This is a genomic window from Sphingobacterium sp. UBA7855, from assembly GCA_002500745.1.
In the GTDB taxonomy this organism is placed as follows: domain Bacteria; phylum Bacteroidota; class Bacteroidia; order Sphingobacteriales; family Sphingobacteriaceae; genus Sphingobacterium.
Window position 1 is genome coordinate 115344 of the sequence record DLST01000018.1, and the last position, 41656, is coordinate 156999.

General features: G+C 37.7%; 31 protein-coding genes (1 of these 31 running past the window's edge). 8 read left to right on the forward strand and 23 right to left on the reverse strand.

The window, feature by feature from the left end:
* The 17 genes from B2107_RS16935 to B2107_RS17015 form a co-directional block, all read right to left on the reverse strand.
* Positions 1-614: the 5' portion of an energy transducer TonB gene (locus B2107_RS16935; protein WP_293956857.1), read on the reverse strand. 379 nt of this gene lie to the left of the window's left edge; the window shows 614 of its 993 coding nt (coding positions 1-614); its start codon is at positions 612-614; its stop codon lies beyond the left edge, outside the window.
* Between the two features lie 414 nt (positions 615-1028).
* On the reverse strand, positions 1029-1460 hold the full coding sequence (locus B2107_RS16940) for a nuclear transport factor 2 family protein (protein ID WP_293956858.1): 432 nt from the start codon (positions 1458-1460) through the stop codon (positions 1029-1031).
* Between the two features lie 639 nt (positions 1461-2099).
* On the reverse strand, positions 2100-3101 hold the full coding sequence (locus B2107_RS16945) for a hypothetical protein (RefSeq protein ID WP_293956859.1): 1002 nt from the start codon (positions 3099-3101) through the stop codon (positions 2100-2102).
* A 310-nt stretch (positions 3102-3411) separates the two neighbouring features.
* Positions 3412-4275 (reverse strand): DUF4302 domain-containing protein, encoded by an 864-nt coding sequence (locus tag B2107_RS16950; RefSeq protein WP_293956860.1) that lies wholly within the window; start codon positions 4273-4275, stop codon positions 3412-3414.
* A gap of 5 nt (positions 4276-4280) precedes the next feature.
* Positions 4281-5195 (reverse strand): zinc-binding metallopeptidase, encoded by a 915-nt coding sequence (locus B2107_RS16955; RefSeq protein ID WP_293956861.1) that lies wholly within the window; start codon positions 5193-5195, stop codon positions 4281-4283.
* A 1-nt stretch (position 5196) separates the two neighbouring features.
* A complete protein-coding gene (locus tag B2107_RS16960; RefSeq protein WP_293956862.1) occupies positions 5197-6795 on the reverse strand; it encodes a RagB/SusD family nutrient uptake outer membrane protein in 1599 nt (532 codons plus the stop codon).
* 3 nt (positions 6796-6798) lie between these two features.
* Complete coding sequence (locus B2107_RS16965) at positions 6799-10449, reverse strand: SusC/RagA family TonB-linked outer membrane protein (protein ID WP_293956863.1); 3651 nt, start codon at positions 10447-10449, stop codon at positions 6799-6801.
* A gap of 186 nt (positions 10450-10635) precedes the next feature.
* Positions 10636-11730, reverse strand: a complete 1095-nt coding sequence (locus tag B2107_RS16970) for a FecR family protein (protein WP_293956864.1) — start codon at positions 11728-11730, stop codon at positions 10636-10638.
* Positions 11731-11833: 103 nt separating this feature from the next.
* A complete protein-coding gene (locus tag B2107_RS16975; protein ID WP_293956865.1) occupies positions 11834-12361 on the reverse strand; it encodes an RNA polymerase sigma-70 factor in 528 nt (175 codons plus the stop codon).
* A gap of 446 nt (positions 12362-12807) precedes the next feature.
* On the reverse strand, positions 12808-13248 hold the full coding sequence (locus B2107_RS16980; protein ID WP_293956866.1) for a hypothetical protein: 441 nt from the start codon (positions 13246-13248) through the stop codon (positions 12808-12810).
* A gap of 155 nt (positions 13249-13403) precedes the next feature.
* Positions 13404-13721, reverse strand: a complete 318-nt coding sequence (locus tag B2107_RS16985; protein ID WP_293956867.1) for a hypothetical protein — start codon at positions 13719-13721, stop codon at positions 13404-13406.
* Positions 13722-13862: 141 nt separating this feature from the next.
* Positions 13863-15113 (reverse strand): DUF4302 domain-containing protein, encoded by a 1251-nt coding sequence (locus B2107_RS16990; protein WP_293956868.1) that lies wholly within the window; start codon positions 15111-15113, stop codon positions 13863-13865.
* 28 nt (positions 15114-15141) lie between these two features.
* A complete protein-coding gene (locus tag B2107_RS16995; protein ID WP_293956870.1) occupies positions 15142-16581 on the reverse strand; it encodes a substrate import-associated zinc metallohydrolase lipoprotein in 1440 nt (479 codons plus the stop codon).
* Between the two features lie 23 nt (positions 16582-16604).
* A complete protein-coding gene (locus B2107_RS17000; RefSeq protein WP_293956871.1) occupies positions 16605-18071 on the reverse strand; it encodes a RagB/SusD family nutrient uptake outer membrane protein in 1467 nt (488 codons plus the stop codon).
* A gap of 14 nt (positions 18072-18085) precedes the next feature.
* Positions 18086-21742 (reverse strand): SusC/RagA family TonB-linked outer membrane protein, encoded by a 3657-nt coding sequence (locus B2107_RS17005; RefSeq protein WP_293956872.1) that lies wholly within the window; start codon positions 21740-21742, stop codon positions 18086-18088.
* A gap of 153 nt (positions 21743-21895) precedes the next feature.
* Positions 21896-23035, reverse strand: coding sequence for a FecR family protein (locus B2107_RS17010; RefSeq protein ID WP_293956873.1), 1140 nt, complete (start codon positions 23033-23035; stop codon positions 21896-21898).
* Between the two features lie 52 nt (positions 23036-23087).
* Positions 23088-23609, reverse strand: coding sequence for an RNA polymerase sigma-70 factor (locus tag B2107_RS17015; protein WP_293956874.1), 522 nt, complete (start codon positions 23607-23609; stop codon positions 23088-23090).
* A gap of 425 nt (positions 23610-24034) precedes the next feature.
* Between B2107_RS17015 and B2107_RS17020 the strand changes: the two genes are divergently transcribed.
* The 7 genes from B2107_RS17020 to mnhG all read left to right on the forward strand — a co-directional run bounded on the left by B2107_RS17020 (position 24035) and on the right by mnhG (position 29780).
* Entirely contained in the window at positions 24035-26344 is a 2310-nt protein-coding gene (locus B2107_RS17020; RefSeq protein ID WP_293956876.1) for a putative monovalent cation/H+ antiporter subunit A, read from the forward strand.
* 62 nt (positions 26345-26406) lie between these two features.
* Complete coding sequence (locus B2107_RS17025) at positions 26407-26826, forward strand: Na+/H+ antiporter subunit B (protein ID WP_293956878.1); 420 nt, start codon at positions 26407-26409, stop codon at positions 26824-26826.
* On the forward strand, positions 26826-27182 hold the full coding sequence (locus B2107_RS17030) for a Na+/H+ antiporter subunit C (protein ID WP_209580376.1): 357 nt from the start codon (positions 26826-26828) through the stop codon (positions 27180-27182). Before B2107_RS17025 ends, B2107_RS17030 begins: the two co-directional genes overlap by 1 nt.
* A complete protein-coding gene (locus B2107_RS17035; protein ID WP_293956879.1) occupies positions 27179-28687 on the forward strand; it encodes a proton-conducting transporter membrane subunit in 1509 nt (502 codons plus the stop codon). Before B2107_RS17030 ends, B2107_RS17035 begins: the two co-directional genes overlap by 4 nt.
* Position 28688: 1 nt before the next feature.
* Positions 28689-29165 (forward strand): Na+/H+ antiporter subunit E, encoded by a 477-nt coding sequence (locus B2107_RS17040; protein ID WP_293956881.1) that lies wholly within the window; start codon positions 28689-28691, stop codon positions 29163-29165.
* On the forward strand, positions 29162-29437 hold the full coding sequence (locus B2107_RS17045) for a monovalent cation/H+ antiporter complex subunit F (protein WP_293956882.1): 276 nt from the start codon (positions 29162-29164) through the stop codon (positions 29435-29437). The genes B2107_RS17040 and B2107_RS17045 overlap by 4 nt, the downstream gene beginning before the upstream one ends.
* Positions 29430-29780: a monovalent cation/H(+) antiporter subunit G gene (mnhG, locus tag B2107_RS17050; protein WP_209580360.1), complete on the forward strand. Its 351-nt coding sequence runs from the start codon at positions 29430-29432 to the stop codon at positions 29778-29780. The genes B2107_RS17045 and mnhG overlap by 8 nt, the downstream gene beginning before the upstream one ends.
* A gap of 46 nt (positions 29781-29826) precedes the next feature.
* Here the strand turns inward: mnhG and B2107_RS17055 are convergent, their stop codons facing one another.
* Positions 29827-30918, reverse strand: a complete 1092-nt coding sequence (locus B2107_RS17055) for a lactonase family protein (RefSeq protein ID WP_293956884.1) — start codon at positions 30916-30918, stop codon at positions 29827-29829.
* A 433-nt stretch (positions 30919-31351) separates the two neighbouring features.
* Here B2107_RS17055 and B2107_RS17060 point away from each other — a divergent pair, with 433 nt between their 5' ends.
* Entirely contained in the window at positions 31352-32698 is a 1347-nt protein-coding gene (locus tag B2107_RS17060; RefSeq protein WP_293956885.1) for a peptidylprolyl isomerase, read from the forward strand.
* 78 nt (positions 32699-32776) lie between these two features.
* Here B2107_RS17060 and B2107_RS17065 read toward each other — a convergent pair whose 3' ends face one another.
* The 5 genes from B2107_RS17065 to B2107_RS17085 all read right to left on the reverse strand — a co-directional run bounded on the left by B2107_RS17065 (position 32777) and on the right by B2107_RS17085 (position 41297).
* The gene (locus tag B2107_RS17065) at positions 32777-33661 is read right to left on the reverse strand and encodes a DUF4440 domain-containing protein (RefSeq protein WP_293956887.1); all 885 of its coding nucleotides are present in this window, start codon (positions 33659-33661) and stop codon (positions 32777-32779) included.
* A 43-nt stretch (positions 33662-33704) separates the two neighbouring features.
* Positions 33705-35171: a cysteine--tRNA ligase gene (gene cysS, locus B2107_RS17070; RefSeq protein WP_293956888.1), complete on the reverse strand. Its 1467-nt coding sequence runs from the start codon at positions 35169-35171 to the stop codon at positions 33705-33707.
* 20 nt (positions 35172-35191) lie between these two features.
* Positions 35192-36493: a ribosome biogenesis GTPase Der gene (der, locus tag B2107_RS17075; RefSeq protein ID WP_293956889.1), complete on the reverse strand. Its 1302-nt coding sequence runs from the start codon at positions 36491-36493 to the stop codon at positions 35192-35194.
* Between the two features lie 168 nt (positions 36494-36661).
* A complete protein-coding gene (locus B2107_RS17080; RefSeq protein ID WP_293956890.1) occupies positions 36662-38296 on the reverse strand; it encodes a RagB/SusD family nutrient uptake outer membrane protein in 1635 nt (544 codons plus the stop codon).
* 10 nt (positions 38297-38306) lie between these two features.
* On the reverse strand, positions 38307-41297 hold the full coding sequence (locus B2107_RS17085; RefSeq protein WP_293956892.1) for a SusC/RagA family TonB-linked outer membrane protein: 2991 nt from the start codon (positions 41295-41297) through the stop codon (positions 38307-38309).
* Positions 41298-41656 lie beyond the last annotated feature (359 nt).

The window sequence follows — 41656 nt, forward strand, 5'->3', positions numbered from 1 at the left end:
GTTTCAACAAAGCTATCCTTTCCCGACTTTCCTTTCCACTCACCCTCGCGCAAATTATTTTTCATTTCTCCCTCTTCATAACCCCCGCTATAATCTAAACGGATAAAACCCGTTCCATTTTCCAGTGTTTTATTATTGAGCGAATCATAATACACAACGTAAATGGGATCTCCTATTTTCAGTTTTCCCTTTTTAACTGAATTGCTCGGATAAAAAACAATTTTTTCCAATTTATTACCTGGATAAAAGTAAAAAGCAGAATCTACAAGCGCGCTATCGTCGCTATAGTCCTCGATACTTCGTATCGTCCCCTGTTCATAAAATTCATATTTTCGCCCGCGAAATTTAAATGGATAAAGCGCATTTGTACTGATGACACTGAGTTTAATGGAGTCGTTACGCGTATAAAATTCTTCGACACGATACACCTTATCCTTCCCAGCGGCATCGACATGAACTGTCCGTGTGTAATAGGCCGAATCCAGATGCTTTGTTTCGGTATCATTTCTCTTGTGATAGCTGGTAAAAGAAACCTGAGCATAAAGGTTTGATAAGCACAAATTAAATGATAAAAAGCAGACTAACGACGCCCAAAAACTTAAATAACCCTTCATAAATACTAGTTTGTATAGCAGCAATAATAGGAAATATCAAAGACAATTAAAACAATAATCGGTTAAATAATTTTTATAGTCATTGCATGATGTACGATAGAACAGTGATTTTAGTTATCCACACAATGTTAATAACATTGTTGATAACTCATTTTACCCGTAGAACGAACAACATAATCTTATAACTAAACGCCACCCTCATAGAAGCACTAGAGCAATTGTGCTCCCATAAAGAAATCCTATTTTCTTTTACACAGTATAAAATCAACGATAGGAGCTCAACAGAATAGATATACTACTTCTGATAAAAGGCTTATGAATAATTTTGGCACTTTTCAAGTGCTTAATACAACAAAAAAAGCCACATCATCCCGACGTGGCCAAAATAAACATATGAATTTAATTAAACAGTTTCTATTTATACGAGTTTACGGAGCTTGCAACCTTCCAGGTTCCTGATTCATTGACCAATGTCACTAAATCTGTTTTGATGAAATTGTCAAACTTCATGGTGATACGTGCTACCATATAGTTTTCAGATTCCTCCAGAACTTCAGTATGCGTACTGCAGTTCAATTTTTCACCTTTTTGTTTCTTGAGGAATGAAATTACTTCCGAACGGCTGTTGGTACGAACTGATTTTCCTTGAATTTTCTGATTAAACTCCTGAGCGAATAACTTTTCTATGCCCTGAGAAGCACCTTCCGTCATTACGGACACATAACTATCGATGGCCAGATCAGCTGTGGAAAGGTTCAATGCTTTTCCAGGATCGGTAGCTGCCACTGCGAAAGTTGATATTGTAATCAATGCTGCTGCTGCGAATGTCTTTACTAAAGTTTTCATAATATTGTACTTTATAGTGTTAGTTTTTTGTTTCTTTTCTTATTGTCGTAAGGATCTTGATTATGTTGCATCATTTCCTTTAAGATTCTGATTCAAAAGTAAGACAACGCAGCATCCTATTTTATTACATTTCGATAAACAAAATGAAAAAGTCGGTAAATAGTAGTAAAGGAGCGGTGAATAAAAAGTAACTGAACGGATAGCGTACACTCAATGGTAAAGGATTATTTTTCCTATCAATTGGTAAAAAAATTGACCAAATGCAGTTAGAATATATGATTTTAAATCCCAGTGGAATAGAGTACCAACAAATTCGTTGAACGGAATGCTGATCGTCTTAACTGAAATCGGGTACTGATTGTGGACAATATCGAATTCCTGTTCTTTGAAATTGAAATAAAAGGCATGATGGTATCGTTGGAGCACAATGTATGGGATTGTAATTTGCAATTTTCAATACAAGTGCGAAATGTGTTTTCCACATCGTTATTAACATCATGTGGAAAACTGAGGTTGTACTTAATTCGCTAGCTCTCCTATAGCACATACCCAAGAATATTTACGTACAATTTATTAGCCCGTAAATTATGTCAAGACATTGATAGAAACAAATGCGTCCATATAATTTTTCATGTCTATCTATTTCATTCGAATAAAAGTACCGTTAACATAATCAAGTTTCTGCGTGTAGTAGTTTGTTTCAGGTCCCGATACCAACATCCCTCCTACCGCACCTAACAGCACGGAAGCCGCAACGACGTTGCTTGCAGAAGCAGTTTCCTTTACAGGCCCGACAAAAATAAAATCGTCATCCTCTTTGATTAACGCATAAAATTGATCTTGACTTAAAATAAAAGGGTTACCATTATACACCACTGCATAATAATCTTTTGCATTTAACTTTTTAAGTTTACCTTTTTCATTTTCTTTAAAGAATCCCAAATATAAATCCCCATCTTTTAATTGTGCAGGCCCACCTGAAGGTTTTTGACGCACAAACTCTTCGTAGGTAAGATAAAGTCCATCTTTATAAGTGGTCGCATTGTATAAAGTCAATTGGCTCTTTTGAATAGAATCGTAATTTTCAATTTCACTTACCGTGTAAGGTTTTGTGGTATCGCCTTCTTTGGTTAACGCATCACTGATCAAATTATTGACGACGTCGCTAGCACGTGCCAAAGTCGCTTTGGTTACATCCATCCCTTTAACGATGATAGCTGTATCAACTCGGGCTAGCTGTAAATATTCTCCATTCGCTCTTTTTGAGAATAAGATTGCTCTAAAATCCAAAAATCCCTTTTCAGAAAAAGCTCCCGTCAATTCGGCAATGCAGAATTTCTCCAACCGCATCAATAATTCGCCGTCAGCTTTATGGCCTGATGTCATTTGTTCTAATTGGTTTTGTAGCTGCTTTTCCAATGATGGCTCAGCCACCAAAAATCTATTTGCGTTGAGCATACCTACTTGTATGACACCGAGGTTATCTTTTATTTCTCGTGCATCGTATAGGCTTATTTTGCCATACTTAGGATGTTCAACAACTTTATTCGGTTTCTTAAATTCGAATGGTCTGCTTTTTTGCTGCGCTTGAATGGCAACAGTTTGTATAAGAAGAATTAATAGGGAAATAATGTATCTCATTATAATTAAATTTCACAAAATAGGTTACATACTAAGTTATGCTATTATTTTCTTTTCTGCAATGCCCATATTTTCTTATCGACCATACACTTTCTCTATATTTTACTATCTCAATCTCTTACGGCAAGTGCAATCATACTATTTTACAAAAGCATAATAGTAAGTTAACTTTGCGTAGATAGCAAGAAGGATTTTAATCGAAAGGTAATAGTGCATACATCTATCATCGGAATGACAAAAACCCTCTCAAAAACATTTGAGAGGGTTATAATTACATAAACTTAAGAAACTATTCTGAATATAATAGATTTTAGCTTTGTGGAACTAATTTGATTGTTCCAGCATCATTGGTAAAGTATCCTTTCGCATAGCTACCTGTTGGTTCTACATACTTCAATTCTCTAAACTTCACTCCATTGACGTCATATTCTGTGTAAAATTCAAGTCCAGTAGGAGTATAACGATAGGCATATGGTTTTGAATTTCCAGCAATCAATAGTGCTCTCTTCGTTGCCGCTGTTGCAAATGTTGCAGGAAAAGATTCATTTCCCACTTCGAATTTATAATTTGAAAAGGCATGGAATTTTGTAAGTGCAGAACGATATGTTGCAACAATTGTGGTAGCCTCTGAAGATTTGATTGGAACCATCACAACCTTATTATACGACTTTCTACCTTCCATAACAATGGAATCAGCTGATGCTTTTGTTACCAAGAAATCATTTTCGCCTTTCATTCCTTCATTAACGGAACCGATTTGCGCCGTTAGGAAACCAGGTAATTGATATGCACTTGATTTATTGAAATACCCTGGCAAAGCAAAATAATGGAAAATACGATTATAGGTGTCGAACGTTAAAATTGGTCCGGCCCCTGGCACCACTGTATAAGTGCTAGTCTGTGCCGCCAAAGTCGTCATATCACCTTCAACAATCACATCTACCGAATTGGTAAATTTTGCAAATAATGTATAACCACCAAATTCAAATGCACTACTGGGATAATATTTAATCATCCAACCATCTTTATTAGCCTGCAACGTTGTATATACATTGGATACACTTGCATTTAAACGATCAGTCGGACTTTCATCAAAGATTCGATCCATTTTCTTTTCACAACTTACGCTCAAAGATAAAATGGCTATTGCGAATATAAATAGTTTTAATTTCATTTTTCTTAATTTAAAGTTGTTTGATCAAACGTACTAAGTTTAGGATAACGGGCAATAATATTAGCCCGTAAAATGTCCATATCTATTCCCCATTCGGATTTCATATAGCTTTTTACAATAGCCAATTTTGATAATATCAATGTCCTTCCCGCTGCTGTCGAATTTTCAACATTCAACATCGCATCAAAATCAGCCTGACTTCGTGTAACATAGAATGAATACAGTTCAGCAAAATCTTCCGTATCAGCCTTAGATGCATATGGTGATATAAAACCTGCTGCTATAGCGGAGCCAATTCCGACTGTATTATTAGGGTATTTTGTATTCCACTCGTCTTCAATATAGTTACTTCCCGAAATTTCTCTAAAATTGCTCGGATAGGGTTTATTTTGATTTAAAATATGTTGAAATTCATGGTGTACTGTCTTAAAGAATCCGTTAGTCAAAAACTGGGAGTTTTTACCAGTAGTTTCATTCAGCTCCAATAAATTGTACAGTGAAACTTTTGTGCCGGATTCAGCTGTACCTAGTATAATGACACCGTTTGTTTGTACTGGTACAGAACCTGTATAAGTAATGATCTTTGGAAAATTACTTCTTAAAAACTGTGTACTTCCTGTTACTTCACTATACGGATCCATTACCAAAAACAACATTAGTTTTGACAAACGAATAGAAGCATCATAAGGAGCTGGCACCAATCGATAAGTCATATTGGATTCGTTGTCATTATATTTATAAAGTATTTGTACGTTATAAGGCTTCGTATAGTTGTTGTATAAATAGTTGTCTAAAGCATTTTTCGGGATCTCTGAATCCACAAAAACACTTTTCGAATCCAACTTATCCTCTTTATTACAGCCTGAAAACATCACGCTAAAGGATAATAATATTGATATTAATAGGGTATTGTTTTTCATATTATCTAGGATTAGGAGTTAAACCTGCATTAATAACATCTTGCGGCAACTGGATAGCACGTCTTTTATCACGCTTAGTAAGTACATTATCTGTAACAGTATATGTTAAATTACCTTTATACACGGCCGGTGCCTCCCTTCTTGTAATTTCTATTCCGTAACGTTTCACATCAAACCATCGCATACCAGTTTGTAGAAATTGTAGGCGTTTTAAAGATAACACCGCATGAAGCATATTTTCCTGTGTGCCTGCCTCAACTGAAAACTCTGGATTTAACTTTTTCTTTGGGGTAGGTGCTGTAGGCGTAAAATAATTGAATGAGTTTGCCCAAGAATTAATTGATGCTTCACTTATCTTGAGAGGATTATTAATCGTATTATTGTCGATATGAATTTGCATATCGCTAATTGCTGCGCTATAATTCTTTAAGTGAATATTGGCTTCCGCCCGATTAAGAAGGGCTTCCTCCGATACAATTGGTGCAAATACCCCTTTTGTGTAACCGATTCCAGCAACTTGATCAGTGTATTCAAACATACGCGCTACATGTGGAAAAATAACCTTATTTGTTGTTGTACTAGAGTATACCGTTGCCTTAATTCTATAATCTGTAGTGACCTCGGCCTGCCCAAAAGGTTGCTTGGCAAATACAGTTTCTGTCATAGCGATACTGCCACCATGCGCTAACCTATTGTTTGTAGAATAATTTCCAAACGTTTGCCCCATGGAAGAAGATGCGGTAGCAATCAGAAAATTTGCTTTAACAGAACTCGCATTGTACTCGCGCGTAAAGTTTGCATAAGTCGCTGAGAAAGTAGCTATTGTCTTATAATCTCGTAACGTAATTGCTGGGTTTTCACCTAAAGCTAATGTCGCATACTCTACTGCTTTCGTCCAATCTTCCATAAACAAAGCAACACGAGATGCGAATGTATAAGCGGCTGCACGATTAAAATGATATTTTGCTACACTTGAATTCGCGTACGAAGCATCATTAATCAATGGCAACCCTTCTTCCACATCTTTTTTAATATAATCGTAAACCTCTGCAACAGTATTACGCTCATACTTAGGGTTTAAAGTAGTTTCCCCCTTTGTCATATAAGTTATACCAAGGTCAGCCGTCGCATGTGTCTTTGAATAATTCTGAGCAAAAACATTGACAAGTATCCAATGATTATAGGCTCTAGCCAACAATGCCTCCCCTCTCTGTGCACTGAGACTAGCAGGATTTCCTTGTTCTTCAATTGCCTGTAAGGCAGCATTGGCACTGGCTATTGAACTATAGCATGCACCCCAGATGCGCTCAATGCCGTCGTTATTCGTCTCCGATATATCCTGCCATTTATAGATTTCTTCTATAAATCTTGGATAGTTTAAATATACCGGACCAACATCATCTACATTGTCTGAAGACAACTCAGTTACAACAACGTAAGCGCTGCTAGGATAAGCCCCTACAAGCATTTTACCTATTTTGTCTGTGGTATTCAACTCGGCTCTATTATCTGGCAATTCATCAAGGTACTTTTTACATGACGATAGGCCCATCGCCGTTAAACCGGCAAAAATCAGTATATATGATAGTCTATTTTTCATATGCTAAAATCCCATTTTTAAGGTTAATGTATATTGTTTTGCAATTGGTAAAGCTACACCGCCAGAATTAACAAATTCTGGATCCTGTCCATTTAGACGCTTATCTGCATAAATCAACCATGGATTCACCATATTGAAACGTACACCTAGATTAGACATCTTTAAGGACTTAACAATATGTTTCGGTAATTCATAAGCTAATGATATGTCCTTCAAGCGAATAAAATCACCTTTTGCAACAGTCTCTGTAGAATAGTTGTAGGCATTGTACGCATACCGATACTGACTGTTATTTCGAATAAAACGAGAATCCAAAATGACAGGTATATTGGTGAGCGCTTCTTCACCAGGAACTGTCCAGGCATCTGCAAACTCTCTCGGCATGGCATCTAGATCTGTGTAGCCTGTTTTATACGCAGGATCCAATCGTACGACATTTCCAAAAGAATAGGTAAGAAATATATTCAGTTTAAAATTTTTGTAAGAGAATACGTTTCCAAAGCTACCCATATCTGTTGGTTCAGTAGGACCTTCATACTTTAAGAACCCAATATTATTCCTATCCTGAAAATAGACACCTGTAGTTGTTTCAGCGCCATCGATGTAATTATAAAGTGGTAATCCGTTTTCAATAACACGGTTGAAAGGAATAGAGAATAAGGGGCGTACCGGATAACCTTCTACACCGTATCCACCTAGCGCAATTAAATCAGAAACTCTGCTGTTATTTTCCAATGAAGTAATTCTATTCTTCGCCTTTGAATAGATGAAATTCGATACCCAAGAGAAATGCTCCTTTTTCAATATTGTAGCAGATAAACTAAACTCAATACCATTAGATTCCATATTTGCCACGTTACCGTACTTCAAGATTTCTCCTCCTAATCCCTGGGTATTGACTATGCCTATAAGATCGTAATTTTTACGTTTATAATAATCCACATCTATGGCGATACGATTTCGGAACAAACCAATTGAAGTACCAATATTGAGTTCGTGCTTTTTCTCATAGGTCAACTCAGAGTTTTCAAGATCCGAAATAGAAAGACCAGTTTCTTTATCAGCTGTACTTGGTCTCCATGGATTATAACTTTGAATGATAATTTTCGAATTGGTTACAAAGTCTGGCCCTCTATCAGCAGTCAAACTATAGGAACCTTTAAAACTAAGGTTTGAAAAAGGCGTCTCCAAGTTTTTAAAGAAATCCTCTTCCATTACATTCCACATACCCGATACATTCCATGTAGGCATCCAACGCGCAGATGTTGTACGTCCTAAGCGATTTGTACCTTCATAACGAAATGTTCCGTTAACAGTATAGCGGTTGTCAAATGTATAATTTGCTGTACTATAAAAAGCAACCTGTCTATTTCGCGCAGGGGCCACATCACCGTTCTTTTTACGATCTATAGAATAGTAATCAGCATTTTCTTCTTGATTTTTCTTAAATAAGGTGTAATCAATATATGGAATCTCTCCTAGATCATATTGCAAGCCCCAACCTCTAAACCAGTTTTGATTACGATTTACAGAATTAGATTCGGCTCCCGCAAATACATATAACTTATGGATATCATTGAATGTCTTATCATAAGCTGCAGTAAAGCGCAAATCACGGGTAAACATCTTGTTGTCTGTACGATTATATATACCTCCAGCAGGCAACACAGAAACCGGAACAGCATAAGGATTACTTGGATCAGTATATAAGAAAGGATTTGCATCACGAATAAATGTTGTTGGCATCCATCGGTAAGCTAATGCCTGATTCGAATGATCCTTGATATAATGCTGCTGCGAAGTTTGTTGATAGCGTGTTGCAGCTAATAACCCTAGTTCAAGTGCTTTAATGGGCTTCCACTTTAATTCTCCCTGGAATTTTATATCAGCAGCATTGATATCCATGTAATTGTTGTCTAACTCATGTAGGATATTAAATGGAGCATAATTCCGTGTATAGAACTCGTTAGGATCAAGGGTACGAGAATTCCTTAATGCATAGGTATATGGGTTGATATCAAAGTCTCGCTTAATTTCCATCGAGACCCGATCCACTGATGAACTTATCGTACCTGGTGCTCTTTGATCCCTATAAGAACCATTTGTTCTTAAATCCAATTTTAGGTTATCGAACAAATTATAGGATGCATTAAACATCCCGGTATAGCGCTTCACATCCGATTTGCGCGTCCAGCCATTATCAAAAACACCACTTATAGAGGTATAATATTGTGCTCTATCTGTACCAGAAGAAAGGCTGACCGAGTGATTTTGCATGATTGTCCGGCTGAACAACTGTTTAAACCAGTCTGTATTACGGTATTCAGCTTGTCTTAGGTAGGCGTTTTTTGCCTCCTGTGTATTTTCTAACTGCCCCGCTTTGATCAACTGATACATTTTCCCATACACTCCTGATTCGGACCTATTTGCCACATCGGACATTGTAAGCCATCCTCTCTGTTCAAGTATTTGATAGAAAGCCATTTGCTCTTGCGAGTTCATGATATTAAAATTATTATAAGAAGGAATAGCTCTGGATGTAAACTCTCCTACATAGTTTGCAGAATTTCTACCGGCAATTCCTTTTTTTGTTGTAATAACAATAACACCACCCATCGCCCGAGCACCGTAAATGGATGTCGCTGAACCGTCCTTAAGAACGGTGAAAGACTCGATGTCGTTCGCATTCAATCCAGCTACGGCAGAACTGATCAACGTCAATGCATCTCCGGAAGAAAGATCATCCGATGAAACATTCGCCACATCCTCTATTATGATTCCATCGACTACCCAAAGTGGTTTTGAACTACCATAAATCGAGGTCGCCCCACGAACTCTGATTTTTGGTGCTGATCCAAATGTTCCAGTTGTGTTCTGTACTGATACACCGGCAACACGGCCTTCCAAAGCTCTCGAAGGGTCAGGAAGTCCTCCTAGTTCAATATCTTTCATATTGACTTTAGCGGTAGCACCTGTAAAAGTTCTCTTGTCGATCCTAGCTCCAAGACCTGTCACAACAACCTCATCGATCTGCTTCTCATTAGAATTTAGTATAATGGCAACTACACTTCTATTATTGACTTCAACCTCAGTATTGCTAAATCCAACATAACGAACAACTAATGTTGAATTTCCGCCTGCGTTTATCTTAAAATGTCCATTTGCATCAGTTTGGGTAGAAATGGAGGTACCTTTAACCGTAATTGTAGCACCGGCCAAAGGATTCCCGTTAGCATTTTTAACGGTTCCAGTGACAGACTGTTGCATATTCTCTGAAACTTCGCTCTTTTCGTTACTGTTTACGGAAATTGTATTTGCTATAATCTTATACTCGATATTTTTATCTCTTAGTATCGAGTTCAACGCCTCTTCGACAGACGCATTTTTTAGGTCGACTGTAATACGAGATTTAGCGTTTAGGTTTTCGCTATAGAGAACGCGTAAGTTGGATTGTTTAGAGATCGCAGAAAGCGCCTCCTCAATCCGTGCATTCCTCATTTTCAATGTAACTTTTTGTGCTGTTCCTTTTGCATGGACACCTGTTACAAATGCGAATAAAAGGCATGTACTAATTTTCATAATACGTAAGGGTTTGCAAAACCGATGGTCTTGAGGTAACAAGGACCAGGCTTTGCTTAATGGTAAGTTATTCATACATTTACATTTTGTGGTTAATTAGGTAATTAATAGTTCACTTTAAAAAGTTATGAGCCCTTTGATCACATTTCTGAACAGGGATGCGCCAACATTCCTGTTCTCTTTTTGGGGGCATTTTAATGATTCGGTAGTAAAGTTATATCATAAGCCTTGGCAAATTAATTTTATGTCTATTTAAACAATTTAAATTTTATTCTCGATAATCAACTCTTTTCCACGAATCTCAAATTTAAGATCACTGACGTAAGAGAGCATTTCCAATACCTGTGACAGTTTTACATCTCGCTGTATGCTGCCGCTGTATTCTTTATTAAGTTTAACATTACCTCTAAATTTCACCTCTAGATCGTACCAACGGGAAAGTTGATGGGCAATATTTACTATGGTTTCCTTTTTAAAATAAAACTCATTATTATGCCAAGCTAAATCTTGCAATATATCAGCTTTTCCTTTTATCAGGTTATTTTTCGAAAGCGAGGCAAATTCTCCAGGATTTAATTCAAGCTTATTATCCTTCTGTATTACTTCAACCTTTCCTTCAACTAATGTTGCGCGAATGTCATCGTGATAAGCAAAAACGTTAAAGTGAGTTCCCAAAACCTTAATTTCACCAGCTTTTGATTCAACGAAAAAAGGTTTGCTAGGATTATGTGCCACTTCAAAATAGGCTTCGCCTTCTAAACGTACTCTCCTCTCATTTGCTGAGAATTGTGCTGGAAATGTTAGATTAGACTGCGCATTCACCCAAACTTTAGTACCATCACTCAATGTAATTTTATAAAAACTAGCCCGCGGAACAATTAAAGAATTCAGGGAAGATTCGAGCTTATTTTTGCCATTTTTAACAATCAATTCTGCAGCATTCCATACAAAAGTTTTATCGCTATTGTAACCATTCGGTTTAGTATTGTTTAGCCTAACTTCTTTGCCATCTGCCATACGTAAAACAGCTCCACTTTTCGCCGGCGCTACATCTTGACTTAGGTTTAGAGCCGAAATGCTGCTACCATCATTATCTTTTCTTTCCATTTGGCTATACCATAGATAGAAGAAACTAGATAATAGCACCAGTGAGGCAGCAATACCAATAAACCATTTATTGTACGATCTATTATTTTTGTTACTTAGTCTATCCCATGCTTTACTTGCATCTAACTGCCCAACAATAGCTAGATCTTGTTCAATATTCTTCGCTTTTTGAAATGAGTCCAAAAGCCGTCTATTATGGTCACTAGCTTGTAGCCATTCTTCAAATTGATTTTTCTCCTCTTCGGTCAACTGACCATATAGAAATTTTTGAAGCAGACGGGAGATATGTCCTGAGTTTTCCATCATTTTGTAGAATAAAGAAACTTAAGACAGGTAAAAGGGTGACAAGAACTTAAATATTTTTTAACAAAAATATAATAAACGGCAAAAACTCAGGATTTAGTCGTTTTAAAAGCATTTTCATACCGCGTTGTTTTTGAGTTTTTACGGTATTAACACTAATTTTCAGTTCCTCGGTTATTTCAAGATTTGATAAACCTTCCAAATATCCAAGACGAAACACCTGTTGACATGACGAAGGCATTTGTTCGATAATTTTATAAATTTCTTGAATAACCTCACTATGAATCATATTTAATTCGAGGGCGATATTATCCTCTTCCGTAAAACCGACTACATTCCAATATTTTTGCCGCACTTTCTCATGACGAATATGATTATAGCATGCAAAACGGACAGCACTATACAAATAGTTTTTTATAGCAATATCATTATCACTGACCTGTTCTGTATTTTTAAAGTAAGCGATGAAGGAATCTTGCACCAGATCTTCCGCGACAGCTAAATCTCCGACAATTTTCCAGGCAAAGTGGCAAAGCCCATTATAGTGTGTTTTAAATAATATTTCTTCCTTCTGCATAGTTAGATATCTTCCAAACTACAAATCGTACTTCATAGTGGAAATTTTAGGACATATAAGTACATCTGATCAGGATGCTTAATAATTGCGTCGTAAAAATGCTTAATATTTTTTATTTTCTGCAAAAAAAAGTTAGCAAGGAAAAATTGAAACCATATTTTGTCCATGTAAATCTAAAAAAACAGATCAAAAAAATAAAAGCTAATTGCCTTAGGGGAAGTAAAACGGAAAAAATAGAGCAGTTTATAAAATGAGATCGTTCCCGAGGCTAGAGTTGTAATTGTAACAAGACACTTCCCGCTTATCTATATCCAACGGATATCCCATTAATTATCTACAATTTTCTATATATAACAATAAATTAGTAGTAAGCTAGTACGATAGAAGACACGAAATTCGGATAAAAGGACCGAAATAGTATAATAAAGTATGCTCAAAACTATAGACTATTTACCTTGTACAACATCTATATTCGGTGTAATCTGTTTTAGTTCATTTATAAATTCGGTAGCATTTTCTGGATCAACAAATACGTGGTCAACCACATTATAACGTAAGACCATTCCTCTTCTGTAAGGTTTTAAAACTGTAAAGCCCATTGATCCAAACCAGTCAACCTTATTTGTTTCTAATTTGTGTATAGATCTAATATCTATCGATCTTACACCAGAGATCGTCTTAATGAAAAGATGGTGACCTTCAATCCAATAGCGTTTAAAAAAAAATGTAAAATACCAGATTGATAGACATATGCCAAACAAGAGTAATGTGCCGATATAGAGTCCTTTTTCAAGTCGCTCAAATAACAATATTCCAATAAATATGATCACGACTATTCCCCAAACGTAGCTTCCAAAATTTATATGCGTTTTAAAGACTTTTTTCATTGCTAATAGTTTTTTAATGGATCAATTATTTTAATTTCTGACAGCTAAATGCTAGCAAGTTCACCAAAGGCAGAATTTCAGGCCCAATCAAATCGGGGGAAATGCTACAAACAAAAAAAACAATCGTTCCAAAACTAATTAACCCAAAACTTTATTTACACCAAAGAATCTCCAACCAACACTAAGATAATAGTCGCTGAAGAATAAAGAATACTCATGATCCAATCAGCATTATACATTTTCTTGAAAACAAGAAAAAAAAGCGATATCATCCAAATCAATAAGACCATCATCATCAATGGAATGGTAAAAAGTTCAACAATAAAAGAAATAATTATATTGATCCAATCTGGAAGATATTGATGTGTAGAATAATGTGCAATCAACAAGGCGGTGAATAGTAGTCCAATCTGTGAAAGAAGGCGGACCAACTTTGGTAAATTATCGCCGTTTATTATTTTTTTCCGATACATGATTCAAATCTATTAATTAGTTTTAACAGCTATTATTTATTCTTCCCTAGGTCATTCAAAAGGAGATACACAAAATATGTATCTCCTTTTCATACTAAAATTTTCTTACACAGATTTCAAACTATTTTGAAAAATTATTGACTACTGTCCGAAGCTAATCCATTTTCGCGCATCTGATACAGTTACTAAATCATATTGTCCTAGCGCTGTTTCGATAACATATAATCCTTTTGGATCCGTAAAATCGAGTGCTGTTTGTAAAATTATATTTCTATAAGCTGCTGGAATGGTTCCCAAAGCTCCTACATACTGATACTTAATAAGCCCCGTTTGTAAGTCAATCGTACTAGCAATGGCAGTACCAAAATATAACGAATTGCCTTGAGCATATCCAAGCAAATCATAACCGGGACCATAATCCAACCAGGCAATTCTTCTGTTCATTCCTGTACCTAAGGACACACTATTGTCATTTAAATAATCTTCTTGACCATCTTTAACCCAAGCCGAAAAGGAAATTTGGCGATCAGATCTCCAAAAACGCGTTACTGCTGTCTTATCATAATTCATTGGCGTAATAGACTCAGTAATCTTCAGATTTAAAGCCCCAGAACTTGCCGACAAAAAGCCAGAAGGATCATACTTCACATTTGAAAGGCTTACAATGCTATCCGCACCAATCACTATTGGATTAAAAAATTTAACTTCATTTTTGACGACATAAAAATTACTTCCCACATTATCACCGGTCTCTGCAGAAATAAAATTGATACGTTTATTTCCTACATCAATCTTAGCTTCATAATTCTTCCCTCCGATTTCAGTACGTTTAAAATAGGTATGTATCTGAGACAGTTTACCTTGCATGGAACTCGTATTGTTATAGGTTGATTCCAAATCATCTTTTGATTCTGCCCGAATCAAAATCAGTTTACTTTTATTGAAAGTACCCTCCAAGAGAATTTTATCTTTGGTAGCTGAAATTAGTGCAAATTCAAAATCTGCTTTATAACCAGTTCCGACCCCTCCTCCTAACACATTGGGATTGGGATCAGAAAGCTCATGTAATATTGAATAGGTATCGAACAGCAAAGTCGGACGTTGCAATGCTTTAAGTCTATATGAGCTTTCTTCCTCATCGGCCCCATATTCAGCAGTCATTACAACCCGATTTTTGTCATTAAATTTCATCGTAAAATCTACAGCTATATCAATATTAGTTAGAAGATAGGCTTTCCAACCATATGGAGCACTAGCAAGCGTAGATTGATACTGAGCGAGACTATCCGCCAATCTGACGTCAACATCATCCAGAACTGGCGAAGTTTTATCTTTCTGACAGCTGGAGAATGCGACAATAAATGATATATAAAATAATAAGTACTTTTTCATCTTGTTCTAATTTGCGTTTTTTCTTTTACTACAAGGTTCCAAAAACATAAGACGTCGGATCATTTTTATTGATTAACCCACCAAAGATTCCTTTTGACTGTGGAATAATATCATCTATCCATCGCATTGTAAAAGTCTGATTAGAAAAATAATTAACAATCGGCAAGACCGAAGCTTCTATTGCTCTTGCATTTGCATTCGTTGGTTGTGGATTCGTATAAGTCAATTTTAAATCTCCATCTGTTTTTGTAATTGTATAATTAAAATCAGCATTATAACCTGCGCCAACGGCAACCGTCGGATCCATAAAATTCACACGGAGGATTACTCTATTTGCAGTACTAAAAATTAAGGAAATATTATCCACATATAGCCCCATATTTGCTTGCAACGTTGCATTAGAAGTATTGAATGCTGTCAAAAATTTAGCGGATAAACCCGATAATTTCTGAGGATTCACGGCAATCGTACCATAAGTTTTTTGAGGTCCTAATAGTTCGCTCAATGCTGCTGTTGGGGAATTAGCCTCTATAGCCTCTTGCGTTTTAATTTGTAGATCAGATAACGTAATTCCCCATTCATTTTTCATGTAAGTGGTTACGATCGCTTTCTTTTTTAAAAGTTTATTTCTCGCATCGGTATTTTGCTCATAAATACCTTTACCATTTCGTTTAATATATTGCCCTTCATAAACAAATAAGTTATTGACGATATTATTATAATAAGCGTCTCCGCCTTCAAGTAGTGTAGATAAGGTTTCAACAAAATCATCATCTTTGTTGGATCTGGCATACGGCGTCACAAAACCCTTACCCCAAAAATCGGCTTCATACATAATCTTATCCAAAGCTGCCGTACTACTATAAGCCCCTCTAAAAATATTGAACCAAGTAGCGGTATAGTCGGAAGGAGTTATCCTTTGGTAGTCAGGCGTTACAGCAATATTCTGGTTAAGGACATGTCCAAATTCATGGTGCATTGTATGCAATATTTGTCTTACCGCAGGCTTGTTATCTGGATCAAATGTATTCAGGTCCAGCAAAACAATTTTCCGCCCAGCTTCCGCAGTACCCAGCGTAATGGTTCCGTTACTATTATAAGAAGGGCTTCCAGCTAGAAAAAACTGCTTTTGAGTGTACTTTTTCATGAAATTCTCCCCCTTAACCGCCACATAAGGATCAATCCAAGTTTTCTTAATAATATCCATCACTGGAATGACCAACCCCTCTTGCACTGGAATTACATTCTTATAAATCTCTGGTAATTCGGATCGATCCCATTTATATTTTACCTCAATATTATAGGGTGTGGTGAAGTTTTTACTTATCCAGTCATCGACTTCAGTTTTAGCCCAAGTATCTCCCCCTAACCCAACTATATCCGACTTCAGCGTGTCTTTATCACTACATCCGAAAATCATCGAAGACACAAGCAGCAGAAAAAATATATTTTTAAAATTCTTTTTCATAATTCTATTTTTAAAAGTTAACATTACCTAGGGTTGGCTTCAAGTCCGGCCGCAATGGCATCCTGAGGTATTTGTATCACCCTTCTTGGATCATCTGCACCCAATGTAATTTTAGTCTTGCCGTTCGCACTAACATGTTCAATCGGAATTTTCAACCGGATAATATCAAACCAGCGGAGGCCTTCATGCATAAATTCCATTCGTTTAAAAGTTAGAATAGAAGCTACTAAAGCATCTTTATCTGATAAATTCGGATAAAAGTTTTTTGCTTTTTCTAAAGAAAACTTATCATTCGCGGCAGAATAATTCACAATACGTTTCGAAAGGTACTTATCGAGATCAATGGTAGTTTGCGTGCTATTTCCTAGCATCGCATTTGCTTCTGCTCTGTTGAACAAAACCTCTTCAGAAGTAAGCAATGGCACCATATTATATGGGTCTCCAATAGTTGCATTAATGGATTCTTTTACAAAATGCTCTTTGAATTTGGGAATATTGTAGACCATCTCCGTTCCTCCAAAAATTTTGGTTGCCATCGCTAATTGTTTCCCACTTGGATTATTAGCTGGACTAAATATGCCCAACAAACTAGAACTCAAACCGTAATTATAACCAGCATAGCTTCTTCCCCACGCGCTCTGAGATTCTTGGAGTAAAATATTAGCTGGCTCAATCGAATTGGTATAAATAGCTTGCAATTCGTAATATCCCAATGAATTATATGTTGTGTTCCAAGGACGTAAATCCTCTACTACCGTCGAGCCTGGGTATACAGCATCTGCATGTTCAACAACCTTTGCATAATCTTTTTTGAATAAGTAAAAACGAGTGGCAAAAGCATGAGCAGCCTGAGTCGTGAAATGGTATTTCGGAACTACATATTTATTGTTTTTAATCAATGGAAGACCTTCTATCAGATCTTTTTCGATATTTTCATAAACACTAGCAACTGTACCACGCGCATAACTTCCTTCGACAACTTTTTGCGGAAGTGTCACATAGGGTATACCGAGATCCGTTTTAGCAGTCGCTGGATCGTATGCTTTCGCAAAGAATGTCACCAGCATAAAATGAGCATAAGCTCGTGCGACCAAGGCTTCGCCTCTGCTTGCAGCATATTCTTCCGTATTACCAGCTTTATCTATTGCCTCAAGTGCATAATTTGCTGCTGATATAGCTTTATAACAAGCATTCCAATAATATGGGGGAGTATCTATAGCATCTGGATCTACCTGATCCACGTAATTCCAAGCAGATGAATTGGGTAATTCTCGTGCCGTTCCACCTTTATCCCCGGCATTATCGCTCATCGATTCTGCCATAGTAATATAATTACCATGCGGGTATGCATTTGCTAATAATTCTGCTACTTTAACAGCATTATTTAGTTCAGTACGATCGTCGGGCTGATGTTCCAAAAATTTATTGCAACTAGTTGCAACAAATAAGCTAGACAACGCCATATATAGAATTAAGTTTCTTCTTTTCATTTTAACATTATTTATTAAAATCCAACTTTTAAAGACAAAGTGTATTGCTTAGGTATTGGTAATGCTACTCCTCCTGAAGCAAAAAATTCAGGGTCTTGACCTTTCAATTTTTTATCTGAATAAATCAACCAAAAGTTATTTGCTGTTATACCAATTGAAGCATGATTTGCTTTGATAGATTTAAGAAAATTAGATGGTAATGTGTAAGCCAATGCTAACTGTTTTAATCTAACAAATCCTCCATCAGCAACTCTCACGGTAGAATAATTGTAGGTATTGTAAGGGTACTGTCCACTAATCGTATTAGCTGCCTCAACATCTAAAATCGAAGGAATATTTGTTATTGCTTCATCTCCAGACATTGTCCATCGGTCCTTAAATTCATTTGGCATTGCGTCTAAATCAGAATAGGAAGTACCGAATGACGGGTTTAGCCTAATTTTATTCCCAGCTGAGAATGTAAATAATGCATTTAATGTAAAACCTTTGTAACTAAATGAATTATAAAAACCTCCTGTCAATTTAGGATCAGTAGGCCCTTCATATTTCAGGTACTTCGTTTCGAGACTCTGCATATAAACATTAATACCTTTCTCTCCTTTTTCGTTGATAAATTCAGGAATACCTGTATCATGATTTAATCCAGTAAATTCTACAGAGTATAACCCACGATATGGATAACCTTCTTGAGGTCCACCATCAGCAGTCACCAAATTAAAAATAGATTGCGGGCTTGATAACTTCGTTACTTTGTTTTTATTGTAGCCAAAATTGAAATTGCTTCTCCAACTGAACGAATCGTTCTTGATAATTGGTCCGCTTAACGTTACCTCGATACCTTTTGAATTCATATCCGCATAATTGGCTGTGATCAAATATTGACCTCCGATACCCGAAGTGCGCAAGGGACTAATCAAATCAAAACCATTTCGATTGTATAGATCAATGGTCAAGTTCAATTTACTTTTAAAGAAACTCATATCGAAACCTAAATTTGTTTCGTATTGTTTTTCCCAAGTGAGATCCTTATTTTCAATATACTGTATATTCATTACAGATTCTATTTCATCTAAATAAGGTCTTAAGGCACTTCCATTCCTAAGTACTAACGCTGAATTGGTTGCACTACCAAGACTAGCTGTTAGTCCGTAAGTACCACGAATCGTTAATTTATTTAAGATATCCTGATTTTGCATAAATGCTTCTTCATCAACATTCCACGCTCCTGAAATATTCCATGTCGGTAACCATCTTGCTGTCTTTGAACTTCCTAATTGGTTCGATCCATCATAACGACCAGTAAAATTGATAGAATACTTTCCATCATAAGAATATGCCGCTCGTGTCATAAATGCCGAAAAACGGTCATACTTATGCCCCATTGAATAATAATTCAGGTTGTTTAATGTCGCCTGTTTTATAATATTCGGGTCTATAAATGGAACTCCCCCCTTATCATATTGGTACCCATAACCAATCATACTTCTGGCTTGGCGATCTGCTATACGTAACTCTTGGAATGCATAAATATTAACAAGGTGCTTTTCATTAAAAGTATTATCATACTCAAATGAGTTTCTAACCATGTATGATTTTAAGAAATCATCACTGGTATTATAAAACCCTCCATAAGGTAGTACAACTACAGGTTGTAATTCAGGGTGTGCTGGATCTCGGTAAAGGAAGCGGTTATTCTCCTGAACATAGGAATCGTAATCTGCCCTATAAGCATTTGCCATGTTCGAATTTTCCCTTACTTTATGTTCATTACCGCTTTTAACGTAGCGCATTGAAGCTAACACATCATATTTAAAATTTTTGGAAAACTTATAATTCGCACCACCTTGAATTTTTAAATCCAACATACTTAAGTCCAAACTATTATTATCCAATTCGTCTAAAATATTAAAGTCAGCAAAGTTTCTCGTAAAACTTTCTCTATTCCCATTTTCATCGTAGGCCGTCATTGTTCGGCTCGTATTGAGAGCATAGCTAAAAGGGTTAATATCAAAATCTCTAGAATACTTCCCTTCAACAGGATTACTCACTCTTCCTACTGTACCGGGAGCTTTTTGATTACGGATAGAACCAGTAGTAATAAAATTAAGTGTTAATTTTTCTGAAAGATTAAATAGAGCATTGATATTTGTTGTATAACGTTGTACTTTATTTCCAACAGCCCATCCATTATCGTTTAAATAACTTGTCGACATATACAACTGAGATTTGTCAGTACCTGATGAGACACTTACACCATGCTCTTGCATAAATGAATTTTTGAACAAGACATCAAACCAATCTGTATTAGCAAGCGCATATCTACTTAAAAACTTGTTTCTAGCTTCAGGCGTATTTTCGAGTCCAAATTTCCCATTACTTTCATTATAGGAATTGATTAAATGATACATTTTGGTATAAACGCCACCGTTCTCAGCTCTTGATGCATTAGAGTGATTAAGCCAGCCTTTACGTGCAAGCTCCGAATAAACCGACATTTGATCCGAAGAATTCATGATATTATAATCGTTATATGTCGGTTTCAAAAAGGTTGAGAAATTGCCTGTGTACGATATTAGCGGTTTTCCTATTCTTCCTTTTTTTGTCGTAATTACGACTACCCCGTTCATCGCCCTGGCACCATATTGTGCTGTTGCGGCAGCATCTTTCAAGATATTGAAACTTTCAATGTCATCCGCATTGATTCCAGCCACAGAAGAACCAATCAGTGTATTAACATCACCAGAAGATAACTGTTCATTCGAGATATTTACTACATCTTCCAAAATAACGCCATCAACAACCCATAGCGGTTTATTATCGCCTGTAATTGAAGTTGCTCCACGGACACGTATTTTAGGTGCTGCACCAAAAGTTCCAGATACATTTTGTACAGATACCCCCGCTACTCTTCCTTCCAACATCCTACTAACATCAGTAATACCGTCCTGTTTGATATCTGATCCTTTTATTGTAGTCGCGGCACCAGTAAATAGCTTTCTATTTAAATTTTGATAACCGGTAGAAACAACATCCACTACATCCAGCTGTCTTTCATCGGATTCCAATTCAATAGCAATACTACTGCGTCCTCCCACCGCTACTTCTTTCTGTGAATAGCCAATAAATCGTACTATCAAAACTGCATTGGCTGATGCATTAATCTTGAAATACCCAGATTCATCTGTTTGAGTTGATATGGAAGTCCCCTTAACTGAGACGGTGACTCCGCTCAAACCTTTTCCGTTTTTATCCTTAATAGTTCCAGAAACAACCTGTTGCAAAGTATTTATGGTCGAATGATTATCTACATCACCATTTACAGATATCGTATTCGCAATAATCTTATAATCGATATGATTATTGCGCAAAACAGAATTCAAGGCTTCTTCAACAGAGGCATTCTTCAAATTCACACTGACACGTGCTTTAGAATCGATATTTTCTCCGTAAAATAGCTGCAGGTTGGACTGTTTGGAAATCGCACTGAGCGCTTCTTCAATCCGTGCATTTTTCATTTTCAACGTAACTTTCTGCGCAATGCCGTTGGCTTGAACTCCGGTCACAAAGGCGAAAAGAAGGCAGGTACTAATTTTCATAATACGTAAAGGTTTACAAAACCGAGGGTCATGAGGTATCAGTCGCCACGTTTTGCCAAATGGTAAGTTATTCATACATTTACTCTTTGTGGTTAATAGGGTTTACTTAATTCGCATTTTTAATTTTTTAGGCCTTTTAATCATTCCGGAACGGGGATGCTGCAACATTCCTGTTCTTTTTTTGTATAAGGCTCGTAGGTTAGGTATTAATTTTTCACATAAGCACTTTTATTTATTTTCTATAATTAATTCTTTTCCGTGAAGTTCAAACTTCAAATCACAAACATAGGTCAGCATTTCCAAAACTTGCGATAGCTTGACATCACGCTTAAAATTACCTGTATACACTTTATTCAATGCGACATCTTGCTTAAATTTGACCTGGATGTCATACCATTTCGAAAGCGTGGAAGCGATCTCCACAATTGTCTCTTTCTTAAAATAAAACTGATTATTATGCCAAGAAAGATCATGCTCTAAATCTGCCGCTCCCTTATGAAGCTGGCCAGCAATAAGGTTAGCATATTCTCCAGGTTCCAGAATGATCACATCTCCCGAGTTACTTACTTGAACTCTTCCGGAAGACAATGTCGTTCGAACATTATTACTATAAGCATTGATATTGAAATGTGTACCTAACACCTTCACTTCATTCCCCTTGGATTCTACAAAAAATGGACGCTTGGCATCATGGGAAACTTCGAAATAAGCTTCACCCTCCAAAATAACACGACGTTCTTTATCGGGAAATTTTACAGGAAATTTAAGTTGAGAGTTTGCATTCACCCAGACTAGGGTACCATCTTCTAAAGATAATTTGTAAAAGTTTCCTTTGGGAACAACCAATGTATTAAATTGTAATAGTACGTCTTCTGCCGGAACGTCCAGGCGAGCCATATTATCTGCAAGGAATTTTGGATCTACAGTTTTGCGCGTCTTCTCCAAAGGCATAATCGATCCATCAGCCAAAACCAACAGAGCCCCCGACTCTGCAGGTGAGATATCTGTTTTTACCAAACGAGCAGATGATGCTTTACTAGAAACTATTCCTTCCTCATGGAGGATATAAAAGAGCGACGTCGCCATTATTATTAAAATAACGGCTGCAGCACCAAAAAGAGAAACGTAATTTTTCTTAATTCTCTTTGGGGTCCGCTGAATGTTACGCCAAGCACCATCTTCATCCAAATTATCTAGAAAGATAAGATCTCCCTCTATATTCTTTGCGTCCTGAAAGCTTTCAATTAAATCATCATTGCGCTTATCAGATTTTCGCCAATGTTCAATTGCATCCCGTTCCGCTATGGTTTCGTGACCTCGAAGCAATTTATTAATGAGTCTGGCAATGTAATTGGTGTTGGTGTTCATATCTATAGGTTAGAAACCCTATAGAATGACGAAGGGTGACAATAAATTAAAATTATTTTAATAAAAAAATAATAATGGGTAAAAACTCGGGATGCAACCTCTCCAGCAAGATCTTCATCCCACGTTGTTTTTGGGTCTTAACTGTGTTTACACTAATTTGAAGTCGTTCTGTAATTTCAAGATTTGACAACCCCTCCAAATAGCCCATCTTAAAAATCTGTTGACAAGCCGAAGGCATTTGGGCAATAATTCGATAAACTTCATTGATCACTTCGGTATGAATAATGGAAAGCTCAACGGAATGCTCATCTTCCTCATTGAATTCAACCCGCGTCCAATACTTTTCCTTTACTTTTTCATGACGTAAATGCTTTAAACAAGAAAACCGCACAGCAGTATATAAATAGTTTCGCACAAACGCTTCGGATTCATCCATCCGCTGTTTTTCTCTGAAAAAGGTAACAAAGGCTTCCTGTACCAGATCTTCTGCAACAGAAGATTCTCCCACAAATTTCCATGCAAAATGGCACAAACTTTTATAATGCTGTCTAAATAACTTTTCTTCAGGTCCCATACTATAAAGCGAAAGCGGGTGTAATAAAAAATTGATCAGTTACGATTAACGGAGTCCGATAAACTAGTCTAGCATAAAGATAGAGATTTAATCTTATTTTAACAATTATTAACATATTTATTACCTATTTTGCAAAGACCATCAAGATAATTACAATGAAAATACGTAGTTAACTAACCTAAAATATTTATCTCGGCTATCATTTTATCATTAACAAATTCCATTACGAGCAAATCCATTCTTATATTTTTTACGTTCATTCGATACAAAACACATAAAAATCTCGGTTTTTCCGAGTTATTTTACTATATTGTAAACTTTCAAAAAACCTTCATCGCCCTATCAGCGTTGACTAAGATGAAATGTTGAAGGTACTAATTGACAAGTAAAACAAACACTTCAATAAAAATTAAAACAAAGACTAAATGCTATTTACTGTTCTGTCAGGATTAATAACATCGAGCCTTATTGTTCCATTTGGTCGTTTCCTAAAAACCAAATGGGGTTTTATTCTCGCATTCTTACCGGTACTTCTATTTCTATATTTTGCTCAATATGTTGTACCTATTGGTCAAGGCTCCTATTTTGTACAGTCGACCTCATGGGTGCCCTCTCTAGGCATCAATCTGGATTTTAAACTGGATGGGCTATCCCTACTTTTCGCCTTATTGATTACCGGTATCGGAGCTTGTATCTTTTTCTACGCTAATGCCTATCTCAAAGGGCACCGGTATATCGATCGATTCTTTGGCTACCTCTGCTTATTTATGTCAGCAATGCTGGGGCTTGTCCTATCGGACAATATGTTATTATTGTTTATCTTTTGGGAATTGACTTCAATCAGCTCATTTTTTCTCATTGGATTTAACAATGATAACAACGAGTCACGCAAAAGCGCATTGACCGCTCTGTCTATCACCGGTCTAGGTGGCTTCTTTCTACTGGCAGGTTTCATTTTACTGGGTAATATCGCAGGTACTTATCATATTACAGCACTGCTCGACAAAGTATCACTCATTCAACAACACCCACTCTTCCCCTTGGTATTTGGCCTAGTGGCACTCGGAGCAATAACAAAATCTGCACAGTTCCCTTTCCATTTTTGGTTACCCGGTGCCATGAAAGCACCAACGCCAGTATCGGCCTACCTCCATTCTGCAACCATGGTCAAAGCAGGTATTTATCTTTTGGCCCGCTTTTCGCCGATTCTTGGAGGAAACCCCATCTGGATGTACTCCCTGATGGCCATTGGTGGCTTTACGATGCTTTACACCGCCTTTCATTCGCTGTTCAGAACGGACTTAAAAGGGGTTTTGGCCTATTCAACGATATCCGCACTAGGAATTTTGGTTTTTTTATTGGGTCTTGGTACAAAGGAGGCCATTATTGCAGCATGTGTATTTATACTTGTACATGCCTTATATAAAGCCGCTTTATTCCTTATTACGGGAATTATAGACCATGAAACCAGCACAAGGGATCTAACGGTTTTGCGGGGACTGCGTAAGGTTTTGATGCCTGTCGCTATCGCAGGTTTTCTTGCGGCACTTTCCAGCGCTGGTATTCCGCTTACTTTTGGATTTATCGGAAAGGATCTGATCTACGAGGCAACGCTACATGCAGCCCCTGATTTATTTCTCTATTTGACAGCAGCTGCGGTCGCAACAAATATATTATTGGTATCCGCTGGATTTATGGCCGGTATCAGACCTTTTATGGGGAAGTTGCCCGAACAATTCAGTAAAATCCATCTGCCTTATAAAGCCATGTGGATACCCCCATTGCTTTTAGCCATTGTTGGTGTCATTTTTGGCTGTATTCCCGGACTTATCGGAGAATGGATTGCAGGGCCAACCGCGGTAAGTATACTGGCCAAAACGGAAGTTTTTCATCTAAAAATCTGGCATGGCTTTAATTTAATCCTGCTACTAAGCGCGATTACAATTGCTGCCGGTACGCTCCTCTATTTCGCAAACAAGCCAAGTAATAACAAATTGACCTGGATCGCGAAATTCAATAAGATTTCTCCAGAATATATGATCAACCTGTGTGCACAGGAAATTGCGCTGTTCTCCGCTTTCTTTACAAACAAAATGCACAACGGCTACTTGCGTTCATATTTATTAAAAATCATCCTATTTGCGGAAGTATTGATCGCCTACCAGCTATATCTCGGGGGGCCACTCCACATCAAATGGGAAACGCTATCGCCCGTAAGCTTCTATGAAGTAACGACGGTCTGTATTTTAATCGGCGCTATTGTATTGACGATACGAACCACATCCCGATTGACAGCAGTCGTAGCTACTAGTGTCGTAGGTTATGCCATATGTCTCATTTTCGTGTTTTACAGTGCTCCAGATTTAGCAATGACGCAATTTACCATAGACACCCTTACGGTAGTACTCTTTGTCTTGGTACTGTTTAAACTCCCTCCCTTCTTGAATCTGGCAAACAGACGCACCGTCATTCGTGACGCCATAGTCGCTGTCATTTTTGGCGTTTTGCTATCCATGGTAGCACTCCGTGTCCTGCATGAACCAACAACGACTAATATCAGTGATTTCTACGGCGACTATGCTTATGTGCTTGCTAAGGGTAAAAATGTAGTCAATGTACTGCTTGTAGATTTCAGAGGCTTCGACACCATGTTTGAGATTGTCGTGTTGAGCATTGCAGCATTGGGAGTATACAGCTTATTAAAATTGCGTTTAAAACCTTCGGATAAAGAATAATAAATGTTTAACAGCTATGGGTCCGTAAACGGATAGCATGATGCATAGCTAAATAGTAACAAATGAACAGTACAATATTACAGACCGCTACGCGATATCTATTACCGATACTCTTACTTTTCTCGGTATTTCTGCTATTAAGGGGCCACTACTACCCTGGGGGTGGCTTCGTGGGAGGCTTGGTCGCTTCTATTGCCTTTGTTTTGCATAGTTTTGCCTTTGGCCCACAAAACACCATGAAATTAATTCAATATAAACCCTTATCTCTCATTCCCATAGGACTGGGCGTTTCGGCGATAAGCATGTTCCTACCCGTTTTCTTTGGCTATCCTGTTATGACGGGACTGTGGCTTGAGGAAAAAATTCCAGTCATCGGTATGATCGGAACAGCTTTGTTTTTTGATCTTGGTGTATATTTTGTCGTTATTGGCGTCGTACTTACAATTTTATTTACAATTGCATTAACTACTGAAGAAGAATAATGGAACTGATTCTTGTTTTATTAATAGGCATTTTATATGCCGCTGGGATATACCTTATCCTCCGTCGAAGCATGGTTAAACTATTGTTGGGTATTATGTTACTGGGCAATGGTACCAATATACTGATCTTCTTATTGGGGAATATTATTAAAGGAAAACCGCCTATTATTGCACCCGATCTGAAAGTATTCACCGATATTTATGCGGATCCAATTCCGCAAGCTCTTATTTTAACAGCCATCGTGATTAGCTTTGGCTTAACCTCCTTTGCCATCGTTCTACTCAAACGTGTCTATGCATTGCTGGGTACAGACGATTTGGATGATTTGAACACCCCTGAGGAAGAAGATATATGATAGACAACCACATTATTGCCACGATCATCGTGCACCTATTTATTGCTATTGTCCAACTGATGTTTTGGCGCAAATCTACTGCACAACGTTTTCTGAGCGTTGGTGGAAGTTTGCTCGTCCTTATTCTTGCTTTTAAATTATTCTTCAAGGTCTACGAAGGTGGTATTTTAACCATGAATGCCGCCAATTGGAAAGCTCCCTTTGGAATTGTCTTTGTTGCTGACCTATTCAGTAGCACCCTCGTCCTTCTCACATCAATTGCAGGTCTTGCTGTCTCTATCTTTTCCTGTGTCGGGGTAGGCCGCCAGCGTATTCTCTACGGATACTTCCCTATCTTCCACTTTTTAATGATGGGACTGAATGGAGCCTTTCTTACTGGAGATATCTTCAACCTGTATGTATGGTTTGAAGTAATTATCATTTCTTCTTTCGTACTCATGACATTGGGGGGGAGAAAATCGCAACTGGAAGGTGCTGTAAAATATATGGCCATGAATATCCTGGCCTCCACATTTTTCTTAACAGGCATAGGCATACTTTATGGTATTTCAGGATCATTGAATATGGCCGACTTGGCCTTACGTATTCCAAAGATACAGAACCAAGCGCTAGTGGAAATTACGGCAACATTTTTTTTGATCGGTTTTGGTATTAAATCTGCCATATTTCCACTCTACTTCTGGCTACCATCATCTTATCATACCCCGCCCTCTGCAGTAGCGGCGACTTTCGGAGGCTTATTGACGAAAGTGGGTATCTACGCATTATTCAGGGTATTTTCTTTACTATTTATTCCTAATCATTTTACAAAAGAGCTGCTGATCGCACTAGCCATATTGACAATTTTGACTGGTGCCTTTGGTGCCTTGATCAAAACCAATATCCGAAGGTTGTTTTCCTATTTAATCGTTTGCCATATCGGGTTTATGATTGGCGGGCTAGGCCTATATAGTAAATGGGCCTTACTGGGGGCAATATTCTATCTGATCCACGATATCATGGTTAAAACCAATTTATTTCTAATTGCTGGTGTTGTACGTCAACTCCGCAGCACCATGGATATGAATAAATTGGGCGGGCTATATGCCCAATACCCCAAAATTTCTTTGCTTTTTGCCCTTGTTCTTTTTTCGCTTGTTGGCATACCGCCCCTATCGGGGTTCTGGCCTAAAGTCTATCTATTTAGAGACGCATTCCAGCTGGAAAAGTATGCCTTTGCGGGAGCCCTGATCATCGGTAGTTTTATCACCTTATTTGTCATTGCCAAAATGTGGGCACAGGTATTCTGGAAAGATACACCTGATCCAGAAATAGTTGAAGATAAATTTGCAGATATGGTTGGGTATAAAAAAACAATGCTCATACTCCCGGTCGTTATTTTGGCTTCTGCGTCCCTGTATATCGGACTCAATGCCGAGGCTATCATTCACGTGGCAGATCAGATTGCTACACAATTATTGGACACATCACCTTACATAAACGCTGTACTAGGAGGGCAGAAATAATATGATAAAGCAATTTTTAATGAACCTCATGTTATCCTTTATCTGGGTTGCACTGACGGGGTCGATGTATTACTCGAACTTTCTATTCGGTTTTATGCTTGGATTTGGTATACTCTGGTTGATGAACAGAAATGAGGCTGATCAGCGCTACTTCTATCGGGTACCCAAAACGCTGAGTTTTATTCTTTTTTTTCTGTGGGAAATGATCGTTGCCAATGTTCAGGTTGCGTATGATGTCATCACACCAAAATTTTTCATCAAACCGGCCATTGTAAAATATCCCATGGATGCAAAAACAGATTTAGAAATAAATCTGCTTTCAACCTTTATTTCGCTGACACCGGGAACACTTATTCTCGATGTAAGTGAAGATAAAAAAACGATCTTTATCCATGTAATGTACATGAAGAACAGGGAACAGTTTGTCTCTACGCTTAAAAATAATGTTGAACGAAGACTTTTAGAACTCTTAAGATGACTTTAAATAGCTATTTTGACTATGTAATCCTTCCAATCTTGACTGTTTCAGTGATATTGGCTTTTATTCGCCTGTATAAAGGACCCCAAATATTTGATCGTGTCATTGCCTTAGATCTCATTATCACCATTGGAATTGGCATTATTACCGTTTATAGTATACGAACTTCCCAGGAAGTATTTTTAGATATTGCCATGATATTAGCGCTTATCGCATTTCTCGGCACAATTGCATTTTCATTTTATTTAGAAAAACAAAGCAAAGATGAATGATATTACTTTAGCCATACTCAGCACGATAGGGGCACTGGCCATATTGTTTGCTTCTATTGGCATCTTGCGGATGCCGGATTTTTATTTACGTCTTTCCGTAACCGTCAAGGCGGCAACACTGGGTGTTGGGCTATTGCTCATCTGTGCTGCTGTGACTTTCCCGGATGTATCCGTAACGACAAAGGCGATAGCTATTGGTTTCTTTCTGATCCTCACGGCACCAGTTGCAGCACACATGATTGGCCGAGCGGCATACATACAACGGGTAAAAACATGGAAGGGAACCACATTAAATGATCTTGAAAAAGAGGGTAAATTAGATTGCAGAAAAGAAGATTTTTAAGAAAAGCTAAGTGCGCTTTTCTTAAAAATCTTCTTAGCTTCATTGATTAAAATAGAATACAAACAGGAGCTGGCACAGCAATTTCTTTACCGGTATCCGTCAACAAACCAGTTTTTGTATCCCGGCTAAACAAAACAATGTTGTTCGTGTATTGATTGGCTACCAAAAGATATTTACCATCGGGAGAAAGATTAAAGTTACGCGGTCCCTTACCTTTAACCGCCATATTGGCTATTTTCTTTAATTCGCCATCTTTCTCTACCGAAAAAGTAGCTATCGTATTGGCGTCGCCCCGATTGGTTGCATACAAAAATTTACCATCAGCAGATATCTTGATATCTGCCCCACCGTTACTTCCTTTAAAACCTTCCGGATTGATATCAAATGTACTTTGATACATCCACGCATTGCCATCTTTCTTATAAAATGCAATTTGACCTGTCATTTCCAATATAATATACAAGAATTTCTCTTTCTTATCAAATACAATATGCCGCGGACCTCCTCCCGCGGGTGTAAAGATATCTTCCGATTCCTCTGCAAGGCTATAGGCATTTCCAGTTTTATTGACTGGATAAATTGAGATCTCGTCGAGGCCAAGATCTTGGATATACAACTTATCCCCCTTTTTAGAGAAAAAAGTAGAATGTACATGTGGTTTTTCTTGCCGAACGGGATCCACTCCCTTACCTTCATGTTGTATGAGTCGCGATCTTTTACTTAATACTCCGTTACTTTCTAGATCAAAGAGAGCCGCAGATCCGCCTGTATAGTTTGCTACGGCCAGCAGGCTTCCATTAGGATGTACCTCGACGAAACAAGGCGCCCCACCCCCTGAAGGAAGCGAATTTAAAAAAGTTAAATGACCGTCCTTAAAAGAATAGGCTGAAACTGTCCCTTCTTGATTCGGAACCTCATTAACGGCATAGATAAAGTTGTTACTCCTTGCCAAGAATGAAGGGTCTTTACTCTCCTGTGTACTCACCAATGTTGCGTCACCGGTTTTAACATCAAAATTATAGATATAAATCCCCTTGCTCTCGGTTTTACTGGTGTACGTACCCACAAACATAGGAATTTGCTGAGCGAAACTCGCTAGCGGCAAAATTGTCATCAAATAAATAAATGCTTTTTTCATAGAAATTACTTTATACGTGTTGATACATATCTTTCAAATCAGAACCTTATCTATTCACTCTTCGGCGCAAAGATCTAAAAACTCCGACTGTCTTGTCACCACAAAGATCCTCAATAGACTTGTTAAATTTGGTTAAAACAGTGCTTTCTAATAGTCAAATGCGTATTTTAGCGCATCAATTTTAACAATTCAAAAATTATCCATTTCAAGTATTTGGATGCAAAAATATTGTTAAATAAAAGTACGAATAATTCATATAATCTGATAATTTTGTGCTGTTGTTCAAAAAAGTATATATTGAATATAATTAGCATACATGTCTGCAAAGGCCTGAGCCTTTAATAATGAATAAATCATGAACAAGTGACCGAGTGAAAAGAGCCCATTTAAACAAATGGTGGACACTCATAAATATCATAAATAATTTATACGAATGAAAAAAAACATTTATATATTGTTTTTATTGCTTTTAGCTTCAATTCAGGCTAGTCTAGCGCAGCGTCAGGTGATTGACCGTGTTGTCGCAACAGTTGGATCGGGCATTATCTTACAGTCCGATGTGGATATGCAATATTCGCAATGGTTAGCGCAAGGAAACAAACCTAATGAAAACTTTAAATGCGGTGTACTTGAGCAATTAATCATTCAGAAACTGCTTTCCCAACAGGCCGTAATTGATTCTATTGATGTAACAGAAACCGAAGTCGACGACAACCTTAACTCACGTTTACGCCATATGTCGCAACAGGCCGGAGGTCAAGAACGTCTTGAGAAATTTCTTAACCGCTCGTTATTACAATACAAGGAAGAAATGCGTGCAAGTGTTTTTGAACAACTGAAAGCTAACAAGATGCAACAAAACATTGTTCAAAAAGTTGACGTAACACCATTGGAAGTAAAACGTTATTTTGAAGGCCTAAATCAAGATAGCCTCCCTTATTTCAATACTGAAGTCGAAATTGGTGAAATCGTCATGATGCCGAAGTTGACAGATGAGGAAAAAAAAGAACAACGAGACAAAATTGAAGGTATCCGAAAACAGATTATAGAGGGATCGGATTTTGGTACAATGGCTCGTATATATTCCCAAGACCCAGGATCAGCGCCCTACGGTGGAGATTTGGGTTTCGGTACACGCGACAACTACGTCAAGGAATACTCTGCGATGGCATTTAAATTAAAACCTGGAGAAATATCGCCCATTGTAGAATCTAAATATGGTTTCCATATTATTCAGGTACTCGAAAGACGTGGCGAAGAGGTTCACACACGCCATATCCTAATGAAAATCAATCCCGGTGCCGCAGCGTTAGAACGGACCAAAAATAAACTGGACAGTATTTATAAATTAGTAGTTGACAAAAAAATGGATTTCTATCATGCTGCCACAAATTATTCCGATGCAGAGGAAAGTAAATTCAATGGCGGTATGATCCTCAATCAAGACGGATCGAGCCGCACAACAGTAATTCCTATGGATGGCTTGGAGAAATCAGTATTTACAGCAATTGATCAGCTAAAACCTGGAGAATATTCCAAACCAGCACAGTTTACAGACAAAATGGGCGATGTTGGCTATCGCTTCAATTATTTAAAAACACGTATTCCTCCACACAAAGCTAATTTGGATGAAGATTTTACCAAAATTAAAGAGGCGGCCAGACAAGATAAAATCAATCGCAATCTGAGCAAATGGTTTGACGATAAATCCAAAACAACATTTATTGATATCAGTGATGAATTTGGTTCATGTGATGAATTGAAAAAATGGAGAAAATAATAAGTTTAAAACACTTATCACCCAAAAAGGGCTTGAATATTTGATATTCAAGCCCTTTTTATTTTGCACCCGTCGTTATTATTTTTCAAACATCATCTCAATCAGAATATTCCAATTGGCCTTCTTGACATCATCTTTCGCCAATTCGCTGAGTTGCCAGATGCGAATATAATTATACTTGACAACTTTATCCTTCTGTCTCACCGTTGCCGTGCCTTTTGTATAGGCGAAATCCCCGCTGTAAGAACGTTTTACTTCTTCGGGAATGGTTTCTATTGTCATTCGTTGCTTTTTGAGATAGGCCATCATATTCGCCTTCCCTTCCATCGGACTGGTCCAGGGAAACAAAAACCGGACATCTTCACTTAAAAATTCCTTATATGCAGTTTGGTTATCGGCTTTCAATACTGTCGACATTAACTTGTCTGTTTCTAAAACAATATCTTCCCGCTGATTTAAGCGTACTTTAGAACGATGTTTCAAATACCATGAATCGGTAGGTTCGATATATTCTAAATCAAATTCACCGTCGTTCCCATTGTTTTCCACCTCGGCACGAATATCGACCAGCCACTTGCCCTTCTTATTCCGCTTCCATACCGTGAGGTATTCTCCGTGTCGCAATCGCGCACCTACCTTCTGAAAATCCATAGACCCCGAAGTCACGCCAAACTCCTGACTCTTCGCAATCAGCGCAAACGTAGGTTGCCAGTTTAAGACATCCGGAATATTTGGTCTATTATTCAGGTAATTATAAGCATTTACTGCCGACGGAACATAAAACGTAGACTCTTTATCAATAATGGAAAGAAACGCCTGGTGCGGTGTAGATGCTTTAGCTAATGCTGCTGCATCCTTATCTGCCTGCAGTAGGCTGCCAACTTTCTCGGGTATCTGCGCATATAGTGTTGTACCCAAAACACTCATCACTGTAACAACAGATAACCTATTCCAAAAATTCATACGCAAAATGATTTCCTCTTTTATAAATTCGATTTCTTCTCTATCAAATCTTATTCCAAAGTGTTCCTTCTTTACTATCTTTCAATTGAATTCCAATAGTAGTAAGCTCATCACGAATACGATCTGAGGTAACGAAGTCTTTATTTGCTTTTGCTTCATTACGTAGCTTAATAACCAGATTCATAACATCGTCAATATCATCTGATACGGATGTCTGATCGTTTCTAAGCCCCAGGATATCCTCGACAAACTCTCTCATGAATACTTTCAGGTTTTCCAATCCTTCTGCCGAAACCTTTGCCTTACCATCATAAATTGAATTGATGATCCGTACAATTTCAAACAATTCGGCAATGAGCACAGGGCTATTAAAATCGTCATCCATAGCGGCGTAACACTTGCAGCGGATTTCAGCTAAATTGAATGAATCAGCACCTTTCGACACCTTCAATTTATCTAACAAGCTTATGGCAGTCATTAGGCGTTTATAGCCCTTGTCAGCCGCATCCAGTGCCTCATTGGAGAAATCCAAGGTACTTCTATAATGCGCCTGTAGCATAAAAAAGCGTACAGCCATTGGCGAATATCCTCTATTCAGTAAGGGATGATTTCCTGTAAACAACTCACCTGGCAAGAAACCATTTCCAGCAGATTTAGACATACGGGCGCCGTTTACAGTCAGCATATTGGTATGCATCCAGTACTTTGCCGGACTCGTATGGTTACAGGCTTCAGACTGTGCAATTTCATTGGTATGGTGTGTAGCAGCCAAATCCATTCCACCACCATGAATATCAAATTGATCGCCGAGGTACTTTCTGCTCATAGCTGAACATTCGATATGCCAGCCCGGAAAGCCAACGCTCCAGGGAGCAGGCCAACGCATGATCGTTTCGGGCTTTGCTTTGATCCACAAGGCAAAATCCAAACGTCCCTTTTTCTCATCCTGACCACTCAATTCACGGGTGTTATTGAGCATATCCTCTAATTTACGATTGGTCAATATCGTATAATCATACGTTTCAACGTATTTCTCAACATCAAAATATACGGTACCATTCCGCTCGTAAGCATAACCATTTTCCATAATCTGCTCGATCATTTCGATCTGCTCGCAAATATGCCCTGTCGCCGTAGGCTCAATACTTGGCGGCAAGGTATTGAAAAGACGCAATACGTCGTGAAAACCTATGGTATACTTTTGTACAATTTCCATAGGCTCCAACTGTTCCAATTTTGCTTTTTTTGCAAACTTGTCGTCTCCCTCATCACGATCGCCTTCCAAATGTCCTGCATCCGTAATATTGCGCACATAACGCACTTTATAACCAAGATGACGCAAGTATCTAAAAATCAAATCAAAAGAAACGAACGTACGACAATTACCCAAATGTACATCACTGTATACAGTAGGGCCACAGACGTACATACCAACGAGATTGGTATGAATGGGTTCGAATTTTTCTTTTGTTCGCGAAAGGGTATTGTATAAAACGAGATTATGGTCCATGTTTAATCGCTGCTTGAAAGCTATTTTTGTCTAAAATATATTTGAATTGGCACACCAGTAAAGTCAAAATTATCACGTAATTTATTCTCTATAAAGCGTTTATATGGATCTTTGATGTATTGTGGCAAATTACAGAAGAACGCAAACATGGGTGTTCTTCCTGGCAATTGTGTTACATATTTAATTTTGATGTATTTACCTTTTAAGGATGGTGGTGGATAGTTTTCAATAATATCCAGCATCACTTCATTCAACTTGGACGTTGGGATTTTCTTTGTTTTGTTAGCATATACCTTATCAGCAACCTCCAACACCTTAAGAACACGTTGTTTTTCGGTTACGGAAGTGAAGATAATAGGCACATCAGTAAAAGGCGCTATTTTTTCTTTGATGCGATCTTCGAACGCCTTCATGGTCTTATTATCTTTTTCGATCAGATCCCATTTGTTGACAACGATCACGATGCCTTTACGGTTTTTCTCTGCCAAGTTGAAAATATTAACGTCCTGCGCTTCTAATCCATCTTGAGCATCGAGCATTAAAATCGTCACATCAGAATCTTCCAACGCTTTAATGGTGCGCATAACCGAATAAAACTCGATATCTTCATTCACTTTGGACTTACGGCGAAGACCTGCGGTATCAATCAATAAAAAGTTGTGGCCATATTGATTGTAATGAATACGGATTGAGTCACGTGTTGTCCCTGCCATTGGCGTTACAATATTGCGATCTTTGCCGATCAAGGCATTTGTCAAAGAGGATTTACCCACATTCGGGCGGCCCACGATGGTATATTTTGGTAAGGCTTCTTCTTCTTCCTCTTCCACTTCAAAATGAGAGACAACAGCATCTAACAGTTCTCCTGTACCTGATCCTGTAGCCGACGAAATATTGAATACCTCTCCTAACCCAAAGGCATAAAACTCAGCCGATTCATGGTGCAATTTAGCATGATCGACTTTATTGGCAACGACATATACAGGTTTGGAACTTCTTCTCAGAATATCAGCGATTTCGTCATCCAAATCCGTAATGCCGGTAGTGACATCCACCATGAATATAACGACCGATGCTTCTTCAATAGCGATATAGACCTGGTCACGGATTGCCTCTTCAAAGACATCATCCGAACCATGTACAAAACCACCTGTATCAATAACTGTAAATTTCTTTCCGATCCACTCGGCTGTTTCATAATGACGGTCGCGCGTCACCCCGCTAAAGTCATCGACAATCGCTTTTCTACTTTCTGTAAGACGATTGAATAAGGTAGATTTACCAACGTTTGGACGACCAACAATTGCAACAATATTTGCCATATTTATTTTATTTGATCCACCCACTATCACAGCAGATGGCACTTTTATGCTAAAAATATACTTAAGCGAACAAAGATACGGATTCGAAAGGGATTATGCAGGATAAAACAAAAAAAGCATTACTCGTTAGGGAGTAATGCTTGTTTTGTTTTATCCTGTAAATATACGTTATGGATTTTGCTTTAAAACGCCATGTGTCAGTGTAATCTGCTGTTCAGGGATGAAATCAATAATTTCATTGGCTTTTGCATCGACAGTTAAAAACGAATTTGAATTAGCGATATGTGTACCCGGATATTTTCTATCTAAGGTATAATCATTTCTAAACACGTCAAATTTCCGGTGTCCTTCCCACGCGAGTTCAAGTTTTCGCTCAGATAGCACCACATCAAGAGCCGATTTTCCACTAAGATTAGCTGTTGTCCATAATCCAGCAGTTGGAATTCCTGCGCGTTTACGAATAACGTTCAAATCGTCTAATGCTTGTTGTGTTCGGCCTATTTTTGCATTCGCTTCTGCGCGAATTAAATATATTTCCGCAAGCCTGGATATCACTGGTGACCAAAGATGCCCCTGTCCTTCTTGCCCAGAACACTTTAGAATAAAGTATTTAAGATATCCATTACGATCCTCCAACTTTTTATCAATTAAAACCGTCCTTTTCTTTCCTGCGATCTCAATAAAATATTGGAAAGAACCGGCACCATTAGACTCTTTAATCAGCGTATTTCTGCCTCCGCCTGAAGTGTAAGTAAAATCTGTTCCCTCTTGTTGAACGACAACACTACTATATTTATAATTATCATCGACATAATAGGCATGTAATTCCTTTTCATTGGCCACAACTGGCTCTACGAAACTATAGCGAATATCTTCTGGATATTTACGTACTTCTTCTAAATAAGATCTTGAAGCATACATTTCGCCCCAACCGGCCCCATTAATTGTTGCATACATAGAACCTATAGTATACCAACCATTGTCTGAATAATCAACATCTTTTAAAAATTTTATCGCAAAAATTGTTTCAGAGTTGTTCTCAGGTGCAGCGGTAGCAATCTCTGTATATTTGTCTCTGCTTAATAAGGTAAATTTCCCTGAATTAATTACCTTATCAGCATAGCTTATAGCTTTTTCGTTTTCCCCCATAAATAGATACACCCTTGCCAATAGCGCTTGAGTAGCATACTCACTCGCATATATATTTCCTTTGTATGACTTAAAAAGTGTTTCAGCTTTCAATAAATCAGAAACGATTTGCTGATAAACTTCTTTAACGGTATTACGTGGCAAAACCTCAAATGGATCTGCATTCAACTTGAGGGGAACCGCTAAGTTGACCGATGGATTTTGGTTATATGGACGTCCAAAAACATTTGTCAAATAAAAATACATCAAACTTCTCAAGTAGAGGTTTTCAGCAATGATTTGATCGTTTTTTTCTGAAGTCCCTACTTCCAGTTGACCTAAAATATTATTTGTACCTGCAATAATTTTATAAGAATTTTCCCAATAACTATTTACCCGGCTATTATTGACAATACGGTTGTAGTTGTAATTGTAAAAGAATGCATCGGTCGTAGTACCGCTCAAAGAAACTTCATCAGAAGGATACTCGGTAACACGGTGCCAATTCTCTACCCAGCTTTTTAACGTATGATAATTTCCAAGGTTTAACGCATCGATCGCCCCTTCTGTATTTTCTATTGATTCGTCTGTTAAATCAGTAAAAGGTTCCTTATCAAGTGAGCAAGAACTCAAGAAGAAAAATATAATTGATGAATATAAAAGTTTATTTTTCATGTGATTTAGTTTAAAATGTGAAATTAACACCGGCTGTTACACGTTTTGGTGAGGGGTATTGCGATGTCGAATCTCCAAATAAAGCTGCTTCTGGATCAACTCCTGTAAATTTGGTTGACAACCATAGATTATCTGCCGCCACGAAAACGTTGACACTTTTCAACTTAAGACGCTTCAGCAGTTGCGGGTTAAAATCATAAGCAAGCGTGACATTTCTCAACCTAAAAAATGATGCATCTTCTAAGTATCTCGACGATGTTTTATTAGAACCGCTATTATTGTTATATGATGCTACCGGATGTGTGGCATTGGTATTTGAAGGGCTCCATCTTGACCATCCATCAGCAAGAATCATTTGGTTATAGGAAGGATATGCTCCATCCGAGTCAAACAATTCACGCCCTCCATTGTAAGCATAGGCTCCATGGAGATAAGAGAAAGTAGCCGTCAATGAAATTCCTTTATATAAAAAACTTGTATTGATACCGCCTTGGTACTTTGGTGTAGAAGCACCTACAAATTGCAATGTTGCTCTATTGTAATTGGATGTGGTTGAAATCTCACCTGTTTCAGCATTGACAACTTCCCACAATGGTGCGCCATTGTTTGCATCTACACCAGACCACTTACGCATATACCATGAATCGATATCTCTTCCTTCGGAATAGCGCTTGTTACCTGCCGGAACGTCAGTACCATCTTTTAATTGCTTGACCCTATTTCTGTTTGCTGCCCAATTGGCTCCAACATTCCATTGAAGTGGACTTTCCGGATCTAATACCCGAGCATTAATCGCCAATTCCAAACCTTTATTGTTGATCGAACCAATGTTGTACCAGTAACCGTCCCACCCCGCTGTGGCCGGGAATTTTACGTAAGAAAGTAAACCATCTGTGTTTTTATTATACGCATCGACAGTTAAATCGATTCGGTTGAAAAAACCCAACTCCAAACCTAAATTCACATCTCTCGATTTCTCCCAGCTTACATTTCTATTATTGTATTGATTTGGAATAGCAGCAGGCTCCCCGTTATACTGTCCATTTAAGCCATACAGCGAATAGGATGCGTAGAGCGATGTTGGCGTATTACCGACTTCTCCATAGGAAACCCTCAGTCTCGCCAAATTGATCATATCGATATGAAAGAAATCTTCCTTGTTGATATTCCATGCCCCACTCACAGCAAAGAATCCTCCATAACGATTATTTGCACCAAATCGTGAAGCACCATCTAAACGATAAGAACCTTGGAAATTATAACGTTCATCATATTTGAAATTAACCTGAACAAGACCGGACTGAAAGGCGTAATCATTTTTTGTACCAGACTGTGACAAAAAATTAGCCGCATTATCAACAATTGTCGACCCAGCTGAAATACCTTTTCCAGCGGCCCCCACACTTGTATAAACATAATCAGAATATTCGTATGCAGCGAGTGCCGAAACTTCGTGTTTACCAAAGTTCTCCTTGTACTTCAACATCTGATTAAAAAATCGTGTGATACGTTTATCAGAAAACTGAGACACTGAACCTTTATTTTCCAATCCTGAATTTGATTTTGGATCCGTATATGACATTGTAGTTTGATTATAATAAGTCAAACTATTCATAGATTCAAATGTAAATTTATCCGATATTCTCATTGAAAAGTCCAAATTCGACTGCACATCAAACGTTTGCCCTTCTCCATAGTTGTACTGTAAGTCATACAGATAATTATTATTATCTCTACCGTACCAGCCTACATTGTCTAGTTTTGTATTTTTTAAAGAACCATCTGCATAAAATGGTGTATCCCAAGGCATATTGAGGTACATGTCATATATAGAATGCTGGCGATCTTTATAACTGGTGTAAGATGCGTTTAACTTAGGTTTAAAAGTTAAATTTTTTGTCAGATTATGTTCAATATTTAATCTACCTGTAAGTCTATTATAATCATATCCTTTTACAGAGCCTTTTTCGTCATAATAATTGCCGCTCGCATAAATTGACGTCTCTTCTGTTTTCCCTAAATAGTTGGCACTAAAATCATTGATAGCTCCATTTTGCGTTCCATTAGCCAGCCAGTTAAAATCCGTATTTAAAACGTCTGAAGTTATATTATTGGGTATTGCACTTTGATTGTTAAATGATTGATATAAATCCCACATCTGCTGCGAATTCATTACCTCAAATTTACCAGGATTGAATTTCGATACTCCAGAAGATAAGTTGACGGCAAAAAGATGCTCACCAGGTTTTAAGGCTCTTTTCGTTGTCACAACAATTACACCGCTAGCACCTCGAGATCCATACTGCGTAGTGGCAGCTGCATCTTTCAGTACGGATACTGACTCAATATCATTTGGATTGATATTTGGTGTTCCATGCATAATAACGCCATCTACCACCCATAATGGACTGATATTGGAATTTATTGAATTCCTTCCCCGAATACGGATATTGGCGTTGGCACCGGGCCTACCTGAACCGGCAACGACATCGACACCAGCAATCTTACTCTGCAATAAATTCGAAACGTTAGGAGACTTGACATCCTTTAATGTTTTTTGATCGATTGAAACAACAGATGCCGAAACCTCTGTTTTCTTTTGACGCGAATAACCTGTAACGACAACTTCTTCCAGCGCTTTGTCATTAGACTCCAGATTAATATTGACAACTGGTCCTGTCACTATCACTTCTTGTGCTTTATAACCGACACTCGTGATGACCAATACGTCACCATTGTTGGCATCTATTGCAAATCGTCCATCGGCTCCCGCAGACGTTGATTTAGAACTCCCTTTAACGCTGATGGTGGCACCAGCCAATGGGCCGTCCGTAGACTGCACTTTTCCATTCACTTTTTGTTGATAAACAGCGCCATGCAGCAATATATTATCGCCCGCAACTGTAAGATCATTAGCATTTGCCAAGTTGTGCGAACTTGTTAGGAGTAAAGCTATTGATAACAGACTCAACTTGTGATTTTCAAGAATCTTTGAAATCATAATATTTTATAGTTAGTTTAAAAATTGATTAGCTTACTAATCAAAATTTAGGTACATGATTGCTAAAACTAAAGGAAGATGGCAGGATATCAAAATTTACAAACAACGAAATCGATTGCGCCAATTAGACAAACGATTGCATAAACACGCATTATACAACCTATCACACATGCACGGAGGAGAAGCATACAGCTGTATCAAAAATTGATCTTTAAATAAATGATGACAACCAAACAATGGGAAAAGATGAAAGTAAAGTGCGGCAATTTTGGAAGATATACCATGCGCTACAATAGATTAGTAGCGCATAAAAAAAGCCAAGATATTCGTCTCAGCTTTTTCGTTTAGTAGCGGGGACC

What these genes read in the sequence shown, in the direction of transcription:
- B2107_RS17055 (WP_293956884.1), bottom strand. Translation starts at nt 30,918, where the DNA reads ATGAAAAAAGCATTTATTTATTTGATGACAATTTTGCCGCTAGCGAGT.
- B2107_RS17015 (WP_293956874.1), bottom strand. Translation starts at nt 23,609, where the DNA reads ATGGGACCTGAAGAAAAGTTATTTAGACAGCATTATAAAAGTTTGTGC.
- B2107_RS17045 (WP_293956882.1), top strand. Translation starts at nt 29,162, where the DNA reads ATGACTTTAAATAGCTATTTTGACTATGTAATCCTTCCAATCTTGACT.
- B2107_RS17010 (WP_293956873.1), bottom strand. Translation starts at nt 23,035, where the DNA reads ATGAACACCAACACCAATTACATTGCCAGACTCATTAATAAATTGCTT.
- B2107_RS17060 (WP_293956885.1), top strand. Translation starts at nt 31,352, where the DNA reads ATGAAAAAAAACATTTATATATTGTTTTTATTGCTTTTAGCTTCAATT.
- cysS (WP_293956888.1), bottom strand. Translation starts at nt 35,171, where the DNA reads ATGGACCATAATCTCGTTTTATACAATACCCTTTCGCGAACAAAAGAA.
- B2107_RS16980 (WP_293956866.1), bottom strand. Translation starts at nt 13,248, where the DNA reads ATGAAAAAAGTCTTTAAAACGCATATAAATTTTGGAAGCTACGTTTGG.
- B2107_RS17065 (WP_293956887.1), bottom strand. Translation starts at nt 33,661, where the DNA reads ATGAATTTTTGGAATAGGTTATCTGTTGTTACAGTGATGAGTGTTTTG.
- B2107_RS16965 (WP_293956863.1), bottom strand. Translation starts at nt 10,449, where the DNA reads ATGAATAACTTACCATTAAGCAAAGCCTGGTCCTTGTTACCTCAAGAC.
- B2107_RS16955 (WP_293956861.1), bottom strand. Translation starts at nt 5,195, where the DNA reads ATGAAAAACAATACCCTATTAATATCAATATTATTATCCTTTAGCGTG.
- B2107_RS17035 (WP_293956879.1), top strand. Translation starts at nt 27,179, where the DNA reads ATGATAGACAACCACATTATTGCCACGATCATCGTGCACCTATTTATT.
- der (WP_293956889.1), bottom strand. Translation starts at nt 36,493, where the DNA reads ATGGCAAATATTGTTGCAATTGTTGGTCGTCCAAACGTTGGTAAATCT.
- B2107_RS17040 (WP_293956881.1), top strand. Translation starts at nt 28,689, where the DNA reads ATGATAAAGCAATTTTTAATGAACCTCATGTTATCCTTTATCTGGGTT.
- B2107_RS16975 (WP_293956865.1), bottom strand. Translation starts at nt 12,361, where the DNA reads ATGCAGAAGGAAGAAATATTATTTAAAACACACTATAATGGGCTTTGC.
- B2107_RS16990 (WP_293956868.1), bottom strand. Translation starts at nt 15,113, where the DNA reads ATGAAAAAGTACTTATTATTTTATATATCATTTATTGTCGCATTCTCC.
- B2107_RS16940 (WP_293956858.1), bottom strand. Translation starts at nt 1,460, where the DNA reads ATGAAAACTTTAGTAAAGACATTCGCAGCAGCAGCATTGATTACAATA.
- B2107_RS17030 (WP_209580376.1), top strand. Translation starts at nt 26,826, where the DNA reads ATGGAACTGATTCTTGTTTTATTAATAGGCATTTTATATGCCGCTGGG.
- B2107_RS17085 (WP_293956892.1), bottom strand. Translation starts at nt 41,297, where the DNA reads ATGATTTCAAAGATTCTTGAAAATCACAAGTTGAGTCTGTTATCAATA.
- B2107_RS16945 (WP_293956859.1), bottom strand. Translation starts at nt 3,101, where the DNA reads ATGAGATACATTATTTCCCTATTAATTCTTCTTATACAAACTGTTGCC.
- B2107_RS17005 (WP_293956872.1), bottom strand. Translation starts at nt 21,742, where the DNA reads ATGAATAACTTACCATTTGGCAAAACGTGGCGACTGATACCTCATGAC.
- B2107_RS17080 (WP_293956890.1), bottom strand. Translation starts at nt 38,296, where the DNA reads ATGAAAAATAAACTTTTATATTCATCAATTATATTTTTCTTCTTGAGT.
- mnhG (WP_209580360.1), top strand. Translation starts at nt 29,430, where the DNA reads ATGAATGATATTACTTTAGCCATACTCAGCACGATAGGGGCACTGGCC.
- B2107_RS16995 (WP_293956870.1), bottom strand. Translation starts at nt 16,581, where the DNA reads ATGAAAAAGAATTTTAAAAATATATTTTTTCTGCTGCTTGTGTCTTCG.
- B2107_RS16960 (WP_293956862.1), bottom strand. Translation starts at nt 6,795, where the DNA reads ATGAAAAATAGACTATCATATATACTGATTTTTGCCGGTTTAACGGCG.
- B2107_RS17020 (WP_293956876.1), top strand. Translation starts at nt 24,035, where the DNA reads ATGCTATTTACTGTTCTGTCAGGATTAATAACATCGAGCCTTATTGTT.
- B2107_RS17000 (WP_293956871.1), bottom strand. Translation starts at nt 18,071, where the DNA reads ATGAAAAGAAGAAACTTAATTCTATATATGGCGTTGTCTAGCTTATTT.
- B2107_RS16950 (WP_293956860.1), bottom strand. Translation starts at nt 4,275, where the DNA reads ATGAAATTAAAACTATTTATATTCGCAATAGCCATTTTATCTTTGAGC.
- B2107_RS17025 (WP_293956878.1), top strand. Translation starts at nt 26,407, where the DNA reads ATGAACAGTACAATATTACAGACCGCTACGCGATATCTATTACCGATA.
- B2107_RS16985 (WP_293956867.1), bottom strand. Translation starts at nt 13,721, where the DNA reads ATGTATCGGAAAAAAATAATAAACGGCGATAATTTACCAAAGTTGGTC.